51 protein-coding genes, 1 pseudogene and 2 riboswitches (1 of these 54 only partly in view) are annotated in these 56,007 nt (G+C 67.8%); of the genes and pseudogenes, 32 read left to right on the top strand and 20 right to left on the bottom strand.

Annotated features, from left to right (window positions below):
* Positions 1-641, top strand: partial view of a DUF3422 family protein gene (locus AC1DYK_RS32530; protein ID WP_478170056.1) — the 3' portion only. It extends 652 nt beyond the left edge of the window; the window shows 641 of its 1,293 coding nt (coding positions 653-1,293); its start codon lies off the left edge, out of view; its stop codon occupies positions 639-641.
* Between the two features lie 135 nt (positions 642-776).
* Here the strand turns inward: AC1DYK_RS32530 and AC1DYK_RS32525 are convergent, their stop codons facing one another.
* Together AC1DYK_RS32525 and AC1DYK_RS32520 are read right to left on the bottom strand one after the other, a co-directional pair.
* Positions 777-1,781 carry a Bug family tripartite tricarboxylate transporter substrate binding protein gene (locus tag AC1DYK_RS32525; RefSeq protein ID WP_478170055.1) on the bottom strand — a complete coding sequence of 335 codons (1,005 nt, stop codon included), beginning with the start codon at positions 1,779-1,781 and terminating at the stop codon, positions 777-779.
* Positions 1,778-2,698, bottom strand: a complete 921-nt coding sequence (locus tag AC1DYK_RS32520) for a LysR substrate-binding domain-containing protein (protein ID WP_478170054.1) — start codon at positions 2,696-2,698, stop codon at positions 1,778-1,780. The genes AC1DYK_RS32525 and AC1DYK_RS32520 overlap by 4 nt, the downstream gene beginning before the upstream one ends.
* Before the next feature lie 119 nt (positions 2,699-2,817).
* On the opposite strand from AC1DYK_RS32520, the gene AC1DYK_RS32515 reads away from it, so the two are divergent.
* Genes AC1DYK_RS32515 through AC1DYK_RS32505 form a run of 3 tightly spaced genes read left to right on the top strand, consistent with a single transcriptional unit; the run spans position 2,818 to position 7,918 of the window.
* Positions 2,818-5,568 carry a tannase/feruloyl esterase family alpha/beta hydrolase gene (locus AC1DYK_RS32515; RefSeq protein WP_478170053.1) on the top strand — a complete coding sequence of 917 codons (2,751 nt, stop codon included), beginning with the start codon at positions 2,818-2,820 and terminating at the stop codon, positions 5,566-5,568.
* Entirely contained in the window at positions 5,568-6,911 is a 1,344-nt protein-coding gene (locus tag AC1DYK_RS32510; RefSeq protein WP_478170052.1) for an alpha/beta hydrolase family protein, read from the top strand. Before AC1DYK_RS32515 ends, AC1DYK_RS32510 begins: the two co-directional genes overlap by 1 nt.
* Positions 6,912-6,940: 29 nt before the next feature.
* Positions 6,941-7,918 (top strand): tripartite tricarboxylate transporter substrate-binding protein, encoded by a 978-nt coding sequence (locus AC1DYK_RS32505; RefSeq protein ID WP_478170051.1) that lies wholly within the window; start codon positions 6,941-6,943, stop codon positions 7,916-7,918.
* Between the two features lie 76 nt (positions 7,919-7,994).
* Here the strand turns inward: AC1DYK_RS32505 and AC1DYK_RS32500 are convergent, their stop codons facing one another.
* Positions 7,995-8,468, bottom strand: a complete 474-nt coding sequence (locus tag AC1DYK_RS32500; RefSeq protein ID WP_478088280.1) for a GAF domain-containing protein — start codon at positions 8,466-8,468, stop codon at positions 7,995-7,997.
* Between the two features lie 61 nt (positions 8,469-8,529).
* Positions 8,530-8,721 (bottom strand): hypothetical protein, encoded by a 192-nt coding sequence (locus tag AC1DYK_RS32495; protein WP_478088282.1) that lies wholly within the window; start codon positions 8,719-8,721, stop codon positions 8,530-8,532.
* A gap of 136 nt (positions 8,722-8,857) precedes the next feature.
* Here AC1DYK_RS32495 and AC1DYK_RS32490 point away from each other — a divergent pair, with 136 nt between their 5' ends.
* The gene (locus tag AC1DYK_RS32490) at positions 8,858-9,436 is read left to right on the top strand and encodes a DNA-3-methyladenine glycosylase (RefSeq protein ID WP_478170050.1); all 579 of its coding nucleotides are present in this window, start codon (positions 8,858-8,860) and stop codon (positions 9,434-9,436) included.
* Between the two features lie 49 nt (positions 9,437-9,485).
* Here AC1DYK_RS32490 and AC1DYK_RS32485 read toward each other — a convergent pair whose 3' ends face one another.
* Complete coding sequence (locus tag AC1DYK_RS32485; RefSeq protein WP_478170049.1) at positions 9,486-9,848, bottom strand: hypothetical protein; 363 nt, start codon at positions 9,846-9,848, stop codon at positions 9,486-9,488.
* A 103-nt stretch (positions 9,849-9,951) separates the two neighbouring features.
* Positions 9,952-10,953, bottom strand: coding sequence for an NAD(P)H-dependent flavin oxidoreductase (locus AC1DYK_RS32480; protein WP_478170048.1), 1,002 nt, complete (start codon positions 10,951-10,953; stop codon positions 9,952-9,954).
* A 334-nt stretch (positions 10,954-11,287) separates the two neighbouring features.
* Here AC1DYK_RS32480 and AC1DYK_RS32475 point away from each other — a divergent pair, with 334 nt between their 5' ends.
* Positions 11,288-11,839, top strand: coding sequence for an OmpA/MotB family protein (locus AC1DYK_RS32475; RefSeq protein ID WP_478170047.1), 552 nt, complete (start codon positions 11,288-11,290; stop codon positions 11,837-11,839).
* 8 nt (positions 11,840-11,847) lie between these two features.
* Here the strand turns inward: AC1DYK_RS32475 and AC1DYK_RS32470 are convergent, their stop codons facing one another.
* Positions 11,848-12,765, bottom strand: coding sequence for a ketopantoate reductase family protein (locus tag AC1DYK_RS32470; RefSeq protein ID WP_478170065.1), 918 nt, complete (start codon positions 12,763-12,765; stop codon positions 11,848-11,850).
* 221 nt (positions 12,766-12,986) lie between these two features.
* Here AC1DYK_RS32470 and AC1DYK_RS32465 point away from each other — a divergent pair, with 221 nt between their 5' ends.
* Positions 12,987-13,427 carry a YciI family protein gene (locus tag AC1DYK_RS32465; RefSeq protein WP_478170046.1) on the top strand — a complete coding sequence of 147 codons (441 nt, stop codon included), beginning with the start codon at positions 12,987-12,989 and terminating at the stop codon, positions 13,425-13,427.
* 50 nt (positions 13,428-13,477) lie between these two features.
* On the opposite strand, the gene AC1DYK_RS32460 is transcribed toward AC1DYK_RS32465, so the two are convergent.
* The 5 genes from AC1DYK_RS32460 to AC1DYK_RS32440 are packed head-to-tail and all read right to left on the bottom strand — an operon-like array spanning position 13,478 to position 17,883.
* The gene (locus AC1DYK_RS32460; RefSeq protein ID WP_478170045.1) at positions 13,478-14,482 is read right to left on the bottom strand and encodes a TRAP transporter substrate-binding protein; all 1,005 of its coding nucleotides are present in this window, start codon (positions 14,480-14,482) and stop codon (positions 13,478-13,480) included.
* A 44-nt stretch (positions 14,483-14,526) separates the two neighbouring features.
* Positions 14,527-15,807 (bottom strand): TRAP transporter large permease, encoded by a 1,281-nt coding sequence (locus tag AC1DYK_RS32455; protein ID WP_478170044.1) that lies wholly within the window; start codon positions 15,805-15,807, stop codon positions 14,527-14,529.
* Entirely contained in the window at positions 15,804-16,364 is a 561-nt protein-coding gene (locus tag AC1DYK_RS32450; protein ID WP_478170043.1) for a TRAP transporter small permease, read from the bottom strand. The genes AC1DYK_RS32455 and AC1DYK_RS32450 overlap by 4 nt, the downstream gene beginning before the upstream one ends.
* A 43-nt stretch (positions 16,365-16,407) precedes the next feature.
* Positions 16,408-16,851 (bottom strand): type II 3-dehydroquinate dehydratase, encoded by a 444-nt coding sequence (locus AC1DYK_RS32445; protein ID WP_478170042.1) that lies wholly within the window; start codon positions 16,849-16,851, stop codon positions 16,408-16,410.
* A gap of 21 nt (positions 16,852-16,872) precedes the next feature.
* The gene (locus AC1DYK_RS32440; protein ID WP_478170041.1) at positions 16,873-17,883 is read right to left on the bottom strand and encodes a TRAP transporter substrate-binding protein; all 1,011 of its coding nucleotides are present in this window, start codon (positions 17,881-17,883) and stop codon (positions 16,873-16,875) included.
* A 211-nt stretch (positions 17,884-18,094) separates the two neighbouring features.
* Here AC1DYK_RS32440 and AC1DYK_RS32435 point away from each other — a divergent pair, with 211 nt between their 5' ends.
* The 3 genes from AC1DYK_RS32435 (at position 18,095) to AC1DYK_RS32425 (ending at position 20,969) form a co-directional block, all read left to right on the top strand.
* Positions 18,095-18,877 carry an IclR family transcriptional regulator gene (locus tag AC1DYK_RS32435; protein ID WP_478170040.1) on the top strand — a complete coding sequence of 261 codons (783 nt, stop codon included), beginning with the start codon at positions 18,095-18,097 and terminating at the stop codon, positions 18,875-18,877.
* Between the two features lie 300 nt (positions 18,878-19,177).
* The gene (locus AC1DYK_RS32430; protein ID WP_478170039.1) at positions 19,178-19,810 is read left to right on the top strand and encodes a hypothetical protein; all 633 of its coding nucleotides are present in this window, start codon (positions 19,178-19,180) and stop codon (positions 19,808-19,810) included.
* An 85-nt stretch (positions 19,811-19,895) separates the two neighbouring features.
* Positions 19,896-20,969, top strand: a complete 1,074-nt coding sequence (locus AC1DYK_RS32425) for a TAXI family TRAP transporter solute-binding subunit (protein WP_478170038.1) — start codon at positions 19,896-19,898, stop codon at positions 20,967-20,969.
* Between the two features lie 94 nt (positions 20,970-21,063).
* On the opposite strand, the gene AC1DYK_RS32420 is transcribed toward AC1DYK_RS32425, so the two are convergent.
* Positions 21,064-21,780 (bottom strand): GntR family transcriptional regulator, encoded by a 717-nt coding sequence (locus tag AC1DYK_RS32420; RefSeq protein WP_478170037.1) that lies wholly within the window; start codon positions 21,778-21,780, stop codon positions 21,064-21,066.
* A gap of 58 nt (positions 21,781-21,838) precedes the next feature.
* Between AC1DYK_RS32420 and AC1DYK_RS32415 the strand changes: the two are divergent.
* From AC1DYK_RS32415 to AC1DYK_RS32400, 4 genes and pseudogenes are all read left to right on the top strand, one after another.
* Positions 21,839-23,406 (top strand): annotated as a pseudogene (locus AC1DYK_RS32415) (thiamine pyrophosphate-binding protein).
* Between the two features lie 44 nt (positions 23,407-23,450).
* Positions 23,451-24,428 carry a Bug family tripartite tricarboxylate transporter substrate binding protein gene (locus AC1DYK_RS32410; protein WP_478170036.1) on the top strand — a complete coding sequence of 326 codons (978 nt, stop codon included), beginning with the start codon at positions 23,451-23,453 and terminating at the stop codon, positions 24,426-24,428.
* Positions 24,429-24,432: 4 nt separating this feature from the next.
* Positions 24,433-25,155 (top strand): VOC family protein, encoded by a 723-nt coding sequence (locus AC1DYK_RS32405; RefSeq protein WP_478170035.1) that lies wholly within the window; start codon positions 24,433-24,435, stop codon positions 25,153-25,155.
* Between the two features lie 178 nt (positions 25,156-25,333).
* Entirely contained in the window at positions 25,334-26,767 is a 1,434-nt protein-coding gene (locus AC1DYK_RS32400) for a S1C family serine protease (protein WP_478170034.1), read from the top strand.
* A 117-nt stretch (positions 26,768-26,884) separates the two neighbouring features.
* On the opposite strand, the gene AC1DYK_RS32395 is transcribed toward AC1DYK_RS32400, so the two are convergent.
* The 5 genes from AC1DYK_RS32395 to AC1DYK_RS32375 form a co-directional block, all read right to left on the bottom strand.
* A complete protein-coding gene (locus tag AC1DYK_RS32395; protein ID WP_478170033.1) occupies positions 26,885-27,868 on the bottom strand; it encodes a Bug family tripartite tricarboxylate transporter substrate binding protein in 984 nt (327 codons plus the stop codon).
* A 94-nt stretch (positions 27,869-27,962) separates the two neighbouring features.
* Positions 27,963-28,649, bottom strand: a complete 687-nt coding sequence (locus tag AC1DYK_RS32390) for an AroM family protein (protein ID WP_478170032.1) — start codon at positions 28,647-28,649, stop codon at positions 27,963-27,965.
* On the bottom strand, positions 28,646-29,575 hold the full coding sequence (locus AC1DYK_RS32385) for a DUF1177 domain-containing protein (protein ID WP_478170031.1): 930 nt from the start codon (positions 29,573-29,575) through the stop codon (positions 28,646-28,648). Before AC1DYK_RS32385 ends, AC1DYK_RS32390 begins: the two co-directional genes overlap by 4 nt.
* 3 nt (positions 29,576-29,578) lie before the next feature.
* A complete protein-coding gene (gene pepE, locus AC1DYK_RS32380; RefSeq protein WP_478170030.1) occupies positions 29,579-30,286 on the bottom strand; it encodes a dipeptidase PepE in 708 nt (235 codons plus the stop codon).
* Positions 30,287-30,308: 22 nt separating this feature from the next.
* Positions 30,309-31,100, bottom strand: coding sequence for an IclR family transcriptional regulator (locus AC1DYK_RS32375; protein WP_478170029.1), 792 nt, complete (start codon positions 31,098-31,100; stop codon positions 30,309-30,311).
* A gap of 144 nt (positions 31,101-31,244) precedes the next feature.
* On the opposite strand from AC1DYK_RS32375, the gene AC1DYK_RS32370 reads away from it, so the two are divergent.
* The 13 genes from AC1DYK_RS32370 to cobJ all read left to right on the top strand — a co-directional run bounded on the left by AC1DYK_RS32370 (position 31,245) and on the right by cobJ (position 48,368).
* The gene (locus tag AC1DYK_RS32370) at positions 31,245-31,478 is read left to right on the top strand and encodes a hypothetical protein (RefSeq protein ID WP_478170028.1); all 234 of its coding nucleotides are present in this window, start codon (positions 31,245-31,247) and stop codon (positions 31,476-31,478) included.
* Between the two features lie 217 nt (positions 31,479-31,695).
* Positions 31,696-31,957: riboswitch (cobalamin riboswitch) on the top strand.
* A gap of 125 nt (positions 31,958-32,082) precedes the next feature.
* Positions 32,083-34,326 carry a TonB-dependent receptor gene (locus tag AC1DYK_RS32365; RefSeq protein ID WP_478170027.1) on the top strand — a complete coding sequence of 748 codons (2,244 nt, stop codon included), beginning with the start codon at positions 32,083-32,085 and terminating at the stop codon, positions 34,324-34,326.
* Positions 34,327-34,415: 89 nt separating this feature from the next.
* On the top strand, positions 34,416-35,945 hold the full coding sequence (locus AC1DYK_RS32360) for a PepSY domain-containing protein (RefSeq protein WP_478170026.1): 1,530 nt from the start codon (positions 34,416-34,418) through the stop codon (positions 35,943-35,945).
* Between the two features lie 12 nt (positions 35,946-35,957).
* Positions 35,958-36,213, top strand: a riboswitch (cobalamin riboswitch).
* A gap of 181 nt (positions 36,214-36,394) precedes the next feature.
* Positions 36,395-37,711, top strand: coding sequence for a cobyrinate a,c-diamide synthase (locus tag AC1DYK_RS32355; protein ID WP_478170025.1), 1,317 nt, complete (start codon positions 36,395-36,397; stop codon positions 37,709-37,711).
* 72 nt (positions 37,712-37,783) lie between these two features.
* Positions 37,784-38,845, top strand: a complete 1,062-nt coding sequence (gene cobW, locus AC1DYK_RS32350) for a cobalamin biosynthesis protein CobW (RefSeq protein ID WP_478170064.1) — start codon at positions 37,784-37,786, stop codon at positions 38,843-38,845.
* Positions 38,846-38,865: 20 nt separating this feature from the next.
* Entirely contained in the window at positions 38,866-42,720 is a 3,855-nt protein-coding gene (gene cobN / locus AC1DYK_RS32345) for a cobaltochelatase subunit CobN (protein ID WP_478170024.1), read from the top strand.
* A complete protein-coding gene (locus AC1DYK_RS32340) occupies positions 42,720-43,814 on the top strand; it encodes a magnesium chelatase ATPase subunit I (protein ID WP_478170023.1) in 1,095 nt (364 codons plus the stop codon). The genes cobN and AC1DYK_RS32340 overlap by 1 nt, the downstream gene beginning before the upstream one ends.
* Positions 43,815-43,939: 125 nt before the next feature.
* The gene (locus AC1DYK_RS32335) at positions 43,940-44,494 is read left to right on the top strand and encodes a vWA domain-containing protein (RefSeq protein WP_478170022.1); all 555 of its coding nucleotides are present in this window, start codon (positions 43,940-43,942) and stop codon (positions 44,492-44,494) included.
* A 21-nt stretch (positions 44,495-44,515) separates the two neighbouring features.
* Positions 44,516-44,929: a DUF1636 family protein gene (locus AC1DYK_RS32330; protein WP_478170021.1), complete on the top strand. Its 414-nt coding sequence runs from the start codon at positions 44,516-44,518 to the stop codon at positions 44,927-44,929.
* Positions 44,926-46,140 (top strand): hypothetical protein, encoded by a 1,215-nt coding sequence (locus AC1DYK_RS32325; RefSeq protein WP_478170020.1) that lies wholly within the window; start codon positions 44,926-44,928, stop codon positions 46,138-46,140. The genes AC1DYK_RS32330 and AC1DYK_RS32325 overlap by 4 nt, the downstream gene beginning before the upstream one ends.
* Positions 46,140-46,766 carry a precorrin-8X methylmutase gene (locus AC1DYK_RS32320; RefSeq protein WP_478170019.1) on the top strand — a complete coding sequence of 209 codons (627 nt, stop codon included), beginning with the start codon at positions 46,140-46,142 and terminating at the stop codon, positions 46,764-46,766. Before AC1DYK_RS32325 ends, AC1DYK_RS32320 begins: the two co-directional genes overlap by 1 nt.
* Complete coding sequence (locus AC1DYK_RS32315) at positions 46,763-47,494, top strand: precorrin-2 C(20)-methyltransferase (protein WP_478170018.1); 732 nt, start codon at positions 46,763-46,765, stop codon at positions 47,492-47,494. Before AC1DYK_RS32320 ends, AC1DYK_RS32315 begins: the two co-directional genes overlap by 4 nt.
* 58 nt (positions 47,495-47,552) lie before the next feature.
* Positions 47,553-48,368: a precorrin-3B C(17)-methyltransferase gene (gene cobJ, locus AC1DYK_RS32310; protein WP_478170017.1), complete on the top strand. Its 816-nt coding sequence runs from the start codon at positions 47,553-47,555 to the stop codon at positions 48,366-48,368.
* Here cobJ and AC1DYK_RS32305 read toward each other — a convergent pair.
* Complete coding sequence (locus AC1DYK_RS32305) at positions 48,329-49,102, bottom strand: cobalt-precorrin-6A reductase (RefSeq protein ID WP_478170016.1); 774 nt, start codon at positions 49,100-49,102, stop codon at positions 48,329-48,331. The genes cobJ and AC1DYK_RS32305 overlap by 40 nt on opposite strands.
* On the opposite strand from AC1DYK_RS32305, the gene cbiE reads away from it, so the two are divergent.
* The 5 genes from cbiE to cobF all read left to right on the top strand — a co-directional run bounded on the left by cbiE (position 49,101) and on the right by cobF (position 53,108).
* Complete coding sequence (cbiE, locus tag AC1DYK_RS32300; protein WP_478170015.1) at positions 49,101-50,312, top strand: precorrin-6y C5,15-methyltransferase (decarboxylating) subunit CbiE; 1,212 nt, start codon at positions 49,101-49,103, stop codon at positions 50,310-50,312. The genes AC1DYK_RS32305 and cbiE overlap by 2 nt on opposite strands.
* Positions 50,294-50,725 (top strand): cobalamin biosynthesis protein, encoded by a 432-nt coding sequence (locus AC1DYK_RS32295; protein ID WP_478170014.1) that lies wholly within the window; start codon positions 50,294-50,296, stop codon positions 50,723-50,725. The genes cbiE and AC1DYK_RS32295 overlap by 19 nt, the downstream gene beginning before the upstream one ends.
* Positions 50,722-51,504: a precorrin-4 C(11)-methyltransferase gene (cobM, locus tag AC1DYK_RS32290; protein ID WP_478170013.1), complete on the top strand. Its 783-nt coding sequence runs from the start codon at positions 50,722-50,724 to the stop codon at positions 51,502-51,504. The genes AC1DYK_RS32295 and cobM overlap by 4 nt, the downstream gene beginning before the upstream one ends.
* 79 nt (positions 51,505-51,583) lie before the next feature.
* The gene (locus AC1DYK_RS32285) at positions 51,584-52,270 is read left to right on the top strand and encodes an energy-coupling factor ABC transporter permease (protein ID WP_478170012.1); all 687 of its coding nucleotides are present in this window, start codon (positions 51,584-51,586) and stop codon (positions 52,268-52,270) included.
* A 34-nt stretch (positions 52,271-52,304) separates the two neighbouring features.
* Positions 52,305-53,108, top strand: a complete 804-nt coding sequence (gene cobF, locus AC1DYK_RS32280) for a precorrin-6A synthase (deacetylating) (RefSeq protein WP_478170011.1) — start codon at positions 52,305-52,307, stop codon at positions 53,106-53,108.
* Positions 53,109-53,282: 174 nt separating this feature from the next.
* Here cobF and AC1DYK_RS32275 read toward each other — a convergent pair whose 3' ends face one another.
* The gene (locus tag AC1DYK_RS32275; RefSeq protein WP_478170010.1) at positions 53,283-55,376 is read right to left on the bottom strand and encodes a hypothetical protein; all 2,094 of its coding nucleotides are present in this window, start codon (positions 55,374-55,376) and stop codon (positions 53,283-53,285) included.
* Between the last annotated feature and the right edge of the window lie 631 nt (positions 55,377-56,007).

Raw genomic sequence — 56,007 nt, 5'->3', positions numbered from 1 at the left:
CACGGCAAGCAGGCGAGGCGCTGGGCAGCGCCGAAGGCGAGTTGGCAGCTCTCGCGCAAGCCATTCGCAGCGCTGACCGCGACGCGGAACCTGTCCTGCTGGACCGGCTCACGCGACTCGCCGGGGAAGCCGAGAGCCAGCATGCAGCCACGCATTCACGACTTTCCGCCAGCAGCGCTTACTTCGAGCTGCTGGACCAGCGCATCGCGCAGATTTCCGAAGCAAGGCTGGATGGTCTTCAGAGCATTGCCGAGTTCATGGACCGACGCCTGACCCCGGCGCGAAAAACTTGCGAATGGGCGGTCAGGCGACAGGATTCACTGTCCCAACGCGTCTCCAGAATGAGCAATCTTTTGCGCACTCGCGTGGAGATCGAACAGCAGCAAAGCAGCCAGGCGCTCCTGGAAGCCCTGAACCGCCGGCAGGACCTTCAACTGAAGCTGCAAGCCACCGTGGAAGGACTCTCGGTTGCGGCCATTACCTACTACATCGTCGGCCTCGTGAGCTATCTTGCCAAAGGCGCTCAGAAAATCGGCTGGCCGATGTCACCGGAAACCTCGGCTGCACTGGCGATTCCATTCGTTGCGTTCAGCATCTGGTGGTCGCTGCGGCGCCTTCATCGAAGAGTGTTCGTCCACTAGGACAAGGACATCGCTGTCGAGGCTGGTCTCGATCGCCGCCAGGTGGCACTGTGGCGGCAGCGTCTCATGGACGGCGGCGTCGATGCGCTTCGCAAGGACGCGCCGCGCACGGGTCGGCCTGCCATGGCAAGTCGGTCAGTCGAACTGTCCGCGGTTTCCCATGACCAGGACGCGGTTGCGCCGCCTGTCGGCGGCGATCTCCCGCGCGAACGCTTCGCTGCTGCCTTCGGCCGGCATGTTGTGGGAGTCGCGCAGTCGCGCGCGCAGCGCTTCGCCTCGCAGCACGCGGTTGATCTCGGCATTGAGATGCTGCACCACCGCGGGCGGCGTGCTCGCGGGCGCGAAGATCCCGAACAACGAATCACGGTTGGCCCGTTCGAAGCCCAGTTCGGCGAGCGTTGGCACCGTCGCCAACGCCTCGACACGCGCTGGTGCGCCCACGGCGAGCGCCTGGAGGCGGCCGTTCTCAATGTACTGAAGCTGCTGTGCCGCGACGTTGGTCGAGAGCACTTCGAACTGCCCGCTCAGCGCATCGTTGAGCTGCGGGCCGCCGCCTTGGTAAGGAATGTGCGTGATGTCGGTGCGGCTCTGCATGCGGACTTGCGCCAGCACCATGTGGCCGATGGTCGCTACGCCCGAGGTTGCCCAGCGCACCGCGCCGGGTCGGCTGCGCGCGAGTGCGGTCAGATCCCCGAACCCGTGGCCCGCGAAGGACGGGGTGCCCACCACCAGCACCGGTGTGCGCATCACGCCGGCAACGGGCGCGAAGCCGTGCAGCGAGTCGTAGGACACGCGCGCGAGCAGCGGGTGCAGCGTCAGCGGGCTGATGGCGGAGAAGGCCAGCGTGCAGCCGTCGGGCGCCGAACGCGCGAGCACGCCCATGCCGAGGCTGCCGCCCGCACCGGGACGGTTCTCGATCAGGACCGGCACGCCGAGCGACCGCGACAGCGGTTCGGCCAGCGCCCGTGCCATGCCGTCGCTCACACCGCCGGGCGGGTAGACCACGATCAGCCGCACCGGCCGATCCGGCCACCCGGGCGGGGCGGCGCGCAGCAAATGCGGCGCGGCAAAGGCGGCCGCGAACAGCGCACCCGTGCCGCTCAAGAAGAGACGGCGTCGCGGCACCAGCGCGGCGCTCATGACCGCGGGTTCCCACTTGCGAGCCTGCGCAGCAGCGCAGTGAAATGCTGTGCGGGAAGGTTGTCTTCTTCGGCGCGGGACACCAGCGTGAGCGGGGCGTCGAGCTGGCCGCCGTCGGCCAGCCGGGCATAGGCGACGGCCGCCGCATGCACGCCGGCCATCGAGGTCGGCACCACCGACAGGCCCACGCCGGCAGCCACGAGGTTCAGGTTGGTCATCATGCGGTCGACCTCGGCCACCACGCGCGGGCGCAGCCCCTTGGCGTGGCACAGCGCGAGCAACTCGGCATAGAGGCCCGGTGCACCCGGGCGCCGCACGAGGATGAGACCTTCCTCGCACAGCTTCGCGAGCGGCAGCGGGCGCGAGTCCTTGCGCCGGGCAAGGGCGAAGCGATGGTCGCTGGGCATTGCGACGAGCACCGGCTCGCGCAGCAGCGTCTCGAACACCAGCCCGTCGGGGCGCGCCACCGGCACGCGCAGCAGGCCGCAGTGGAGGCGGCCCAGCGCCAGCGCCTCGGTCAGTTCGGCGGCGTTGTCTTCGCGGAGTTGCAGCTCCACATCCGGGTGCGTGCGGCGGAATGCGCGCAGCGCCTCGGGCATGAAGCGATGCGCCGCCGCCGAGCTCGTGAAACCGACCGCGAGCGTGCCGGCCTGGCCTTTCGCCACGCGCGCCATGCGCTGCTTCATGGCGTCCATGTCCTGCAGCAGGCGCAGCGCCTCGACCTGGAACAGCCGGCCCGCGTCGGTGAGCGCCACGCCGCGCGGATGGCGCCTGAACAGCAGTACGCCCAGCTCGCGCTCGAGCGCCTTGATCTGCAGGCTCAGCGGCGGCTGCTGGATGCCGATCTGCTCGGCCGCACGCGTCATGTGGCCGGTCTCGGCGACGGCGACGAAGTAGCGCAGCGCTCTTATGTCCATATGTTTTTGATATTGGAAGTGCCCCTTTATTTTATTTGACCCGAAGTCACTCGTGAATCTATCGTCCGGCCGCCCATTCAAAAAGCGGCCCTTCGAGGCCGCATGCCGGAGACAAGTCCATGCGCACACCGCGCCCTGCCTCGATGATTCGCGCCGACCTTGGAGCCTGCCGCTCGTTCGCCACCGCGATCGGCGCATCCCTGCTTCTGGCGGCCTGCGGCGGCGGTGGAGGCGGCGGCACCGGCTTCTTCCCGGCCGCATCCACGACCCAGCCTGCCGGCAACAGCAACACCCCCTCCGCCGACGACCCGCCCGGCAGCCCGCCGCCCACGCCCGTGCAGCCGGTGGTGTCTTGCGCAGAGCTCAACGGCAAGAACCTGCCGGCCTCGACGATCGGCCTGCCCACGCAGGGCGCGACCGTCACCAGTGCCACCCCCGTGGCCGCGGGCGAGGCCGGCAACCTGCTGGGCGACTACTGCCGCGTGCGGGGCACCATCCAGCCGGTCGACGCGGCCGCCTCGGTCATCAACTTCGCGGTCAACCTGCCCGAGCAATGGAACCGGAAGACCATCCACTTCGGCGGCGGGGGCTTCAACGGCCGGCTGATCGACGGCACCGAGACCCTGCGCTTCGGCCCTGCCGACAAGCCGGCGCCGCTGGCGCTCGGCTACGCCACCTACGGCGACGACTCGGGCCACCAGTCGAGCAGCATCACCGACGGCCGCTTCGCCGCCAACGACGAGGAGCTTGCCAACTACGGCAGCCAGTCGCTCAAGAAGACGCGCGACGTGGCGCAGGCGCTGGTACTCGCGCGCTATGGCCTGCCACCGAAGCACGCCTACTTCCTCGGCACCTCGACCGGTGGCCGCGACGCGCTCAGCTACATCCAGCGCTGGCCGCTCGACTACGACGGCGCGATCGCCAACGAGCCCGCGCTCAACTACACCGGCACCCGGCTGTCGAACGTGGCCGTGGGCCGCGCGCTCTACGGCAACGGCGGCGCGGGCTGGATGAACGTGGCCAAGACGCTGCTGGTGCAGAAGACCGCGATGCAGGCCTGCGACAAGCTCGACGGCGCGGCCGACAGCATCGTGAGCAACGTGGAGAGCTGCCGGCTGCTCAACACGCAGATCCTGGCCTCGCTGCGCTGCAGCGGCGGCGCCGACACGGGCGACTCCTGCCTGTCGGACGCGCAGCTCGCCACCGTCCGCACCATCGAGTCTCCGCTCGATTTCACGACCTACTCGCTCGCCAACGGCGTGAAGCGCGCTGGCGGCTACAACATCCTCGAAGGCGCGCTGGTCGCGGGCCCGTACACCACGCGCGACCTCGGAACGCGCAAGGTGCCGGCCAATCCGGCCACCTCGGCCGACGCCAACATGTACGTCACGGGCGACCAGTGGGTGAAGTACTTCGTCACGCGCAGCGTGGGCTTCGACTCCCTGGCTTTCGATCCGCTGGACCCGGGCAGCTACACGGCGCGCGTGACCGAGGTGTCGAACCTGACCGACGCCACCGACCCGAATCTCGCGCCCTTCCTCGCGCGCGGCGGCAAGCTCATCCTGTTGCACGGCCTGGCCGACGAGGTGATCAGCCCCAATTCGACCATCGACTACTACCAGCAACTCATCGCCACCGTGGGCCGGGACTCGGTCGCGCGGAACGTGCGCTTCTACACCGTGCCCGGCATGGGCCACGGCACTGGCAGCTTCATTCCCAACTGGGATTCGCTGGCGGCGCTCGAGGGCTGGGTCGAGGGCGGCCTGGCACCCGCCACCGGGGTGGCGGTCGATGCCGTGGCTGGCACCTACGGCCGCACGCGCCCTCTGTGCCAGTTCCCGGCCTGGCCCAAGTACCGCGGCAGCGGCAGCCTCGACGCCGCCGTCAACTACAGCTGCGTGACCGAGGTCGGCGACCCGCTGGCCTGCCCGCACCTGCCCGCGACGGCCAGCACCTACAAGGGCGGCAACAGCTTCGGCGAAGAGCTCAGCGTGGCGATCGATCCGTCCACCATGGCCTATGCCGTGACCATCGAGGCGAGCCTCCAGCGAAGCGCCGGCACGCAACGCAGCGGTTCATTGGTGGCGCAAGGGCAGTGCAGCTACGCCAGCAGCGAGGCCGGGGCGCTGTTCACCTTCGCGCCGGGCGGCGTGCTGCTCGGCGGCGTCAACGCGCCCGTGGGCGGCGGCTTCGCACCGCTGCTGGCCTTCCAGACCACTTTCGAGAACGCGGGAACGCCCACTGTGTTCAACCCGGTGGCGAACATCTTCAACGTCGTGGGCGTGCAGCAGGGATCGGGCGCCGCCGCTGCCCAGGCCGCATCGGTCAGACTGCGCAACGCCGGGACCTTCCAGTACTGCCGCGACCCGGTCTCGGGCGGCTTCATGGTCTACGACGCCAACTGCACCCGGACCGAGAAGGGCTACATCACCTACAACACGACGCGCAAGGCCTTCGACCTGTTCGCCACCTCGCCGACGGGCGGCGCCGCCACCAGCGGCGGCACGCTCAGCGGCTCGATGGTGATCGGCCTGGTGAACGGCAGCCCGGTGCCGCTGCACCTGGTGCGCGAGTCGACCGCCAATGCGGGGCTGCGCATGTTCTCGCTGCAGCAAAGCCTGATGGCCGGCTCGGCCGACGGCAGCTATGCGATGGTCAGCGTCCAGGGCGAGAGCCACGAGGCCACGGTGGCTGGCAGCGCCCTGAACCTCGGCGGCGCGGCCGCGGCGCTGAGCCCCGACACACCGGTGCCTGGGGTGGTGCAGGCCGATGCGGGCCGGCCGGGCCATTTCATCTTCAACAGCGGCGTGCTCGGATTCGTGTCCGCAGCGGGAGCGAACGCGGCGCTGGAACTCGGAGTACGCCATTGATGAACAAGCGCCTGCGCCTCGGCGCATTCGCCTTGCTGGCCGCCGCGCCGCTGCTGTCCGCGCACGGCGCGCCTGCCGCGCCCAAGCCGACCGCCTGCCCCGCGCCGGTGCCCAAGGCCGCGCGCTGCTACACCGGCGAGGACGGAGCGGGCGCCTTCTACTGGATCGCGATCCCGAAGGACTGGAACCGGGTGCTCGTGATGCACGCCCACGGCGGCCCCGAGACCGGTCCGCCGACGCTGGAACGCAGCGAGGAAGACCTCAAGCGCTGGGCCGTCACCGTGAAGGCCGGCTACGCCTGGGCGGGGTCGACCTATCGCCGCGGCGGCTACGGCGTGACCATGGCGGCCGAAGACACCGAGCGCCTGCGCCGCATCGTCGTGCGCGAATTCGGCCAGCCGCGCCGCACGCTGCTGCACGGCCAGAGCTACGGCGCGGGCGTCGCGGCAAAAGCCGCCGAGACTTATGCGCGGGTGGGCTCCGCGAAGAGCCCCTACGACGGCCTGCTGCTGACCAACGGCGTGCTCGGCGGCGGCAACAACGCCTACGACTTCCGGCTCGATCTGCGCGTGGTCTATCAACAGGTCTGCGGCAATCATCCGCGCCCCGACGAACCGCAGTACCCGTTGTGGATGGGCCTGCCGATGGACGCCAGGCTCACGCGCGCCGAGCTCGCCGCGCGCGTCAGGGAGTGCACCGGCGTCGGCCTTCCCGCGGCGCAGCGCTCACCCGAGCAGGCGGCGCGGCTCCAGACCATCCTGTCGGTCGTGAAGATCCAGGAACGTTCGCTGGTCGGCCACCTGAACTGGGCGACCTGGCTCTTCCAGGACCTGGTGCAGCAGCGACTGAACGGCCGGAACCCCTTCGGCAACATCGGCGCGGTCTACCAGGGCTCGACCGATGATGCGGCGCTCAATGCCCGCGTCGCGCGCTACGCAGCCGATCCACAGGCCAAGGGCGCGCTGGCGGCAGACAGCCAGCCCACCGGCCGCACCGCGCTGCCGACCGTGGCGCTGCATGCGATCGACGACCCGACGGCCTTCGTCGAACTCGAGAACACCTACCGCCGCATCCGCGACGCCGCCGGCACCGGCGACCTCCTGGTGCAGAGCTTCAGCGCCGAGCGCGAGCACAGCTACCTGAGCGATTCGGAATACCCCGCGCTCTTCGCCGCGCTGCTCGACTGGATCGACAAGGGCGAGAAGCCCACGCCCGAAGGCCTCGCGCAGCGTTGCGCCGCGTTGATGGCGCGCTACGACACCGACGGCCGAAACGGCTGCCACATCAAGCCCGGATGGCAGCCGCCCGCGCTCGAAACCCGGGTGCCTTCCCGCACCCCCTGATTCCTTGTTCCAACCTTGACGGAGACTTGATGAAGAAACTGTTCACCCTCGCGGCAGTCGCCATTGCCGCCACCGGCGCCCACGCGCAGGACTTTCCCGCGGGCAAGCCCGTGACCCTCGTCGTGCCCTTCGCGGCCGGCGGTCCCACCGACCGCGTGGCGCGCGACCTGGCCGAGGCGCTGCGCAAGCCGCTCGGCGGCGGCACGGTGATCATCGACAACGTGCCCGGCGCCGGCAGTTCGATTGGTGCGGCCAAGGTGGCGCGCGCCGCACCCGACGGCTACACGCTGCTGCTGAACCACATCGCGATGGCGACCGTGCCCAGCCTGGTGCGCAACGTTCCGTTCAAGGTTGCGACCGACTTCGAGTACCTGGGGATCGTCAACGACGTGCCGATGACGCTGATTTCCAAGCCCGGCATTCCGGCTGCCAACTACAAGGAACTGGCGACTTGGATCGCGGCCAACAAGGGCAGGATCAATATTGGCAATGCGGGCGTGGGCTCGGCCTCGCACCTGTGCGGATTGCTCTACCAGAGCGCGACCAAGACCGAGATGACCCCGGTGCCCTACAAGGGCACGGCGCCCGCCATCACCGACCTGATCGGCGGCCAGATCGACCTCTTGTGCGACCAGACCACCAACACCACGCCGCAGATCCAGGCCGGCAAGGTGAAGGCGTTCGCGGTGACGACGCCCAGGCGGCTCGAGCTGCCGTTGCTGAAGGACCTGCCCACGCTCGACGAATCGGGGCTGAAGGACTTCCAGGTGACGATCTGGCACGGCCTCTATGCGCCGAAGGGCACGCCGCCGGCGATCACCAAGAAACTCAACGATGCGCTCAGGGTCGCGCTGAAGGACCCGGACTTCATCCACCGCGAGGAACTGCTGGGCGCCGTGGTCGCGACGGACCGCCGCATCGAGCCCGCGGGCCACAGGAAGTTCGTGGCCGACGAAATCGCGAAGTGGACGCCTGTCATCAAGGCGGCGGGGGTGTACGCGGACTGATTCAAGCGTCGCGAAGCCGGAATGGCAGTCGACCGAGATGCTGAGCGGCCGGTCGAGCGATCAGATCGACGGGCGATTACCCATGGGGATCGACGGCAAAGGCAGCAACGATCGGCGCGACCGACTCAAGGAACGCGAAAGCGTCGTCTGACAGCGGAACCGGCGAGAGATCGAAGTGGCAAAGGATCCCCCACAAATGACCACTCGGCGCCACGAGCGCGGTGCCGTGGTAGGAAATCAGATTGAACGGAGTCCCCTCGTACGCGTGGCCTGCGAGCCGCGGGTCATTTGAAGAGTTGTTGGTTCTGAAGGGGGTGCCGGGCCTGATGAATTGGCCGAGGCTCTTGTCGAGCGGCAGCGCGGACAAGAATGCCGGCTGCCTCTTGCCCAGCGCGTCATGCAGACAGACGTTCTTCAGAACGAGGCCAGCGAACCTGTAGACCGCGGTGTAGCGATGGGGCACGCTGTCGTTCAAATAGGCGAGACCACCCGCAAGACCCTGCGTCTTGAGGATCTGCGAGAAATCGTTCAAGACCTGGACCGAGGTCATGCGAGAGGATGCGTTGCCGCCGTTCGGGCGCACGAGCGAAGCGTCGCGGGCGGGCTGCTGCCTATCCGCACTTCGGCGCGCAGACCAGATGGTTCTTGCCAAGGAAGCGGCGCGACGTCAGCGCGGTGCGAAGCACGAATTTCCCGCACTTGAAGCACGACATCATGGATTCGGCTCGCGGCGTTGTGATGAGGGAGCCTGGCGCCTTCTTGACGTAGCGCAGACCATCCTGGGTGAGTTGGGTGTCGGACATGGGCGTCATTTTACCCGGGCACAATTCGATACAAACGACTGTAGGGCATGGCCTGCGTCGCCCTTGGGTACGACGCAGCCCGGGGTAGTCCCGAGCATGCGCGGTCTACGATGGCCGCTCACAGCTTCACGACAGCATGCCGGCCGCCACGACACCCATCGACTTCCGAGCGCCGTCGCACGAGGTTGCGCGCCTGCTGATCGGCGTCACGCTGCTGGTCGATGGCGTCGGAGGCCGCATCGTGGAAACCGAGGCCTACGACCGCGAAGATCCCGCCTCGCATTGCTTCGGCGGCCTCACGCCGCGCAATGCGGCGATGTTCGGGCCGCCCGGGCACGCTTACGTCTATCGCTCCTACGGCATCCACTGGTGCCTCAACTTCGTCTGCCGCGAAGCCGGTCACGGCGCCGGCGTGCTGATCCGCGCCATCGAGCCGACGCACGGGATCGCCCGCATGCGCGAGCGCCGGGGGCTCGACGCGCCCCGGCTGCTGTGCGCCGGACCCGGCCGGGTCGGCCAGGCGCTGGGCATTGATGCCAGCTTCTATGGCAAGGCGCTCGACGCGCCACCCTTCGAGCTGCTGGCGGCGCCCGAAGACCAGCCGCCGTTGCTGATCGCGGTGGGGCCGCGCATCGGCATCTCCAAGGCGATCGCGCAGCCCTGGCGCTTCGGCGCCCTGGGCTCGCGCTACCTCAGCAGGCCGTTCAAGCCCTGACGGCGTGCCTCGCGATCAGCAGGCGTGCGCAGTGCCTTGCGCGAGCTCGTCATCGTTCTGCTCCTGCGACGGGGCCGTCCATGCGCGCCAGCAGCGCGGCCCGCACTTCCTTCTTGAGCACCTTGCCCACCTTGGAGCGCGGCAGTTCGAGCCAGATCTCGCCGTGGCCAGGTCGACCGGTATCTCGAGCGGCTCGTCGCTCGCATCCGCCACCCACGCTTCCAGCGAAGGCGCCCATGCCAGCGCCTGGTCGATGCACACCAGCGTGGTGACCCTGGGCGCCCGGGCGCATCTGTTCGACCAGCGGCGCATAGTGGCTGTGAAAGGGCCTGCTCAGGCACCTGTCGGGAGACACGCAGGCCGTCGCCGCGATGCAGGACGACGTGCGGCGGTCGATCGACCAGTTGTTCATGGGGGCTCGTCGCGTTGCCGCCAGCGTGCCCGTCCGGCGCTCGAAGACGCGCGTGAGCGCAACGTCGGCCAGCTAGCGCTGCACGGCCTCGCCGGGCCTGCCGTCAGGTCGACGATGCCGAGCGGCTGCCGGTTGCCGGCATTCCTGATGCGCGTCCGAGCAGATTCTCGGCCTCGCGCACCATCCGTTCGACGATGTCCGCAGCCGAAGGAACATCGTGGATGAGACCGATGGCCTCGCTGGCAAATACGCAGGTGTTGTCGGTGTCGCCTGCCCTGAATGCCGCCCAGAAGCGTCCTTCTTCACGCTCAAGGGTGGCACGCTCGACGAGCGCGGCCTCGCGCCCATGCCAGTCCATGGCAAAACGCGTCTTGAGCACGCGTGCGGTGAACGGCTTCGGCCAGTCGTAGCGGCGCACGACATCGACGACCGTGGTGCGGACTGTCGAGTCTCCGTCCGCAGCGACCGCTGCCCTCTGGAAGCTCGGTGGAACGAGCGCTTCCGTGCTCGCCCAGAATCTCGAGCCCATCAGCACGCCGTCGGCACCGAGCATCAACGCCGCCGCGAGCCCGCGTCCGTCCGCAACGCCGCCGGCGGCGACGAGCACGGTCTCCGGCGCTGCCTCGGCGAGATAGTCGGCAATCTCCGGAACCAGCGTGAAGGTGGCTCGCTCGATACCGTGGCCGCCCGCCTCCGCGCCCTGGGCCACGACCACGTCGGCCCCGGCGGCGACCGCTTCGCGCGCCATGGCCAGCGTCTGGACCTGGCAGACCAGCGGGACGTCGGCTGCCTTCACTTTTTCTCCGAACGGGGCAATCTCGCCGAATGACAGCATCACGGCGGCGGGGGCATGCGCGAGAACGAGTTCGAGGAGATGAGGCTTGCGCGCGAGCGACCACGAAATGAATCCGCAGCCCACACGCGCAGTCCCGGCGATGGCGAACTCCCGTTCGAGCCACTCGGCATCCCCATAGCCGCCGCCGATCAGGCCCAGCGCGCCGGCATCGGACACCGCGGCTGCGAGCCGGCCGCCTGCCGCGGTGCCCATCGGCGCGCAGAGGATGGGGTGCTCGATGCCGAGCTTTCGTGTCAGTCGTGTTTGCATCGCACCCTCCGCATGGTTAGCGCAAGACGGCCGACGTAGGGGCCGAACACAGTTTAGACCCCGGGGTGCCACGCCAGCGGGCGCTTTTGGCAGATTATCGACAAGCATCGCGTCAGAATTTTCTATACCTCGCCAGCGGCGATCCGCTCGCTGATCCGCGATGGTGAGGCGCCGTTCATCGACCGGCACCACGTACGTGCTCGTCCGTGTGCACTCGGATAGGCAGCGCCCGAGGTCAGTCCTAGCATCGCGCCAGGGTTCAGCGGCTTCTGGACCCTGCCGGCTTCCCGGCTGCGAGGCCCGGTGCACTGTTCAACCACGAGCGAGAAAAATCATGAAATCAACCAAGTTCATCCTGGTCCTGTGTTCCGTCGTGCTGGCCGCAGGGTGCGTCAGCAAGCAGACCTACAACACCGAGGTCCAGAAGGCCAACGCTTATTCGGCCCTCAGCCAGCAGCTTTCGGGCGAACTCAGCGCCGACCAGGCGCAGATCACCCAGTTGCAGAACCAGCTCAAGGTGACGATGGTCAACGAGATCCTGTTCCCCGAAGGCGGCTGGACCCTCGGCGCCAAGGGCGAGCAGACGCTGGCCAAGATCGCGCCGACCCTGTCCAACCTCCCGGGTCAGCAGATCGTGGTCGAAGGCTTCACCGACAACGTGCCGATCGGTCCGGACCTGAAGCGGCGCTTCCCGTCGAACCTCGAGCTTTCCTCGGCGCGGGCGGACGATGTCGTGCGCTTCCTCACTTCGAAGGGCGTGCCGCCGAACTCGATCTCGGCGCAGGGCTTCGGCGAGTCGCGCCCGGTGGCCCCCAACGACACGCCGCAGGGCAGAGCCAAGAACCGCCGGGTCGAGATCGTCATCTCGGCCGCCAGCCGGCCGTAGCCGGCGCTTCAGGCCGGATCGAGGCCGTGCGCCGGTCGCGCGGTTTCGATCAGCTTCACGAGCGTGTGCAGCACGCGATTGGCAGGTGTCCGGACGCCCAGCGTTGCGCCGCGCCGGACCACGTACCCATTGAGGTGATCGATCTCGCTGCGCTTGCCGCGCGCGAGATCCTGCGCCGTCGACGAGTACTGCGCGGGCATGGTGGCGGCCAGTCCGAGCACCACGGCCTCGATGTCGGCGGGCAGCCCGACACCGTCCGCCCGCGCCACCTCGACGCATTCGGCGACCACATCGCGCATCACCTGATCGACGCCTTCGCCCTGCACCAACCGGCCATACGGCAACTGCGCGATGGCCGACAGCGCGTTGTAGGCGCAGTTGAGGATCAGCTTGCCCCACAGCGAGGCGCGCACGTTGGCCGAGATCTCGGTGGGCACACCGGCCGCAATCAACATGCGCGCCACCGCCTCGCTGCGGCTCGTCGGCTCGATGACGAGCTCGCCGCGGCCATGGTGCCGCAGGTGGCCCGGGCCGGCCATCTCGGTGGCGACATAGACCACCGCGGCGGCGACGACGTGGCCGGGAAGCACCGTGCGCAGGCGGTCCGCGTTGTCGACGCCGTTCTGCAGCGCGAGCAGCATCGCATCGGGCGCCAGGTACGGCCGCAGCTGTGCCGCGGCGGATTCGGTGTCGGTCGACTTGACGCAGAACAGCACGGTCTGCGCGCCGCGCACGGCCTCGGCGTCGGTGCTGGCCGAGAGTTGCACGTGCTCGTCGAAGCTGCCTGTCTCGAGCCGAAGGCCGGCGAGCCTGATGGCCTGGACATGCGCCGGCCGGCCGATCAGCACCACCTCATGGCCGGCGCGGGCCAGCATGCCGCCGTAATAGCACCCCACGGCGCCTGCGCCCATCACGGCAATTCGGATTCCCATGTTCTTGCTCCGGTGTTGCGGCATCGCGCGAGCGCGGCCTGCCGCCCGCATCGTACCGTTCGCATCGAGCCGGGGAGGGCGCCTGCGCGGGCACAAATTATTTCAAGGTGGTGTCGATTTCGGCGATCCCGATTCGACGTACTGTCAGAGCCGCCGTCCATCCTGAATCGACTTCAGTGCCGTGCGGCTCGACAACCACTCAAGGAGAAATGATCATGCGTGTCATGGTGATGGTGAAGGCCACGAGCCAGTCGGAGGCCGGAGAGATGCCCAGCACGGAGCTGCTTGCGGCCATGGGCAACTTCAATGAAGAACTCGTCAAGGCGGGCGTGCTGCTCGCGGGCGAAGGCCTGCACCCGAGCGTCCGCGGCAAACGGGTGCGCTTCTCGGGCAGCCAGCGGACCGTGATCGACGGGCCGTTCACGGAGACCAAGGAACTCGTCGCCGGGTTCTGGCTGTGGCAGGTCCAGTCGATGGAGGAGGCCGTCGAATGGGCCAGGCGCTGCCCCAACCCCATGCCGGGCGACTCCGAGATCGAAATCCGCCCGCTGTTCGAGGCCGCCGATTTCGGCGCCGAACTGACACCCGAGCTGCGGGCCCAGGAAGAGCGGTTGCGGGCCGAGGTCGACGGCGCGGCGGCGAACGGGCCACGCTGACGCCCGGCCGCGGCGCCTCTTCCGCGGGCGCCGGGCGCGGCGTCGGCGATCTACTTCCGGGCCTTGGCGATCTCGGCCATGAGTTCGTTCACGGTCGCTTCGCCAACCGACGCGGTGTACTTGTCGATGACCGGCTTCACCTTCTCGCGCAGCTTGGCCATTTCCGCCGGAGGCAGTTCGGTCACCGTCATGCCCGCCTTCTTGAGCGCCTCGAGCGCGCTGTCGGCCGCGCCGCGCGATGCCTGGCGCTGGAAGGTGGTGGCTTCGGTGGCCGAGTCGGCGATGATCTTCTTCTCCTGCTCGCTCATGCCGTCCCAGGTCTTCTTGCTGACGATCAGTGCCTGCGGGTTGTAGATGTGGCGGGTCTGCGTGAGGTATTTCTGAACCTCCGCGAACTTGGACGACAGGATCACCGTGTTGGGATTCTCCTGGCCGTCGACCGCCTTCTGGTCCAGCGCGGAATACAGCTCCGGGAACGGCAATGGCGTGGCATTGGCACCCAGGGCGCTGAAGAGGTCGACGTAGATCGGCGACTGGATCACGCGAATCTTCAGGCCCGAGATGTCGTCCGCCTTGGCGATCGGGCGCTTGCTGTTGGTGAGGTTGCGAAAGCCGAGATCCCAGTAGCCGAGGCCATGCAGGCCCTTTTCCTCCAGCTTGCCGAACAGCTTCTGGCCGAAGGGTCCGTCAGTGACCGCGTCGGCCTCCTGCCCGTTGTTGAAGAGGAAAGGGAAGTCGTAGGCGGCGAATTCCTTGACCTGTGCGCCGAGGATGCCGGCGTTCAGGACGGTGATCTCGACCGTGCCGCCTTGCAGCGCCGACACGGTCTGCAGGTCACCGCCGAGCGTACCGCCGGGGAACAGCTTGACCGTGATCTGCCCGCCCGATTTCGCAGACACCAGGTCGGCGAACTTCTGGGCGCCCTGCGCTTGCGGGTGGCCCGTCTGGTTCTGGTACGCGAACTTCAATGTGCGCTCCTTGATTTGCGCGCCGGCGCTGGCCATTGCCAACATCGCGGCGGCAGCGATCAACGTCTTCCAGATGCGAATCTTCATGTGAGTGTCTCCTGTCGGTTTGAGTGAAGCGGGCGTGACGGGTGTCAGGCGCCGAGCCATCTGGCCGGCCAGATGACCAGCCACGGGAACAGCACCATCACGAACATGATCACGAACTCCGCGATCATGAAAGGCACCACGCCCTTGGTGACGTCGTCCATCGAGATGCGTCCCACCCCGGCGACCACGTTGAGCACGGTTCCCACGGGCGGCGTGACCAGGCCGATGGAGTTGTTGATGATGAAGAGCACGCCGAAGTAGACGGGGTCGATGCCCGCCGCCTTCACGATGGGCATGAGGACCGGCGTCAGGATCAGGATGGTCGGCGTCATGTCCATGGCGGTGCCGACGATCATCACCAGCACCATGATGGCGAGCATCAGCAGGATCTTGCTGCCCATGAAGGGCTCGAGAAGCCCGACGACCTTCGATGGCAGATCGGCCACCGTGATCAGCCACGCGCTGACCATCGCGGCGGCGATGAGGAACATCACGATCGCGCTGGTCTTGGCGGCATTGACGAAGATGGCGTGCAGGTCCTTCCAGCGCAGCTCGCGGTAGATCACCGTCGAGACGAACAGCGCATACACCGCGGCGACCACGGCCGCTTCCGTCGGCGTGAAGACGCCCATGCGCAGACCGACCAGGATGATCACCGGCAGGAACAGCGCCCACAGCGCCTGGCGAAACGCCCGCATGATCTCGACGCCCGACTTGCGCGGCGGCGGAATGATCTTCTCGCTGCGCACCAGCCAGGCCCAGGTCAGCCAGAGGGCTGCACCGATCAGCAGGCCGGGCACGATGGCCGCCAGGAACAACTTGGAGATGGAGACGTTGGCCGCAACGCCGAAGATCACGAGCCCGATGCTCGGCGGAATGACGGGGCCGATGACACCGGTGGCGGCAATCAGCCCGCCGGAGCGCGCCTTGTCGTGCCCGGCGCTGACCATCATGGGCAGCAGCAGGGCGGTCAAGGCGGCAGCATCGGCCACGGCCGAGCCCGACAACGCCGACAGCAGGCACCCGGCCAGGATGGTCACGTAGCCCAGGCCGCCTTTCACATGGCCGACCAGCGCCATGGCGAAATCGACGATGCGTCGCGAGAGTCCGCCGACATTCATGATCTCGCCGGCGAGCATGAAGAAGGGAACCGCCAGCAGCGGGAAGCTGTCGGCGCCGCCGATGACGTTCTGCGCGAGGATCTGCGCATCGAACAGGTCGAGGTGCCACATCAGCGCCACCCCGCTGGCCAGCAGCGAGAACGCGATGGGAATGCCCATGGCCATCGCCAGCAGGAGCGAGCCCACGAAAACGAGGATGGTCATGGCTTGCCTCCGGGGCTCGGGCCGGAGCCGAGAATCTGCTGGAGCTGCAGCGCCTCCTCGGACTCCTGGATCATGACCAGTTCGTCATCGGCCAGCTGTCCGCTCAGGATCCGATAGAGATCCAGCGCGAGGATGGCGGCCGCCAGCACCGAGAACACGATGCCCACGCTGTAGACGATGGCCATCGAGGCGCCCGTCACGGGGGCGGTCACGTCCCAGTTGATGCGGGTCTGGGCCAGGCTGCCCTGGAACAGGAGCCAGACGATGTAGAGCATCACCAGGTGGCCCGCGACGGCGCAGAACTTCTTCCCGGCGGCCGGCAGTTTCTGGACGACCATGTCCATGCCCAGGTGACGGTGCTCCTTCAAGGCCACGAGCGCGCCGAGGAACGTGACCCAGATGAAAAGCCATCGCGAGACTTCCTCCGACACGGTGATGCCCGAGTTGAAGCCGTAGCGCAGCACCACGTTGCCGAACACCAGCACCACCATCACCGCCAGGAAAAGGGCGATGACGGCCTCGATGGCCTTGCAGCTTCGATCGATCCATCGATTCATGATGTTCCGTGTCTTCGTGGTTGATCGGCGGCGCGATGCGGGTTCAGGCCTGCGTCTCGCGCAGGGTCTCGACGAGCGCGCGCAGCGCCGCAAGGTACGAGATCGGTCCCAGCCCCTGGATGGTGGCCTTGACCGCCGGCGAAATGATCGAGTGCGTGCGCCACGTCTCGCGCGTCGCGATGTTGGACATGTGGACTTCCAGCGTCGGGAACGGCATGGCCTTGATCGCGTCATGCAGGGGCACGCCATGCTGCGTCAGGCCTGCGGGGTTGACCAGCGCGCCCTGCGCTTCGTCGATGTTCCGGTGCAGGAAGTCGATCAGGTCGCCTTCGTGGTTCGACTGGAGGATTTCGAGCGTCACGCCCAGCTCGGCCGCGAGCTTTTGCAGCCGGTCGTTGATTTCTGCCAGCGTCGTCGTGCCGTAGATGTGCGGCTCGCGGCGCCCGAAGAGGTTGAGGTTGGGTCCGTGCAGGACGAGGATTTTCATGGCATGCCTTGCGCCTCGGATTCACTTGCGGATGCGGGCAAGTTCGTCGTTGTAGAGCTTGACGATCGCGGGGTCGTAGCTGGCGGCGAAGCGGTCGATGACGGGCTTGGCAATCTGGCGCATGCGCGCCTGCTCGGCCGGGCTCACCTCGTTGAACTGCATGCCCTTGGACTGCAGGTCGCCCACCGATTTCTGCGCCGCGGCCCGGCTCACCTGGCGCTGGTAGCCGCGCGCTTCGTCGGCGGCTTCGCGCATCCACTTCTGCTCGCTGGGCGAGAGCTGGTCCCAGAACTTCTTGCTGACCAGCACGATGTTGGCGGCATACACGTGGTTCGTCGCGCTCAGGAACTTCTGCACCTCGAAGAACTTGTTCGACAGGATCACCGAGAACGGATTCTCCTGGCCATCCACGGCCTTCGATTCCAGCGCGCCATAGAGCTCCGCGAACGGCATCGGCACCGGGTTGGCCTTGAAGGCCTTGAAGGTGTCGAGGAACACCGGGTTCGGAATCACGCGGATCTTCAGGCCCTCGAGGTCATCGGCCCTGGTGACGGGGCGCTTGCTGTTCGTGACGTTGCGAAAACCCAGGTCCCAGTAGCCCAGCGCCACCAGGCCCTTCTCGGGCAACTTGGCGATCAGCGCCTGCCCCATCGGGCCGTCGAGCAATGCGTCGGCCTGGGCGAAGGTGCTGACCGCGAAGGGAAAGTCGACCAGGCCGAATTCCTTGACGATGCCCGCCAGCGACGTGGTGGCAGGCGCCGACATCTGCTGCACGCCGCCTTGCAGCGCGGACTGCTGCTGCAGTTCGTTGCCCAACTGGGACGCGGGGAACTCCTGCACCCGCATCCTGCCGCCGCTCTTGGCGGCCAGCAGTTCGCCGAAGCGCTTGACGCCGAAGCTCACGGGATGGTCGGCGTTGTTCAGGTGGCCGAAGCGGATCACGCGCACCTGGCCATCCTGCGCGAATGCGGGGGCCGCCAGGGCGAGGGAGAGGCCGGCAGCCGCCAGCAGGCGAGGGAGTAGGGTTCTCAAGAAGGGCTCCAGGCGACGTGATTTCGGGGCGCGGCGGACGCTCTTGCAGGCGGTCCGACGCAGGATGCGGCGCGATCTTAGCGATCTGTGGAAAAGTTTTCCATAAGTAGAAACGCTTTCCGGAAAGGCGGTACATTGACGTCTGGCTTCCCGCGCGCCGCGGCTGCAAGCCGGGGCGGCGGGGATTTGGAGGGGCCTTCAGGGCTAGAGAATGAGCGCAATACTGGAACGCAGCTTCAAGCTGATGGAGCACCTCGCCGAGCATCCGGAAGGCCGGCAGTTGTCTGCATTGGCCACCGATCTCGGCATGCCGCTGAGCGCGACGCACCGCCTGCTGGCCGAACTGATCCGCTGCGGCTACGTGCGGCAGGACCAGAGTCACGGCGACTACTCACTGACCATCAAGCTGGTTTCGCTCGGCCTGAGTTTTCTCAGCAACAGCGGCATCGTGGATGTGGCGCAGCCCTTGCTGGATCGACTCGCGGCCGAGTCGGGCGAACTGGTCCGGCTGGCGGTGGTCGACGGCGACGCGCTCACCTTCGTCGCGAAGGCGCAGGGCGCGACGCGCGGCCTGCGCTACGACCCGGACATGGGCCTGTCGGTCAATCTGTCGTGCAGTTCGGCCGGCCATGCGTGGCTGTCGACGATGACGGACGAACAGGCGCTCGAACTCATCGCCAGGCAGGGCTTCGGCAAGCCGGGCGAATTCGGGCCGAAGGCGCCGACGACCGTCAAGGCGGTGCTGGCTTTCGTCCGACAGGCGCGCAAGCGCGGGTTCAGCATGATCAACGAGGTGTTCGCGCCGGCCATGACCGCCATGGCCGCGCCGGTGCGAAGCGGCAACGGCGCCGTGATCGGCGTGATCACGATCGCGGGCCCCCTGGTTCGACTGACGGAAGAGCGCATGCTGGCACTCGGCCCGGCCCTTGTCGCTACCGCGGACGAGGTCGCACACGCGAGCGGCGGATCGGCGATGTTCAAGCGACGCGCCTGAGGCCAGGAGGGCGACGGCCCATGAAAACGCGCTTGGTTCGGCGCAAAAGTAGGTCCAGAATCAAAAAAGCGCTCGCTCCCGCCGCGAGCATGAACCTTGTGCCGAACCATGGCCAACCCGGCAGACCTGGACCCATCGTTCTCCGTCCCCTGCAGGCGATGCGCTGCGATGCTGCAGGCCGGGAATCGGTTTTGCCCGTTCTGCTTCGAGGATCAGATGTCTACGCTCGAGGCCGACGATGCAAGACCGCCCCTCAAGCCCGGACGCGGCGTCCCTCCTGAAGATGAGACGCGGGCCCCCGTGGTCATCGACTTCGCGGACACCGTACAGGCAGATGCGGATGAAATCATCCACATCCCCGGCCCGACGGGCGCAGCGAACGAGGAAACGGATCTCGAAATCGGACGGGTCCGACCTGGCGCCTTGTGGCAAACGGACGTGCCGGGAGGCGGCGGCAAGGCGCGCTGGGCGGCGTGGTTCGCAACCCCCCGGCGCACGGTGGTCGCCATCGCGTCCGCTCTGGTGCTGATCGGGCTCGCTTCTCTGGGGCTCGAGCGCGCCTACTTCGACGATCAGAACGAGGCCGGCAGGGTGCGAGCGTTCAGGGCCGAGGTCGAGCGAGTGCAGGGCGCCTTGGACCGCGGCGACCTGGGTGCCGCGGAGCAGGGGCTCGCGGCACTCGATGCCGAGCATGCGGATGACCCGGGCGTTGAGGCGCTGAGGGAGGCCTTCGATCGGCGCGTGCAGGAACAAGCCGCCAGGCGTGAACCGCCTCCGGACGCCGCCCTGAAGTTGTCGCCGCCTGCCCCTGTCCCCTTGCTTCCCGAAGCGCCCGTGCCCGCCGTTTCCGCACCCGCCATCGGCAAGGCGGGATCGCAGGAGCAAGTGTGCAGCGATGCGCTTGCGGCGCTGGCCTTGTGTTCGAAGAAATAGGGAGAGAGAGTGCGAACCGGACAGTGAGCCGCAAGAATGAGCCAGGCATCACCTGGTGTGACCACCAACCTTCGATGGAGCCAGCATGCCTATCAGATCCCTGTTGACCGGACTGTTGTGGATGGCCTTCCTTGCGTGCGCGGCCGCGGCGCCTCGGGCGGAGTACAAGATCGTCACCGCATCGAAAACCGGCACCTACATCCAGATCGGCCGGGACCTTGCCACCTGGGTCGCCGAGCCCGCCGACATCGACCTCGAAGTCCTCGAGTCGAAGGGTTCGGCGGAGAACGTCCAGCGCATGCGCTTCGAGCCCGGCGTCAAGCTGGCCCTGGTGCAGTCCGACGTCTACCAGGCGTTTCTGGACGAGGCGAAGGCGGGCAACGCCGATGCCGGCAACATCATTCGTCCGTTGCGCCTCGTCATGCCGCTCTATGACGAAGAGATCTACTTCGTCGCCCGCGCCGACTCGCCGCTGAACAGCATCCACGAAATCAGGAACAAGGTGATCGGCGTCGGCCCGCTGGGCAGCGGCACGGCGCTGACGTCGAGAACGCTGTACCAGCTGATGTTCGGGGAGCCGCTGCCGACGGCCAACGCGCAGTACCTGAGCAACGAGGAGGCGCTGGCCAGACTCACGGTCGACAAGTCGATCGACGTCGCCATCATCGTGGCCGGACAGCCGGCCAAGCTGTTCTCGGACATGAAGGCCGAGGCGCGCAACTACATCAAGATCCTGAAGCTCGACGATGCGGCGCCGGAGACGGCGCGGGCGAAGAAGACCTACTTTCCTGCCGTGATCCGCGCCGCCAGCTATTCGACCTGGCTCAAGGCCGACGTGCCCACCCTGACCGTGAAGGCCTACCTGGTCACCTACGACTACGGACTGCAGTCGACGGTCGGAAACCTGGGCCGCTTTGCCGAGTCTCTTTGCCTCAATTTCGACAAGCTCCAGGCCAACGGTCATCCCAAGTGGAAGCAAGTGCGCCTGGAGCTCCCGGCCCTGAGCCAGGGGTGGCGCTACTACGCGCCCATGGAAAAGCGCATGCGCACCTGCATCGCCCGCCGGGCCGCCGTCGCTGCTTCGGCCGCCGTCCCGGCGCCGCCGCCAGCGCGGGCTTGCACGGAGCAGGAACTGGTGCTGGGTATCTGCAGGCGGTGAGTTGCGACGGATCTCGGCCACGCACCAATCGATCCGACCGCCTCCACTGTCCAGACGTCATTGCGCGCCGCTTGCCTGCAGCGGAAAACGGATCTCACGCTGCAGTCTCCGGCGGCAGGTAGATCTTCGCCAAGCCTTTGGCAATCGCGTCCACGATCTGCTCCTTGCGCAGCCCGATGTGCTCCTTGAGCACCTGCTGTGCCGTCGCCTCGTCGCGCGCCTGCAGGGCTTTCAGAATTTGCCGGTGCTCCTTCTGTGTCGCGTTGCGGCCCACGTTCTCCATGTCGATCCAGCGGATGAAGCGGATGCGCTCGTTGAGCACGCCCAGCATGCGGCGCAGTTCCTGGTTGCGCGCCATATCGGCGATGCGCAGGTGGAACCCCTCGTCCAGTTCCACCAACATTTCTACCGGCGCGTCCGACGGCGCCTTCTGGCTGGCGGCCAGGTAGGCCACGGCTTGGGCAAGGTCCGCGTCGGTGGCGCGCTGGATGGCCAGCGACAGGCAGGCGCTCTCGACGGCCACGCGGGCCTCGTAGAGGTCCAGCGTCTCTTGCACATCGAGCGGGCGGCGTACGAAGCCGCGCGTTGCCGGTAGCAAAAAGCCATCGTTCACCAGCCGGGTGAGGGCCTCGCGCACGGGGGTGCGACTCACGCCCAGGCGCTGGGCCAGCTCGATCTCGCTCAGGCGCTCGCCGGGCTTGAGCTGGTAGGAGATCGCCATGTCCCGCAGCGCCTCGAAAACGCCCGTGCCGCGCTCGCGGCGCGTCTTTGAAATCGGCGCGGATCCCCCGCGGCTGCTTGTGCTCTGCATGCTTTTAAGTATACTAAGTTGAGTTCTTAACTGATTCCAACCCGCTGGAGATTATCGAATGTCTTCCATGAACGGCGCCGACGCGATGGTGCGCATGTTGCAACTCAATGGCGTCAAGCACATCTTCGGACTGTGCGGCGACACCAGCCTGCCTTTCTACGACGCGCTGGCACGCCTTGACCATGGCATCGACCACGTGCTCACGCGCGACGAGCGCAGCGCTGCCTACATGGCCGACGCCTACGCCCGCGTCACGGGCAAGCCAGGCATCTGCGAAGGCCCCAGCGGCGGCGGCGCCACCTACCTGTTGCCGGGCCTGGTGGAAGCCAACGAGTCAGCCATTCCGGTGCTGGGGATCACCTCTGACGTGTCGGTGGGTGCGCGCGGCAAGTTTCCGCTGACCGAACTGGACCAGCAAGCGCTCTATCGGCCGTTGACCAAGTGGAACACCACCATTGACCGCGCGGACCAGATCCCGCACGCGGTGCGCAGCGCCTTCCGGGCCATGGTCACCGGCCGGGGGCGGGGGGGGCCGCCTGGGGGGGGGCCGCGCGCTGCCCGGTCATCGTGTGCGGCGGCGGCGTGGTCATCTCCGGCGCTCACGCCGAGCTGGAGGCGCTGGCCACGCAGCTCAACGCGCCCGTGTGCATCACCATCAGTGGCAGCGGCAGCCTGCCCAGCGGCCACCCGCTCAATGCCGGCGTGATCGGCACCAACGGCGGTGTGGAGGCCACGCGCGAGGTCATCGCCGAGGCCGACCTGGTGCTCTTCGTCGGCGCGCGGGCGGGGTCGACCACCACGGAGCACTGGAAGATGCCGGCACGCGAAGTCGCCATCGTGCATCTGGACATCGACCCCGCCACCATCGCCACCAACTACCGCACCGACGTGGCCCTGGTGGGCGATGCGCGCCTGGGCCTGGCGGCGCTTGCCGCCGCGGTGTGCGAGCGCATCGCACACCGGCCGGCCGATGCCGTCGACGGCCGAGCCCTCGTGGCGCGCAGCCGCATGCGGAAGCACGCCTTCTTCGCCGGCCTGGCGCGGTCCGGCGACCGCCCCATCAAACCTGAGCGAGTGGTGGATGCGCTGAACCGCTTGTTGCCCGCCAATGCCATCGTGGTGGCCGACCCGGGCACGCCGTGCCCGTACTTCGCGGCCTATTTCGACGCGCCGCAGGCCGGCCGCCACTTCATCACCAACCGCGCCCAGGGCGCGCTGGGCTTCTCCATGGCCGCCGGCGTCGGTGCCTCTTTCGGCAGGCCCGACGCCACGGTGGTCTCGGTCATGGGCGACGGCAGCTTCGGCTTCACCTGCGGCGAGATGGAAACGATCGTGCGTCGCGGCGTGCCGCTGAAGATGATCGTGTTCTCCAACTCCGTGTTCGGCTGGATCAAGGCCAGCCAGAAGACGGGCTACGACGAGCGCTACTACTCGGTGGATTTCAACCGAACCGACCACGCGCGCGTCGCCGAGGCTTTCGGCGTCAAGGCGTGGCGCGTGGAAGACCCGGCCGAGCTGGAATCGGCGCTGAAGGCGGCGCTGGCACACGACGGCCCCGCCTTGGTCGACGTGATCTCGCAACCGTTGCAAGACACGGCTGTGCCGGTCAGCCAGTGGATGGGCTGAGCAACAGCTATCGGAATTCACGAACCCTGAAAGGTCCACAGAAGATGCAGATCCAGTTCAATCGACGTCAGGCGCTGGTGGCCACGGCCGCTCTGGGCCTGTACGGTGGCGCTGCGGCGCAGTCCTCGGACGCGCCGCCACTGCACATGGTCATCACCTTTCCCCCCGGGGGCAGCACCGACATCGCGGCGCGCATCATGCAGCCCGAGCTCGAGAAGCGCCTGGGCCGCTCCGTGGTGGTCGAGAACAGGCCCGGCGCCGCAAGCCAGTTGGCCACCAACTACGTGGCCAAGTCAGCGCCCAATGGCAACACGGTGCTGGTGAGCTTCGACACGCACGCCATCAATCCCATCGCCAAGTCCAAGCTGCCCTATGACACCTTCAAGGACTTCGCCGGCATCACGCTGGCGGTACGCTTCCCGCTGGTGATTGGCGCCTCGAGCTCCGTGCCGGCCAAAGATCTGCGGGGCTTCATCGCCGCCGCGCGCAAGGAGCCCGCGCGCTACAGCTACGCCTCCACCGGCGTGGGCTCCATGAACCACCTGGTCATGGAAGACATCAAGCGCCGTGCCGGCATCTACGTGCTGCACGTGCCCTACAGCGGCGGAGGACCGGCGGTACAGGCCGTGCTGGGCGACGTCTCGCAGCTCACGCTTCTGAGCTACGCCGCGCTCAAGGGGCAGATTGCCGCCGGCAAGATCAAGCCGCTGGCCGTGACCGGCTCCAAGCGCCTGCCCGAGCTGCCCGACGTGCCCACCGTGGCCGAGTCCGGCTTCCCGGGCTTCGAGGCCTATTCGTGGATCGGCATCTTCGCCCCCGCGGGCACGCCGGCAGACAAGCTGGCCGCGCTCGGCGAGGGCTTCCGCGCCACGCTGCAAGCGCCCGAGGTCAACAGCAAGCTCACGCAGGCTGGCTTCGAGGTCCTTGCCACCGATGGCTCCGGCCTCGATCGGCACGCCCGTGCCGAGTACGAGCGCTGGAGCGCTTTCGTTCGCGAAACCCAGCTCAAGCTGGAGGAGTAGAGCCATGCCCATGACGCTGGACCACGTGGTGATTGCGGTGGCCTCGCTGGACCAGGCGGTGGCCGACTACCGGCGCGCCGGCTTCACCGTCATCGCTGGCGGCAAGCATCCGGGGCGCAACACCGCCAACGCGCTGATCGTGTTCGAGGACGGCAGCTACCTGGAGCTGATCGCCTATTCGGCGCCTTCGCCCGATGAGCGCTGGTGGCGCGTGCTCGATGCGGCGGGCGAGGGGCTGGTCGACTTTGCGCTGTTGCCGCATGACATCGATGCCGCCGTGGCCGACGCGCGCGAACGCGGCCTCGCCGAGCTGATTGCCGTTCCGGGTGCGCGGCAGCGGCCTGACGGTGTGCGCATCGCCTGGAGTTCGGCGCGGCAGCTGCAGCATGACCTGCCGTTTCTGTGTGCGGATCTCACGCCGAGGGAGCTTCGTGTGCCAGTGGGTGACGTTCGTCGCCATGCCAACGGTGCACGGGGCGTCGCCGTCGTGCACGTGGCGGTGCAGGACGTCGCGGCCAGCCTGGCGCGCTATCGCATGCTGCTGGGCCCGGATGCGGTGGCCGGCGGCGGCGTCCGGTTGGGAGGCTGCAAGGTCGAGCTCCAAGCCGAGCGGGGCAGGGCGCGTGGCGAAGGGCCCAGCGCGATCACGCTGGACGTTGACGCGCCACACAAGAGCCTGCAGTTCGATCCGATGCTGATGCACGGGGTTTCATTCCACCCGCGGTAGGCCTCGTCGCGATGGTCGGTCGAACCTGACGATGTCGCAGCGCCAGCGAAGTTGCGCCGACGGGCATAGGACTGTGGTATTTCGCTGACGCCGGAAGCACTTCCCAGGCCCGCGGTTGCGGGCCTGCGCGCAGCAGCCGTAACATCCTCAAGACAGGATCACGAGGGTGCGAGAGGGAATGTCACGAGGCAACTGGAAACGAGGGGTCGGCGCGGCCCTGTTGGCGCTGGGCTGCGGCCTGGGCGCCGCGCAGCAGTTGATCGAAATGTCGGACACGCCGCTCGATGCGGCGGAACTGTTCGACCGCGTCACGCCAAGCATCTGGGTCGTGTACGCCAGTGATGCGCAGGGTCGGCCGATCGCCTCGGGCAGCGCGGTCGTTATCGCAGCCGACACCTTGGTCACCAACTGCCACGTGGTGCGCGATGCGGCCCGCGTCGCCATCCGCCGCGGCGACACCCAGTTGACCGCGCAGCAGGCAGAGGCCGATCCCGAGCACGATCTTTGCCTCCTGCGGGTCGCAAGACTTCAGGCCCCCACCGTGCTGCTGGCGCCCGAATCCAGCCTGCGACCCGGGATGCGCGTCTATGCCGTTGGCGCGCCGCGCCGCCTTGAACAGACGATCAGCGATGGCTTGCTGTCCGGCTTGCGGCGCGCACCGGACGGCAGCCTGACCATGGTGCAGACCAGCGCCCCGATCTCGCCCGGATCCAGCGGCGGCGGGCTCTTCGATGCGCATGGCCGTCTGATCGGCATCACGACTTCTGGCCTGAAGGAGTCGCAGAACCTGAACTTCGCCGTTCCTTCCCGCTGGGTGGATGCACTCAGCCGCCGCGCGGGTCGCCTCGAATGGCAAGCGCGCATTGCTCCATTGGAGCCGCCGGCAGCCGTGCGCAAGGCTCCGGCTTCAATTGCGCAAGAGCCACGTCCAGGCGTCGGTAGCGAAGCCGCGCCCAAGGCCCCGGCCCCGCCGACGCCGAAAACCGCAATCCGGCCAGGCCCGGGGCCGGCCGATTCGCGGATCGCGCCGCCTGGCGATCACGGCCCATCGATCTCCGCCGCGCGCTGGTCGCAGATCGAGTATCTCCTGACGGATCGCCTGACCGGCATCACGCGCAAGATCGTCTACCGCGCGGATCCGGCCACCGAGGACTCGCTCAGCTACAACAACGGCGCCTGGGTGGAACGGCGTGACGGCGAGGTGATCGAAATCGCATCGCCGATCGCCGGCGAGTTCGATGCGGCCATGCCGCCCGGCGGCTGGATTCGCCCCGGCCGGATGCGGGAAGGGGACGAGTGGCGCGTGCAGTACATGGGCAAGTCAGCAGGTTCCAACTCCATCGAACTGCGGTTGGACGCACAGGTTGCGAACTCGGAATCACGGTTCGTCGCCGGAATGGAGCGGCGCCTGCTGCGCATCGACTACCGTGGCTACGTGATTCGCAAGACGGTCGCAGTCGGCGGCAGCCATGCAACCGGTGCCTACCGCGCCAGCGCATGGTGGTCGCCGGAGCTTTCCCGCGTGGTGCGGTTCACTGCCAACACGCGCGGTGGCGCCAGCGGGTCGGCCTTCTACATCGACGAGGAACTCGAACTCACGGCGATCCGCTGAGTCCAGCGTGCTTTGGCATGACGCCGCGCCAGGCGAGGTCGCGTTCATCCGCGCAGGGGCACTACGGCGCGATCGGGGCGCTGCCCCCTGCCATCGTCTCCACCGTGCCGCGGGCGATCATTCCGCCTTGATATTGGCCGCCTTGATCGTGGCGCTCCACTGGCGGCGATCGGCCTCGAGGAAGCTGGCGAACTTCGCCGAGTCCATGCCGACCACCGGCTGCGAACCCAGGCGCGCCATCTTTTCGACGGTGCCCGGCTGCTTGAGAACCTCCTGCAGCGCATCGTAGTAGGCATGCAGGATCGGTGCCGGCAGGCCCGCCGGCGCGAAGAAGCCCTGCCAGGTCGGCATGTCGAAGTTGGCCAGGCCCTGCTCCTGCAGCGTCGGCACGTTGGGCAGTTGCGGGGCGCGCTGGGCGCTGGTCACGCCGAGCGCCTTGACTTTGCCTTCGTTGGCGAGCTGCGCGGCGGTGGTGATGTTGTCCATCGTCATCACGATGTGGCCGCCCAGCAGGTCGGTGATCACCGGCGAGGCACCCTTGTAGGGCACGGCTTCCATCTTCACGCCCAGGCGATGCAGCATGGCTTCGGCGATCAGGTGGTTGGAGATGCCGACGCCGGCGATGCCGTAGCTGGCCGATGGCGTGCGGCTCACGTAGGCCTTGAATTCCTGCAGGTTGCTGGCGGGTACGTTGTTGTTGACGATCAGCACGTTGGGCTGCGAGGCCAGCATGGCGACGGGCTGGAAGCTGCCGGGCTTGTAGTTGGTGCCCTTGGGGTTGAGTTCGAAGGTGATGGCCATCGAACCGGCCGCGGCGATGCCGACGGTGTAGCCGTCGGCCGGCGCGCCTGCCAGGCGGGCGGCCATGATGTTGCCGCCCGCGCCGGGCACGTTGTCGACGATCACCGGCTGGCCCAGTTTCTGGCCCAGCGGCTCGGCGATCAGGCGTGCCAGCGTGTCGGCGGAGCCGCCGGGTGCGAAGCCGACCAGCAGCTTGACCGGGCGCTCGGGTTTCCAGGCGCCCTGGGCCGTCGCGGCGTAGAAGGGGAAGGCGGCGAGCAGCAGCGCGGCGCTGGCGATGAGGAGACGGCGGGAGGACATGGTGTGATTCCTAGATGAGAAGTTGAGCAGGGCTGGTGGGCCCGAAAACGGAAATATCTCTTCTTTTTTGGATGCGGAAGCTCGCGGACGCGCGTCAGGCCAGCAGCTGTGCCAGGGCCTGCGCGACGATGCCGTTGGACAGCAGCGTGGGCCGGCCGGAAGCGCGGGCGACGGCGGCGCGCATCGGCTCGGTGTAGCCCATGCAGTGCATGACGATGAAGTCGCAGCCGCCCAGCGCCTTGCCGGCGCGCTCGAACGCGGCCTCGGCACGCGCGGCATCACGCTCGTAGGGTGAGGCATGGTCGATGTGCACCTCGCAGGGCATGGGATGCGCCAGGGGCAGGGTGCCGGTCTGCGCGGGCAGCGGCACCAGCACGCCCACGCGCGTGGCATGGCGCGCCAGTGCCGCCATCATCTGGTCGACCACCCGTTGCGGCTCGACGACGAGGGTTCGCAGGCGCGGCAGCGCGGTGCCCGTGCACAGGGGCACCAGCAGGTCGTAGCCGGCGCCGTCGGCTTGGCGCATGACATCGGCCAGCCGGGCCTCGGTGGCATCCTTGTCGAGCTCGATGGAGCCACCGTCGCGCAGGCGGGTGACGAAGCGGTGATGGCCGCCGCCTTCGTGCGGTGCCAGCGCGGCGCGCGCGGCGGCGTCCAGCGCGTCGAGCGCGCCGAATTCGTCCACCCGCACGTGGCTGCCCAGCATGGCGGTCATCGCCGGAACGATGTCGATGCGCGGCGATTCGCCGATGGTGAAGAAGGCGATCCTGCGCGTGCTCATGCCGCGGCGCCTTGTTCGCGACCCACGGTCTGCAGGTGGGCCATCGAACCATAGCGGGCCTGCAGCTGCGCCCAGTGCGCCTCGTTGAAGAACGGCAGCGCCCCCTGGCCGAAGAGCTTGGCGATCTCGATGCAGAAACGCATGGCCACGTCCGCGTCCCAGGCGTTGGTGACGCCGGTGGCGCAGCCGGGCACGGTGGTCTGCGCCGTGAGCGCCACGCCCACCACGGGCGCGGGGGTGACGATGGTAGGCTGCATGAGCGAGTTGACGTGCGGCAGGCCGTTTTCGTAGGGCGTGATGTCCTGCGTGGTCAGCGGCAGGGTCACCGGCAACTGCCCGCTGACCCAGCCCATGACGTCGAGCATGAGGTCGGGAATCGGCAGCAGCCAGCCTTCCTTGGCGACCGGCGTGAGGGCCACGCCGCGCTGGTTGACCAGCCGGTTGCCGCGCGTCGTGTCCACCGACAGGATGGCGTCCATGCGGGGGCTGACCTCGTGCGCCATCATTTCGCGCATCGGGAAGGGCGAGCGCATCATCGGCACCGGATGGTGCGGCCGGGTGCTGGCGCGCGGGCAGATGTGGGTGTGGATGTGCACGCTGGCCGGCAGGGGGTCGCCACGCTGAGTCATGTCCAGGATCTTGGCCGCCGCCGCCAGCACCACCACCGCGCCGTCGCTGTCGGACACCAGGCCCGACACCGTCGGACGTGCGCCGATGCCGCCCAGGCGGCCGACCAGCCCCAGGCGCGGYGCCGCGAGGTCGGCGCCGGGAATCTCGATGGACAGGAAGTCGGTGGCCGCGTCGCCGCGCTCCAGGCGGGTGACCTCGATCCGGCATTCGCCGAGTGGGCGCAGGTGCTGCGCGACGGCCTCGCCGGTGACATGGGCCGAAGACAGCAATTCGATGATCTCGTTGACGTGTTTCATGGGCTATCGGGGAAGGATGAACGGGCCGGCGGGCATCAGGCGAGGCGCCTCGGCACCCAGGAAAAGGCTGCTGGACACCTCGCCCAGCAGCGTGGCGTCGCGGCCCTGCACACGCAGTCCGCAGCCTTCGGGCAGGCCCAGCACCGCCGTCGTGGGGTGGAGCGTGGTGAACTCGCCCACACGCTGCCGGCGTGTCTCGCCGCGGTGGCCCGGTGGGTGAGCGTCGGTGTAGTGCGCGTTGATCTGGAACGGCACCAGGCCGAGCGCGTCCAGGCCGCCCGGGTCGGTCACCGGCATGTCGTTGGTGGTTCGGATGGTCGGGCAGGCGACGTTGGAGCCCGCGCTCCAGCCCAGGTAGGACGCCTCGCCGCTGCGCACGCGCTCGGCGAGCGGAGCGAGCAGGCCGCGCGTGCGCAGGTGGCCGAGCAGCGCGAAGGTGTTGCCGCCACCGACCAGGATCAGGCGTGCCGCTCGCACCGCCGCCACGCCGTCGGCCTCGCGGTGCACCGAGCGCACCGTCAGCCCGAGCGGCGCGAGGGCGGTGGCGACCAGGGCTTCGTAGTCGTCCCAGCCGCGCGTCACCCCCGCGAAGGGGACCAGCAGCGCTTCGGTCGTGGGGGCCTGGGCCGCGGCCCAATCGCGGATCCAGGGCAGGGCGTGCGTGAGATAGCCCGCGTCGCTGGTGGAGTTGCTGAGAAGCAGGAGATTCATGGAACGTTGCAAGGTTGTGGGATCACGGGGCGTCGGCATCGCCTGCGGGCAGCCAGACCGGGTCGCCGATACGGCGACCCAACGTGCCGACCGCATCGAGTACCAGACGCCGCCACGCCTGCGTCTGCGCGGTGTCCGCCTGCCGCCCCGCCGCGAACGACAGGCACAGGCCGCGCAGTTCGCCGTCGCGCGGATTGCGCACCGCCGCAGCGATGGCGCCGATGCCGGGCATCGCGCTGTCCACGACCATGGCGTGCCGCACATGCCGGACCTGTGTCAGGCACTGCATCAGCGCGCCGACGTCGGCCAGGCCCGACTGCCCGGTGGCCGGCAGTGGCATTGCGGTGTCGGTGCCATAGAGCGCGCCGATCTCGGCCGGCGTCAATCGGGAGAGCAGGGCGCGGCCCATGGCGGTTCCGGGCGCCGCGCGGCGCGAGCCGGGCGAAGACAGCACCTGCACCGGCGTGTCGCCGTTCAGGCGTTGAAGCACCACCGTCTCCGCGCCGTTGAGCGCGGAGAGATAAGCGGTCAGGCCGCTCTCGGACGAGATCTGCAGCAGCGTTTCGCGGCAGGCGTCGTCCAGCGGCGTCGCGGCATAGGCCGTGCGGGCCGCGCGGCCGAGCAGTGCACCCGGGCGATAGCGCCGGCTGTTGGCGTGCTGGTCGAGCAGGCCGTAGCGCGTCATCTGGTTGAGCAGGTGCGAGGCAGAACTCTTGGGCAGGTCCAGGCGGGCGGCGGCCTCGGTGAAGCTGAGGTCGTCGGTGCCTTCCGCGAAAAGCAGAAGCACGCGCTGGACGTTACCGAGAATACTCATGGTTGTTCGATAAAATGGAACTCAAGTTCGGCTTTTTCGTAATCGTATCAGGGATGCACGTTCGACGCGAGGGGGCGGCCACGCTCTCCGGCCTACGACCTCGTGCCCGCACCTGTGGTCAGTCTGGAGAGGCGCGACCTGGCCTTGACCGTCGGCGACTACGGTCGCACGGCCAGCATCTACAACCTCCTGTCGCAGGCGGGGCGTTTCGGTTTGTCGGCGGAAGAGGCGCGCGGGCAAATCGATCGACTCGTCAATGTCGTCCAGCATTGGCGCGACGGCTTCCTCGCCTGCGGCGTGTCGGCCAAGGACATCGACTACATCGCTCCGGCCATCCTGCCCGACCGCTTCTTCTTCGAAAGGCATCCCGAAGCGTGAGGAGCGATGTCGGTTTGGGTTCTGTGGCGCCAAGACGAGGTTGGACGCATGGATGAAACCTGCATCAGGGTCGCTGGCCAGTGGAAGTATCTGTACCGGATGCACGGCTTCAAGTCATTCCGATCCGCGCGAGCGCTGATTGCCGGCATCGAGACGGCGCCCCGTCGGCGCTTCCTATAATCCGCCCCGACGGTAGATCGCTCCTTGCTGGAGCGATCTCCGCCACGGTTCGAAGGTGCCCCCCATGCCGGAAATGGTTTGGGAGGTTAAACGGGAAGCAGGTGCGCGCGTCGATGACGCGCAATGCCTGCGCTGCCCCCGCAACGGTAAGCGGATAGAGAAGTTTCGAGTGAGCACCTGCGGGTGTTCGCAGCCACTGCGCTCGAGTCGAGCGTGGGAAGGCGAGGCTTCTGTTGTTGTGCGCAAGCGCATGACAGCAACCCGCGAGCCCGGATACCGGCCTTCGCAATCGCCTTCGGACGCTGCGGGAGTGCGTTTGTCCGGGCTGCTCGGCACCTGCGTGCCGGGTTGGCATCGGCTCGTGCAATTGCAGCGTGTGTCTCTTTGAACAGCCCAGCGGGAATGCGGGCTAGAGGAACAGCATATGCGCAAGCCTGCCGAGCTCGGGGCCTGGACCCGGGTTTCAGGTCCTTTCACGACCCAACACATCACGATCCCGGGCCTTGTCGCTCTGCTCGCCAGCACCTCGGCGCTGGCGCAAGTGAGCTTGCGACCCGTCGAGGTGACGGCCACCCTGCAGGATCAGGCGCCGGCGCTTCAGGCAACAACCGAAGTTGCCGGCAGGCTGGGCCTGAGCGTCATGGAAACGCCGGCTTCGGTCGAGGTGATCAGCCAGGAAACCATGGAACGGCGTGGCGCACGGACTTTCGAGGAGGCCTTGCGCGGCGGCGTGGGCATCACTGCCGGTGGAGCGCCCGGATCGCCATCGGTGATCTCGACGCGCGGCTTCACCGGCGGCTTCATCACCTATCTGTTCGACGGCGATCGCATTGCGGTGCCGACGATGGTGAGCCGGACCCAGGACACCTGGAACTATGAGCGCATCGAAGTCCTGAAGGGCCCCTCTTCGGTGCTCTACGGTGAAGGCGCCATCGGCGCGGCCATCAACTTCGTGACCAAGCGACCCGACCGCAACAACCCTGGGGCCGAGGCCATGCTTTCCTATGGAAGCTTCGGCACGGCCAGGGCCGGCGTCGGCCTGGGCGCCAACGTGGGCGAGGCCAGCGCTTTCCGACTGGACTACAGCCATCAGCAGACCGATGGGTACATCGACCGCAACAAGCAGCGCTACGACAACCTCACCATGGGCTTCAGCACGGCATTGACGCGTGAGCTCACGCTCGATCTGTCGATGGACTACGCCAGGGACAGTGCGCTGTCCTATCAGGGCACGCCGCTGGTGCCGCGCGCCTATGCGCTCCAGCCGACGGACATCGTCAGCGACGCCGGCGGGCGAGTGGTCGATCGCGGCATCGCGTTTCGCAACTACAACTTCGACGATGCCGAGATGAGTGCGGACAGCCTCTGGACGCGCGCCAAGCTCAGCTGGCAGATCGCGCCGGAATGGAAGCTGCGCAACCAGCTTTCCTACTACACGGCGGACAGGACGTGGCGCAATGCGGAGTCCTATGCCTTCGCCACCCCGCGCCGCATCGTGCGCGACCTGGTCGGCATCACCCACGACCACCAGATCCTGACGGATCGGCTCGATCTCACGAACACGTCGCCGATCGGGGGAATGAAGAACCGGTTCGTGGGGGGGCTTGAATACACGAAGACCGACTTTTCTTCCAACCGCGACTTCTCCAACGGATCGACCGCAGCCAACAATGCGCTCTCAGTGAGCGAGTTCGCCACCATCCCGGGACGCTACGGCGTCTTTGCCGCGAACCCCGCCCTGTTCGCGGGTGCCGGCAATCGCACGATCTTCGACGCACGGATTCCCACGGGTTCGATCTTCATGGAAGATGCCCTGTCGGTCAGCGACCGATGGACCCTCGTGGGCGGCCTGCGGCAGGACTACGTGAAGCTGGAGCGCCAGAACATGGACCTCAACACCGGGGCCCGGGCATCGTTCACGCAGAGGTACAAGCCCACATCGGCGCGTCTGGGCGTGGTTTTCGCAATTGACCCCGACACCTCGGTCTATGCCCAGTACTCGAACGCAAGTGCGCCGGTCGGTACGGGCAACCTCCTGCTGCTCTCGGCGACCAACGCCGCCTTCAGCCTCTCGACGGGCAAGCAGCTGGAGCTCGGCCTCAAGCAGTCGGCGCTGGAGGGCCGCCTCGACTACACGCTGGCGGCCTACAGGATCGAACTCGACAATGTGCTGTCGCGCGATTTCAGCAACCCGACGCTCACGGTCAACAGCGGCAAGCAGTCCGCGCAGGGCCTGGAACTCGCCGCGGCCTGGAAGGCGACACGCGAGCTGACACTGAGCGGCAATCTCGCATGGGTCGATGCGCAATTCGACAGCCTCATCGAGGCCGGCAACGTCTCGCGCGCGGGCAACACCCCGCCGAACGTGCCGGGCGCGGTTGCCAACCTCTGGGCCGACTACAAGGTGCCGGGATGGCCGCTGCGCATCGGTGGCGGCGTCAACCGAACCGGCTACGCCTACGCCAACAACGCCAACACGGTCCGCATGAACGGGTTCACGACTGCGACCGCCTATGCGACCTGGAGCCTGCAGAAGGGCGAAATCACCTTTCGCGTGCGCAACCTGACCGACGAGCTCTACGCCTTTTGGAGCGGCGCCAATTCGAACAATCAGGTCATGATCGGGGCGCCGCGCAGCTTCGAAGTCAGCTACCGGGCGGCCTTCTGATGAGCGCGCGCGGGGGAGCTGTCGCTGCATTCAGGCCACGGCGCCATGGCTTCGCCTGATCCGCATCCGACAACGCCGGTGGCGCGGGCATGAAGCGCGCACTGGTCTTCATCCACAAGTGGCTCGGCATCTCGCTGGCCTTGCTGTTCCTGATGTGGTTCGTCACCGGGATCGTGCTGTACTACGTGCCATTCCCGAATCTCTCGCAGGCCGAGCGGCGCGCGGGGTTGCAGCCTCTGGCGCTCGGCGCCGGTTGCTGCCTGACCGCCGAAGAGGCTGCCAGGCGGGCCGGCGTGAGCTTCACCGAGGCACGCCTGGGCATGGCCGAACCGGGAGAGCCGGTCTGGCGGCTCCTGGTCGATGCCGGGCAGGCGAAGGCCGCGCAGTGGCAAGCCCTCGATGCCCGCACCGGCACCGCGAAGGCGCCGCTCGGCGCCGTGCAGGCCATGAAGGTGGCCGAGTCCTTCAGCGGCCGACGCGCGCTTTCGGCCGAAGCGCTGGAGCGCGACCAATGGACGGTTCCGCAAGGCTTCGATCCATACCGTCCGCTCTTCAAGGTCAGCCTGGAAGGAGACGACGGTCTCGAACTGTACGTGTCGAGTACCGCCGCCGAAGTGGTGCGCGACACCCGCCGCAGCGAGCGGTTCTGGAACTGGATCGGTGCGGTCCCGCACTGGATCTATCCGACCGTGCTCCGGCAGTTTCCGCAAGCGTGGAACCAGGTGGTCGTCTGGCTGTCGATCCCTGGCGTGGTGCTGGCCGCGACCGGACTGGCGCTGGGCATCTCGCAGCTGTTCCTGAACCGAACGCGCTGGATTCCCTATCGCAAGTTCTGGATGCGTTGGCATCACATCGCGGGCCTGGTCGCCGCGGTGTTCACGCTCACCTGGATCTTCTCGGGCCTGATGTCGATGAATCCCTATGGCGTGTTCTCGTCACGCGGGCTATCGGCTTCCGAGCGCGAGCGCTGGCTCGGCCCCAGCCGGGACGCGGTCCTGGCGCCGCCGCTTGCCCTGGCTGCGGTCTCGGCCGGCGAGGCCGGTGCGCAGCCATTGGAACTGGAGCGGATTCGAGTCGACGCGCAGGTCTGGTATCGAATCCAGGGCACGGACCGGCGGTGGTGGGTGCGCGCGGACGATGCGAGCGCCGCATCGACATTGGATCCGGCACTGGATCCGGCGCTGCCTGATGCGCTGATGTCGGGCGTCCTGCGGCATCTGCGTGGTGCAGACACACCTGCGTCGAGCGTGGTGCGGATGGATCGCTACGACGATGTCTACTATGCGAAGAATCCACGCTCGGCCGAAGCCTCGGAGGGCCGGCCCTTGCCGGTCTGGCGCGCGCATTGGTCCGACGGCACGGACCTTTATGCCGATCCCGCCTCGGGCAGGGTGCTGTTGCGGGTCGACCGCTCGGGACGATGGCAGCGGTTCATGTACCAGGGATTGCACAGCCTCGACTTCGAGCCGCTGCGCGAACGACCTTGGTTGCGCGAGACGGTGGTGCTGATCCTGTCCGCCCTGGGCATCGCCTTGTGCATCACATCGTGCGTCATCGGCTGGCGCGCTCTGGTGCCCAAGGCGGCGGCGCGCAAGACAACCGGGCGGCGCACCCCATGAGCGGAGGTGTTCCGCTATGATCAGCCCGTTGGTGCTCGCTTCGTCTTTCCGGTCGAAGCAGTTCAACGGGAATCAGGAGGGGTGGTGCGGCAAGCCATCGCGCGCCCTAACCTGAGCTGCCCCCGCAACGGTAAGCGAACGTGAGCCCTCGTGCTCGCCGCTCGTGTCTATAACCCACTAGGTGCAATCCGCGCAATCGGTGCCGCCTGGGAAGGGAACACGGGTCGTCTTCGCCAGCCCGGATACCGGCCAACGAGGCGGCGCGCTGTGAGAACGGCGCGCCTTGTGGTGCGTACCTGCGGGGAAGCAGGTGAGCATGGCTGGCGCGGTATTTTCCCTATGACACGTATCCCGTTCAGGCGACATGGCCCTGGCTCACGCCGCTGTGCGGTGGCGTTCATGCGCGTTCATGCGCTGCGAGTGGCCGGCAGGCTGATGTGGGTCGAGGGATGATTGCACCCGCAGCCTTCAGCTGTCCCGCGCTGCTGGCCACGGCCCCGGCTTCGGGCCAAGGCAAGACCACCGTGACTGCCGCTTTGGCGCATTGGCATCGCAGCAAGGGCCGGCGCGTGCGCGTGTTCAAGACCGGGCCGGATTTTCTCGACCCCATGGTCCTCGAACGTGCCAGCGGCGCGCCGGTGCAGCAGCTCGACTTGTGGATGGGGGGGGAAGCGCACTGTGCCGAGCTCTTGCACAGTGCGGCTGCGCAGGCCGACCTGATCCTGGTCGAAGGCGCGATGGGGCTGCACGATGGAACGCCGTCGAGTGCCGATCTGGCGCTGCATTTCGGACTGCCGGTACTGGCCGTGATCGATGCATCGTCGATGGCGCAGACCTTTGGCGCAGTCGCCCACGGGCTGGCGACCTATCGCCCCGGCCTGCAGCTGGCGGGCGTGCTGGCCAATCGCGTGGGCAGCGCGGGCCATGCGCAGATGGTGCGCGAGAGCCTGCCGGCCGGCATGGCCTGGTACGGCGCGCTGCCGCGCGGCGGGCACTACGCGTTGCCATCGCGTCACCTCGGCCTCGTGCAGGCCGGCGAGGTGGACGACATCGCCGAGCGCATCGCAGCCGCCGCGCTTGCGCTTGCCGAGCACGGGGCGCTGCCGATGCCGCCGGCGGTGGAATTCCACGCGCCGCTGCGCTCGGCTTCGGATTCAGGTCTGCCCGTCTCGCTCGCCGGCGTCACCATCGCCATCGCGCAAGACGCCGCCTTTTCGTTCGTCTACTCCGCCAATCTCGACCTCCTGCGCACCCTGGGCGCGCAACTCAGCTTCTTTTCTCCGCTGGCCAACGAACCGGTGCCGCAAGGGGCGCACGCGCTGTACCTTCCGGGCGGCTACCCGGAACTGCACTTGCAGGCGCTGGCCGGCAATGCAGCGACGCGCGAATCCATCGCTGCGCACCATGCCGCGGGTCGCCCGATGGTCGCGGAGTGCGGCGGCATGCTGGTGCTGCTGGAGTCGCTGAGCGACGCTGCTGGCCACAAGGCGCCCATGCTGGGTTTGCTGCCCGGGCAGGGCGCGATGTCCGACCGGCTCGTCAACCTCGGCATGCACAGTCTGGCGCTGCCCGAAGGCGAGGTCCGCGGCCACACTTTTCATCACGCCCGCATCGACACGCGCGCGCCGGCTGCACTGCACACGCGGGCCCGGCGCCACCACGGCCAGGCCGAAGCGGTCTTCCGCCAGAAACGCCTTTTCGCGTCCTTCATGCATCTGTACTTTCCGAGCAACCCGGCGGCCATCGCCGCGTTGTTCAAGCCCTGATCGCGAGCTGGCAACGCCGCAGGCGACCCCACCGAACCACCACAGCCCATGCAAAACTCGACTCCCACGCCCATGCAAAGCCGCAAGATCCCCGCCACCATCGTCACCGGCTTCCTCGGCAGCGGCAAGACCACCCTGCTGCGCCACCTGTTGCAGAACGCCCAGGGCCGGCGCATCGCGGTCATCGTCAACGAGTTCGGCGAATTGGGCATCGACGGCGAGTTGCTGCGCGGCTGCGGCATCGGCTGCGACGAGACCGGGGCGTCGGACGGCCAGTTGTTCGAGCTGGCCAACGGCTGCCTGTGCTGCACCGTGCAGGAAGAGTTTGCGCCGGTGATGGAGCAACTGGCCGCGCGGCGCGATCAGATCGATCACCTGGTCATCGAGACCTCGGGCCTGGCCTTGCCCAAGCCCCTGGTGCAGGCCTTCCAGTGGCCGGCGCTGCGCAATGCCTTCACGGTGGACGCGGTGATCACGGTGGTGGATGCACCGGCCGTCGCCGCCGGCCGCTTCGCGGACGACCCGCTGGCGGTGGACGCCCAGCGTCGCGCCGACGAGAACCTCGACCACGATTCGCCCTTGTCGGAGTTGTTCGAAGACCAGCTGGCGACGGCCGACCTGGTGGTCGTGCACAAGACGGATGGGCTCGACACGGCGACGCTGGCCGGCGTGGAGGCTGTCATCCGCGCCGAGACCGCGACAGGCGCGAAGCTGGTGCATGCGCAGCATGGACGCATCGACCTGGGTGTGCTGCTGGGCATGGAGCGTGCGGTGGAGGATGCGATCGACCAGCGCAGGACTCACCACGACGAGGAGGAAGACCACGACCACGACGCCTTCGACTCGGTCTCGGTGACCCTGCAGGTCCCTGACCGCGGCCGCTTGCTGGCCGCCTTGCAGAGTCTGGTCGAGCGCCACGAGATCTATCGGGCCAAAGGCTTCGTTGCACTGCCCGGCGCAGCGATGCGGCTGGTGGTGCAAGGCGTCGGCACGCGCTTCGACAGCTACTTCGACCGGCCCTGGCGCGCCGACGAGGCTCGGCAGACGCGCCTGGTGCTGATCGGGGCAGGCCTCGATGTGGCGGCCTTGCAAGCCGAACTGGACGCGACGCTGGGCGTGGCCGCGGTGGCCTGACGCGTCACCGAAAGCCCTTCATGCATCTGCTGTCCACCCGCCCTGGCGGCCACGTCGAAGACGGCGGCCAAGGCGTCGTGCGCGTGGCGCAGACGCCCGCCTCGGTGGTCGTGCTCAGCGCCGCCGACACCACCCTGTCGCTGCTCGCCGACGCAGCCGGGCAGATGGGCGCCGACTATCCCAGCGTGCGCCTGGCCAACCTGATGTGGCTTCGACAGCCGGCTTCCGTGGACATGTATGTCGACGACGTGCTGCGCCATGCCCGCGTGGTGGTGATCGACCATCTGGGTACCCCGAGCGACTGGGCCTACCTGGTGGAGCGCGCCATGTCCTCGGCAGCCGAACGCGGTCAATGGCTGGCGATATTCTCGGGCGACGCCTTCGAAGACATGCAGCTGCTCATGCGCAGCAGCGCGCCGCACGACGATTGCCGCCATCTTTGGCGCTGCCTGCGCGAAGGAGGGCTCGACAATGCGATGGCCTTCTTCTCGCTGATCGGGCATGCGGCGTTCGGGCTGGGCAGCCGGCCGGCGCAGCCGGTGCCCCTGCCTTCGGCCGTGCGCTATCGGCCGCCGGAGGCCGCCGGCCGCACCACGTGGAGGGCAGGCGCGCCGGTGGCGCTGCTGCTGTTCTACCGCGCCCATCTGCAGGCGGGCAACACGGCGGTGTTCGACGCCATGCTGGAAGCGCTGTCGGCCGCCGACCTCAACGCGCTGGCACTCGCCGTGGATTCGCTCAAGAACCCCGACTGCCACGCCGCGGTGCAGGCCCTGGTCGCGGAACACCGCGTGGCGATCGTGCTGAACGCAACCAGCTTCGCGGTGGCGTCGATCGACGGCCGCGACGATGGGAGCGCAGGCGACGGCGACATGTCGCTCGCCACGCTGGCCGGGGACGCCCCCGTGCTGCAGCTCATCACCGCCGGCGGCACGCAGGAGCAATGGCTGGCCGACCCGCACGGCCTCGCGCCGCGCGATCTGGCCATGCAGGTGGTACTGCCCGAGGTGGATGGGCGCATCCTCACGCGCGCCATCAGTTTCAAGGGCATGGCCCGGCGCTGCGAGCACACCGAACTCGACGTGCTTCGCTACCAGGCCGAGCCTGGCCGAATGGCCTTCGTGGCCGAACTGGCACGCCGCTGGTGCGTGCTGCGCGACAAGCCCAACGCCGACAAGCGGATCGCGCTGATCCTGGCCAACTACCCGATCGACGATTCGCGCATCGCCAATGGCGTCGGCCTGGACACGCCGGCGTCGACCGTGGCCGTGTTGCAGGAACTGCGGGCCGCGGGGTACCTGACCGGCGATCTGCCCGCCAGCGGCGACGCCCTGATCGCAGCCCTGTTGCGCGGCATCACCAACAACCGCGACGCCAATGACGCCCGGCCCGCCGCCCAGAGCCTCTCCCTGGCCGACTACCTGGAAGATTTCAATCAATTGCCCGCCGACAGCAAGGCGGCGGTCAACGCCCTGTGGGGCGCGCCCGAGCAAGAGCCGACGCTGCGCAGCGGGCGCTTCACGATTGCCGGCCTGCGCTTCGGTCACGTCTTCGTCGGCATCCAGCCAGCGCGCGGGCGTGCCGTGGACCTGGCGGCCACCTACCACGACGCGGACCTGGTGCCGCCCCACCACTACCTGGCCTTCTACTTCTGGCTGCGCCGCGCCTTCGCGGTCGACGCGATGGTGCATGTGGGCACGCACGGCAATCTCGAGTGGCTGCCGGGCAAGAGCGTGGCACTGAGCGAGGCGTGCTGGCCCGACGCCATCCTGGGCCCGCTGCCGCATCTCTATCCCTTCATCGTCAACGACCCGGGCGAAGGGAGCCAGGCCAAGCGGCGTACCCAGGCCGTGATCATCGACCACCTGATGCCGGCGATGACGCGCGCCGAGACCTATGGCCCGCTGCAGCAACTGGAGCGGCAGATGGACGAGTACTACGAAGCCCTGTCGCTCGACCCGCGACGCGCGCGGCTGCTGCGCGAGGACATCCTCGGGCGCACCGTGCGCGAAGGCTTGCACGAAGAACTGGGTTTCGCGCGGCCGACCGACGAGAGCGCCCGGGAGAGCCTGTTGAAGGGGCTGGACGCCTATCTTTGCGAGATCAAGGAATCCCAGATTCGCGACGGCTTGCATGTTCTGGGGCGTTCGCCGCAAGGCCGCCAGCGCATCGACACGCTGCTGGCGCTGACGCGTTTTCCGGGCGGCACGGCCGCCAGTCAGAAGAGCCTGCTGGTCGCACTGGCGCAAGACCTTGGCGTGGAGGGCGCGGACGGCTTCAGCGCGTTGGGGCCGGACTGGGCCGCGCCGTGGCAAGGTCCGCGTCCGAAGGTGTTGCAAGCGCTCAGTGCCGAGGCATGGCGCCACGCCGGCCACACGCGCGAGCGGCTGGAACGGCTGGCCGCGCGCCTGGTGGCGGAGCAGGCGGTGTCCGGCGACACCCGGGCGGGCGCTGCGCATGATGCCTTCGATGTCCATGCCTGGCCGCATGCGGCACCGGTGCTGCAGCGCCTGAAGGAGGTGCTGGCCCCCCGCCTCGATGCCTGCGGCCCTCAGGAGATGACGCAATTGCTGCGCGGCCTGGCCGGACGCTTCGTGCCCCCTGGCCCGAGCGGCGCGCCGTCGCGCGGTCGGCCCGATGTGCTGCCCACGGGACGCAATTTCTACAGCGTCGACACCCGTGCCGTGCCCACGCCCACGGCCTACGCCATGGGTGCGGCCGCGGCGGAAAGACTGGTCGAGCGGCACCTGCAAGACCACGGCGCGATGCCTGGCGAGGTGGGCTTGTCCGTCTGGGGCACCAGCACCATGCGCACCGGCGGCGAAGACGTGGCGCAGGCGTTCGCGCTGCTGGGCGTGCGGCCGAAGTGGGCCGACGGCAGCGCGCGCGTGATCGACATCGAAGTGCTGCCGATGGCCATCCGCCATCGGCCGCGTGTGGACGTGACCCTGCGCGTGTCGGGATTCTTCCGCGATGCCTTTCCCAACGTGATCGACCTCTTCGACACTGCCGTGCGCGCCGTGGCCGCGATCAGCGAAGACGATGAATCCGACGAGGTGAACCCGATCCGTGCCCGCGTTCGGCGCGAAGCCGCCGAGGCCCTGGCGGCCGGCCAACCCGTCGACCAGGCGCAGCGCCAGGCCACGTGGCGCGTGTTCGGCCCGCGCCCCGGCGGCTACGGCGTGGGCGTGCAGGAGGTGTTGGACAGCGGTCGATGGCAACACGGCGCCGACATCGCCCAGGCCTATCTGCAGGCCGGTGCCTTCGCCTATGGGCAGGGCGAACACGGTGTTGCCGCGCGCGCCTCGTTCGAGCAACGTCTGGGGCAACTCGATGCGGTGCTGCACAACCAGGACAACCGCGAGCACGACGTGCTCGACGCTGCCGATCACGCGCAGTTCCAGGGCGGGATGGCGGCCGCCGTGGCGCATCTTGCGGGCGCACCGGCTGCGCTCTACCACGGCGATTTCAGCGTGCCGGGGTCGCCGCGTATCCGCAGCTTGCGCGAAGAGGTCGCGCGTGTGGTGCGCGCGCGGGCTGTCAACCCGAAGTGGCTGGACGGCGTGCGGCGGCACGGCTACAAGGGCGCGGCGGAGATCGCCACGACCGTGGACAACCTGTTCGCGTACAGCGCCACCACGGGCGTGGTCGGCGACCACCAGTACGCGCTGGTGGCCGATGCCTACCTGCACGACGACAAGACGCGCGAGTTCCTGCAGCGGCACAACCCGCTGGCCTTGCGCAGCATTGGCGAACGCCTGCTGGACGCCATGCGGCGCGGCTTGTGGCAAGAGGCCGGCGACCACCGCGAACGCATCGAACACCACCTTCTGGCGCTGGAGCGCCGGCTCGAGGAACACGGCGAAGGGCCGCTCTGATGACACCCCATTCCACCGAAGCGATCGCCGGCCCGAGGCTCGAGGCCGCCAGTCGAACGACCTTCCCCTTCAGTGCGCTGATCGGTCAACCCATGCTGCAACGCGCGCTGTTGCTCGCGGCCATCGATCCCGGTATCGGCGGCGTGCTCATCAGCGGACCGCGCGGCACCGCGAAGTCGACCGCGGCGCGGGCCTTGGCCGCGTTGCTTCCGCCTACGCCCGCTTCATCGGCTGCGCCCTTCGTCACCTTGCCGCTGTCCGCCACCGTCGAGCAGTTGGTGGGAACGCTGAACGTCGAGGACGTGCTCCGCGATGGGCGGCTGCGCCTGGCACCGGGCCTCTTGACGCGTGCCCACCATGGCGTGCTGTACGTCGATGAAGTCAACCTGCTGCCCGACGCGCTGGTCGACGCGTTGCTCGATGTCGCCGCCAGCGGCGTGAACACCGTCGAGCGCGACGGCATTTCACAGCAGCACGCCGCGCGCTTCGTGCTGGTCGGAACCATGAATCCCGAGGAAGGCGAACTGCGCCCCCAGTTGCTGGATCGTTTCGGCCTGTCGGTGGCGCTGGCCAACCCGAGCGAAACCGGGCAGCGGATGGCGATCGTGCGCGCGCGTTTGCGCTTCGACGAAGACCCGCTCGGGGTGGCCGAAGCACATGCCGGTGAACAGGCCCGCCTGGCTGCGGCGGTCGTTGCCGCCAGCGCCGGGCTGGCGCGCCTGGCGTGGTCGGATGCCGTGCTGCAGCGTGCTGCGGAATGCGCGCTCGCGGCTGGCGTGGACGGCATGCGGGCCGACCTGGTGATGCTGAGAGCGGCGCGTGCGCTCGCTGCTTTCGAGGGTCGCACCGAAGTCACGACGGACGATGTCGATGCGGTGGCGGAACTGGCATTGGCCCATCGACGGGAGGAGGGCAGGAGCAGCCCGGCGCCAGAGCCGAAAGCCGACATGCGGCAGGCGGCGCCGATGTCCGCCGGTAGTTCCGCACCATCCGCCAACAGTTCCCCCATGGGCGACTGGGGCGCGCTGCCGCCGATTCCCGAAGCCACTGCCCGCGTGCTGCCCGAAGGAGGGTGGCCCGCAAAAAAAGCGTGAGCCACCGCAGCCGCCTCATGCGCGCCGGGCGCGGAGGTCTGCGGTGGCTGAATCCAGGTCGGCCGCCATTGCTGGCGCCGCCTGCACATCCGGATGCCGGGCCTTCGCGGGCTGCCATCGCATGGTTGCCCACCCTGCTGGCCAAGGGCCCGCAGCCTTTGCAAGGCGGGCATCTGCGCTACAGCCAGCGCTCTGTGCAACCGGCGCGCCTGCACCTGATCGTGCTCGACACCTCCGGCTCGATGCGCCAGCGCGGGCGACTGGCGCTGGCCAAGGGGCACGCCACCTGGCTGATCGAGCAGGCAGCGCGCGCCGGCGACAGCGTGGCCATGCTGAGCTTCGGCGGTCAGGGCGTCGAGCTGCGGCTGCCGCCCGGGCGGGCGCGCGCGTCTTGCAGGGAAAAGGTTCGCGCGCTGGGCGGTGGCGGGGGCACGCCGCTGGCGCATGCCCTGGCACAGGCCGACAAGGTGCTGCGCCGCGCCGAGCGTCGCGACGGCCCGGCGGAATCCTGGCTCTGGCTGCTGACCGATGGCCGGACGCTGGAGCAACCGGCGGCACCCGAGGCCCCGCGGCATGTCGTCATCGTCGATTTCGACGAACCCGCGCGCGCCATCGGCCGCTGCGCCGCCTGGGCGCAGCGCTGGGGCGCGGAACATCGCCTCGCCAGCCGACCCGAGTGACCCCACGAAAAAAGCAGAACCATGTCCCACGCAGCTCACCCAGCGCCCACCGCACCCGTCACCGAAGTCATCGTCTGCACCACCTGCCGACCTGCGGATGCGTCGCGCGATGTGCCGGCGGCCGGCCAGATCCTGCTGGACAACGTGCGGATGCTGCAGTGCGAAGACCGCCGTTCCGGCGTGCAGGTGCGCGGCATCGCCTGCATGAGCGGTTGCTCGAGGGCCTGCACGGTGGCGTTGCAAGCGGCCGGCAAGCCCACCTACTTCTTCGGCGATCTGCTTGCCGATCCCGAAACGGCGGCCCAGGTCCTGGCGTGTGCCGGCCTGCACGCGCGCAGCGTCGACGGCGCGCTGCCGCGCAGCCAGCGCCCCGAGCGCCTGCGCAGCGGCATTCTCGCCAAGCTGCCGCCGTTCCTGCCGGCTGTGGTCGCATGACACTGCTCGATCCTTCCGAAGCGGACTCGCACGCCGTGTCGACCGGACTGCGCCCTGCCGCCAAGGGCTGGTGCCCCGGCGCGCATCGCGCCATGGTTTCCGGCGATGGCTTGCTGGTGCGCGTCCGGCCGCAGCTGGCGCGCTTGACGAGCGAGCAGGCCCTGGGGCTGTGCGAGCTGGCCCGGCGCCAGGGCTCCGGGCTCATCGACCTGACCCATCGCGCCAACCTGCAGTTGCGTGGCGTGAAGCCGGACGACCACGGCGCGGTGGTCGATGCACTCTGCGCCCTGGGCCTGGCAGATGCGGACGCCACGCGAGAAACCTGGCCGCCGGTTCTCGTGGCGCCTTGCTGGCAAGCGGGCGATGACACCGAAGGCATCGCCACGGAATTGTTGTCGCGCCTGAACGAACTGCCCGCGCTGCCGCCCAAGTTCGGGTTCGCAGTGGATGCGGGGCCGGCGCCGGTCCTGGCTGCGGCCCCAGCCGACGTGCGCATCGAGCGGGCCCGCTCGGGTGGCCTGCTGGTTCGCGCCGACGGCGCCGCGGCCGGACATCGCGTGTCCCGCGCCGGGGCGGTGGATGCGGCACTTGCGATGGCCGACTGGTTTGCGGCGACGGCCAAGGGGGTCGAACCGGCATCGCGGCGGATGCGTCGCCATCAACAGATCTTCAGTTGGGCCGACGGCCCGCAGCCGCTCGAACCCGCGGCCGCCTCGGCCTCGCTGCCCGCACCCGGCATGTCCTCGCTTGGACCGGTCTACGGCGTGCCTTTCGGACAGATCGAGGCTGCGGCCCTCGCCACGCTGCTGCGCGACAGCGGCGCCGTGGGGCTGCGCCTGACGCCGCATCGCGCCCTGGTCCTGGAAGGGGGCCGGTGGTGCGATGCCAGGGCCTTCATCACCGTGGCCGGCGATCCCTTGCTGCGCGTCGATGCCTGCCCCGGCGCGCCCGCGTGTGCCTCGGCGACGGTGGCCACCCATGCGGTCGCCCGCGCACTCGCTTCGGGGCTGGATGCGGCGGGCACCGGTGCACCCCGCAGCCTGCACGTGTCCGGCTGCGCCAAGGGTTGCGCACGTGCGCGCCCGGCCGATGCCACCTTGGTGGGCCGCAACGGCGCCTTCGATCTCGTGCGCAGCGGCTGCGCCTGGGACGCGCCCGTGCAGACCCGACTGTCCCCTGAAGCCTTGTGCTCACTCATCGGAATGCCCTGATGCACGTCTTTGAAACCGATGGCGCGGAAATCTACCGTCGCTCTTTCGCCATGATCCGGGCCGAGGCCGATCTCTCGCGCTTCGATGCCGACGACGAGCCCGTCGCGGTGCGCATGATCCACGCGGCCGGCCTGATCGGGCTGGAAGCGCAGCTGCGCTTCCAGCCCGGCTTCACGCGCGCGGCACGGGCGGCGCTGGCGGCCGGTGCACCCATCCTGTGCGATGCACGCATGGTCAGCGAGGGCGTGACCCGCTCGCGCATGCCGGGCGGCAACGCGGTGGTGTGCACCTTGCACGACCCGGAGGTGCCCGGTCTGGCTGCGGCCATGTCGACCACCCGCTCTGCCGCCGCGCTGGAACTGTGGCGACCTCGGCTGCAGGGCGCCGTGGTGGCCATCGGCAATGCACCGACGGCCTTGTTCCATCTGCTGAACATGCTGCAGGATCCGGCCTGCCCGCGGCCCGCGGCGATCATCGGTTGTCCGGTCGGCTTCGTCGGCGCGGCGGAATCGAAAGACGCGCTGTGGGCCGAACAGCCTGTGCCCTGCTGCATCGTGGCCGGGCGCCTGGGCGGCAGCGCCATCACGGTGGCGGCGATCAACGCGCTGGGGAGTCGTCTGGAATGAACCCGCGCGGCACCCTGTACGGACTGGGCCTGGGCCCCGGGGATCCGGACCTGATGACCGTGCGCGCGCACCGCCTGTTGCAGCGCGCGACCCATGTCGCCTACTTCCGCAAGGCCGGCCGGCCCGGGCAGGCGCGCCGCATCGTGGACGATCTGCTGCCCGAAGCGGTGACGGAACACGCGATGGAATACCCCGTCACCACCGAGATCCCGGTGGACGATCCGGCCTACAACCAACTGCTGTCCGCCTTCTATGCCGAGTGCGCGGCGCAGCTGCGGGCGCTGTCGGACGCCGGCCACGACGTGGTTGTTCTGTGCGAGGGCGATCCGTTCTTCTATGGCTCGTTCATGCACCTCTACACCCGGCTGATCGAGACCCACCCGGTGCAGGTGGTGCCGGCGATCACCGGCATGTCGGGTGCATGGACGGCCACCGGCCAGCCCATCACCTGGGGCGACGACGTGTTGACCGTGCTGATGGGCACGCTGCCCGAAGCGCGGCTGGCGCGCCACATGGCCGACAGCGAGGCGCTGGTCGTGATGAAGATCGGTCGCCACATCGACAAGGTGCGCCGTGCATTGACGACGGCGGGTCGACTGCAAGACGCCTGGCTGGTCGAGTTCGCCACCATGCCGGGTCAGAAGGTGATGCGGCTTGCGGAGGCCGAAGGCCGCGTCGCGCCCTACTTTTCGATCGTGCTGGTGCATGGGCAGGGACGGCGGCCATGAGCGCCGCCCGGCCGCCCGAAGGCGCTCGCACCGCAGTGCGCAGCACGGAGGTCGCCTGATGAGCCTGGCGACGAACGCGGCCACGGTGCCGACGCATGCAGCGGGCTGGCTGGTCATCGCCGGGCTCGGCCCGGGCGCCGATGGCTGCGTGACACCCGAGGTGAGCGCGGCCCTGGCCGATGCGACCGACGTGGTCGGCTACATCCCCTACGTGGCCCGGGTGGCGCCGCGCGCCGGACTCAGGCTGCACGCGAGCGACAACCGCGTCGAGCTGGAACGCGCCGCCCACGCGCTGCGCCTGGCCGCCGAAGGCCGGCGCGTGGTGGTGGTGTCGTCGGGCGACCCGGGTGTGTTCGCGATGGCCTCCGCGGTGTTCGAGGCGGCGGAGGCGGGCGATGCTGCATGGCGCCTGCTGGACGTGCGCGTGTTGCCCGGGATCACCGCGATGCTGGCTGCCGCCGCGCGCGCCGGAGCGCCGCTGGGCCACGACTTCTGCGCCATCAACCTGTCGGACAACCTGAAGCCCTGGGCCTTGGTGGAACGCCGTCTGCGGCTGGCGGTGCAGGCCGATTTCGCGATCGCCTTCTACAACCCGCGTTCCGTGTCCCGCCCGAGCGGCTTCGCCCGAACGCTGGCCGTCCTGCGCGAGGCCTGCGGCGCGGCGGGAAGCCCGGCGCGTCCGGTGATCTTCGCCCGTGCCGTGTCCACGCCCGACGAGACCATCCGCGTGGTCGCGCTGCAAGATGCACAACCAGAAATGGCCGACATGCGCACCGTCGTCATCGTCGGCTCCAGCCTGACGCGGGTCATTGCCCGCGAGGGCCGACCCTGGGTCTACACGCCGCGCTCGGCGCCGCGCGAGGTGGCCGCATGATGCGCTGCCTCCAGCCACTGCAGCACCTCGGCCACGCGTGTCACTTCCTGTCGCGCGGGCAGCGGTGGCCGCGCCACCATCACGATCGGCAGTTCGAGCTCGCGGGCCGCGTGCAGCTTGGCCTCTGCACCGGTGCCGCCGGCGTTCTTGCAGACCAGGACGTCCACGCGCTGCGCGCGCAGCAGGGCGACGTCGCCCTTCAGGTCGAAGGGCCCGCGCGAGACGATGACCGTGTGTTGCGGCAAGGGCGGCCGCAGCTCGGGCAGGTCGACCAGCCGCAGGATGTAGTGATGCTGCGGCTGTGCCGCGAAAGCGGACAGGTGCATGCGGCCCAAGGCCAGCATCACGCGCCGCGGCGGCCCGCTCAGCGCGGCGACGGCCGCGGGCAGGTCGGGCACGGGCTGCCAGCGGTCGCCGGGGCCTGCCTGCCAGCCGGGGCGAGTCAAGGCCAGCAAGGGCAGGCCGCACTCCGCGCAAGCCGCGACCGCGTTCGCGCTCATGCGCGCGGCGAAGGGATGGGTGGCGTCCACGACGTGCGTCACCTGCTCTTCGCGCAGATGGCGCACCAGGCCGTTCACGCCGCCGAAGCCACCCACGCGCACGGCGATGGGCTGCGCCTTGGGCTGGGCCACCCGGCCGGCATAGGACAGCACGGCGCGTTCGCCCCTTTCGGCGAGCGCCCGCGCCAGCGCGCTCGCTTCGAGCGTGCCGCCCAGGACCAGGACATTGCGCATGGCTGAATTCACTGAAGTTACCCCATGGTTGACGATCATCGGGCTCGGCGAAGACGGGTGGAAGGGCCTGCCTTCCGCCAGCCGCGCAGCACTCGATGCGGCCGAACTGGTGGCCGGCAGCGCCCGGCATCTGGCGTTGTTGCCCGGTCTGCGCGCCGAGCGGCTCGAATGGCCGGTGCCGTTCGCCGATGGCATCCCGATCCTACTGGCACAGCGCGGTCGCCGCGTGGCGATGCTGGCCTCCGGCGACCCGTTCTGGTTCGGTGCGGGCAGCTCGGTGACGCGCCATCTCGGCGCGCACGAATGGTATGCCTTGCCCGCTGCATCGACATTCGGCCTGGCGGCTGCGCGCCTGGGTTGGCCGCTGGAGCACTTGACCTGCCTGGGTCTGCACGCGGCGCCGCTGGCGCGTCTGCGACCGCACCTGCACACGGGCGAGCGGCTACTGCTGCTGCTGCGTGACGGTGCCGCAGTAGCGGCGCTCGCGCGCTACCTCGTCGACAACGATTTCGGCGCCAGCGCGATGAGCGTGCTCGAAGCACTGGGCGGCCCGCACGAGCGGCGGCGCGACGTCGCTGCGTCCGCCTTCGACCTGGCCGATGTGCGGCATCCGGTGGCCGTGGCCTTGCAGGTGGCCGGAACGGGCATGGCCATGCCGTGCAGCACGGGCCTGCCGGACGACGCATTTGCACACGACGGCCAGCTCACGAAGCAGAAGGTGCGTGCCCTGGCGCTGTGCGCCCTGGCACCGCGGCCCGGCGAGCGGCTGTGGGACATCGGTGCGGGCTCCGGGTCGATCGGCATCGAATGGCTGCTGGCGCATCCGAGGTGCGAGGCCGTGGCCATCGAGGGCGACCCCGAACGCGCGATGCGGCTGCGTGCCAACGCCGACCGGCTGGGCGTCGATCGGCTCGCATTGGTGACAGGCAGCGCCCCCGAAGCCTTGGCCGGCCTGCCGCCGCCGGATGCGGTCTTCATCGGCGGCGGCCTCAGCGACGCGATGCTGGCGCAGCTGTGGCGCTTGCTTCCGCAAGGCTGCCGCGTGGTGGCCCATGCAGTGACACTGGAATCCGAAGCGCTGCTGAGCGACTGGCACGCGCGCGCCGGCGGCAGCCTGACACGCATCGAGCTGGCGGAGGCCGCGCCATTGGGGACGCGGCGCGCCTGGCGCGCTTCCTACCCGATCGTGCAATGGAGTGCGACGCGATGATGGTGGCGGGCTTCGGTTTCAGAAGCGGCGCGACGCTGGCATCGCTGCGCGACGCCTTGGCGCACGCGGCCGCGGCCTTGCAACCCACGGTGCCGACGCAGTCGATTGCCTTGCTCGCCACTGCGCAAGACAAGGCCGACGCACCGTGCCTGCGTGCGCTGGCCGAGGAGCTGGGTGTGCCGGTGTGCGCCGTGGAGGCTGCGCGGATGAACGCCACCGTCACCCTGACCGACCACGCCACGGTGCGTGTGCTGCGCGGCAGCGGCAGCACCGCGGAGGCCGCGGCCCTGGCGGCAGCCCTGATGCATGGCGGTCCGGGCGCAGCGTTGCTTCATCCACGCGTGGTGTCGACCGACCGCCTCGCCACCTGCGCGATCGCCGCGTGCACACAACAACCGGAGTTTCGACCATGACCATCCACTTCATCGGCGCCGGTCCCGGTGCGCCAGACCTGTTGACCCTGCGCGGGCGCGACCTGATCGGCCGCTGCCCTGTCTGCCTCTATGCCGGCTCGCTGGTGCCCGAAGAAATCCTGGCGCACTGTCCACCCGGCGCGCGCATCGTCAACACCGCGCCACTCGATCTCGATGCCATCGTCGCCGAATTCGTCGCCGCCCATGCGGCAGGGCAGGACGTGGCGCGGCTGCATTCGGGCGATCTGTCCGTGTGGTCGGCGATGGGCGAGCAATTGCGCCGTCTGCGGGCCGTCGGCATCCCCTACACAGTCACGCCCGGCGTGCCCTCGTTCGCCGCCGCGGCGGCCGCGCTGGGTGCCGAACTCACGCTGCCGGGCCTGGCGCAGTCGGTTGTGCTGACGCGCACATCCGGCCGCGCGTCGCCCATGCCCTCGTGCGAGACCTTGGCTGGCTTCGCCGCCACCGGAGCCACGCTCGCCTTGCACCTGTCCATCCACAAGCTGGACGAGGTCGTTGCAGAGCTGCTGCCGTTCTACGGCGCCGCGTGTCCGGTGGCCGTGGTCTATCGCGCAAGTTGGCCGGACGAGCAGATCTTCCGCGCGACCTTGGCCACCATCGAGGCGACGATGGGCGAGGGCGTGGAACGCACCGCGCTGATACTCGTCGGCCCTGCACTGGCCGCGGAAGGCTTCGCCGAAAGCCGCCTCTATGCTGGCGACTACGACCGGAGGTTCCGGCCGACGCGCGCCGAACCGGGCAATTCGCCAACCGCCTGACATCACATTTCTCGTTCCCTCCCATCAACCCCCTCGCAGCTCCGCTGAGCGGACTGCACTCACCCTAAGGAGCCCCGCCATGCACATGGAACCCGGAATCGTCGACGGCAGCAAGATCCTGCTGTCCTATGCCACGGCGAGCGCCTGCGCGCTCTATGCAGTGAAGCTGTCCCTGAACCACATTCGCGAGGAGGGTGCGGGCTCGCTGCTGCTGCGCAGCGTGCTCGCCGCCATGCTGGTCTTCGTCTTCTTCGAGGTGTTCCCGCACGCGCCGGTCGGGGTGTCCGAGGTTCACCTGATCCTGGGCTCGTCGCTGTTCCTGATTCTGGGCGCAGCGCCCACCGCCATCGGCCTGGCCGCGGGGCTGGCGCTGCAGAGCCTCTTCTTCGAGCCGAAAGACCTGCCGCAGTACGGCATGAACGTCACCACCTTGCTGGCCGCGCTGTTCGCCATGCAGGCGGTGGCCAAGCGGGTGCTGCCGGCCAAGCTTCCCTACGTCGAGCTGGGCTACGTGCATGTGCTCAAGATGTCGGTGGTGTTCCAGGGAGGGATCGTCGCCTGGGTGGCTTTCTGGACGATCTACGGCCGCGGCATCGGGGCAGAGACGCTGCAAGCCGTGGGCAGCTTCGGCGCCGCCTACATGACGGTCGTGCTGCTGGAGCCGCTGGTCGACCTGGCCGTGCTGGCAGCAGCCAAGGGGCTGCGCGGGCGGGCAGGGCAGGGCGGGTCGGTGCTGCTGACGCGGCGTCTGCACCACGCAGCCTGACCACGATCTGGCCGATTGCCGCGCAGGCCTGCTGATGGATGCCGTTTCCACGATCGAGCTCATGCTGATTGGCATCGGCACCGGCAATCCCGAGCATCTCACGCTCCAGGCCATCGGTGCGCTGAACCGCGCCGACCTCATCCTGATTCCGCGCAAGGGTGCCGACAAGGCCGAACTCGCCGAGTTGCGCCGCAAGGTCTGCGCGACGCATCTGAGCGGTCAGGCCCGACTGGTCGAGTTCGACCTGCCCGTGCGCGACATCGCCGCGCCCAGCTATCTCGACGGCGTGCACGAGTGGCACGCGGCCATTGCTGCCGTGTGGGCGGGGCAGATCGCCACATGCCTGCCTCATGGCGGTCGCGTGGCACTGCTGGTCTGGGGAGACCCCTCCCTCTACGACTCCAGCATGCGCATTGCCGAACGGTTGCAAACGGCTGGCATGGCGCTGCGGGTCGAGGTGATTCCCGGCCTGACCAGCGTTCAGTTGCTGACCGCCGCACACGCCATCCCGCTCAACACCCTGGGGGCCTCGGTGCTGATCACCACTGGACGTCAGTTGAGGGCCGGCGGCTGGCCGGCAGGCCTGGACACGGTCGTGGTCCTGCTCGACGGTGCCAGCGCTTTTCAGGTTCTACCCCCGGAAGGCATTGAGATCTATTGGGCAGCCTATCTCGGAATGCCGTGCCAGTTGCTTCTTGCCGGCCCTCTGGCAAGCACCGGACCACGCATCTCTGCGCTTCGCTCAGCAGCCCGCGAGGAGCACGGCTGGATCATGGACAGCTACCTTCTTCGACGGAGCGCGGTAGATCTCCCAGGTCCTGCCGGTTCGACGGATTGAACGCGCGGTGCTGGCGCGCGTCATCGGGTCGACGACGGCTTGCACCGTCTTGATCCGATCGACCTCGCGCACGTGATGGTGACTGCCTGGGCGAGCCGTCCTGCGCCGCGGACAGTCGTTCCGACACGAAATACGCAGCGGCGGCGCCTCAAGAGAACAGCCCGCGAAAGTCGATCACTTCATGAAATCAACCGGCACTGGGAAGCTCAGGTAGTTCTTTGTCAACTGCTTTTCCCTTTGTTGATTCGGATTGGCATTGACACACCAGTCCCCTGACTTGGGATGTACGCTTCCGTCTTTTTTGGTGACGCTGCAAGCCATGTTATTTTTGATTGAGGCCTTGTTGGTTGGGCAATTCGCCGAATCCATGCCCTCCGGACATGCAGCAAACTCCTCGTTGACGACAATGGAATACATGTTGTCGCTCATGTCCGTGAAACGCACCTTGATCGGATAGCTCGGCACGGTGCCCACCCGGAATCCCGCGATCTGGCTATTGGTCGGCATGGTGACGTCCTGCTTGTCCTTGCTGCAATTCGGATCAACTGCATCCTGATTCAGCGCACAGACGCCGTACTTTTTAATCAACGGCGTGCTCGCGCCGACAATCGGAGGCGGCGGCACGCCAATTGCCAGTGAGAAGCCGTTCGAATAGTTGAACTGCTTTCCATTTTCAAGGCCATTGGGTCCGCCCACGGTAAAGATCAACCCGTCGCCCAGTTCACTCATGAACCCGACCGCATCGTCGACGGAAAATGCGTAGGCATTCATCTGGAGGTCGTCATGAATTAAGCCGACATAGGGATTGAACATCAGCTTGGGGTCGCTCTTGACAGCAGTCGTCTGATAATTGTATTGCAAATCGTGGATGTACATCGGCTGGACGATTGCATGGGTCAAACCCCCGGCCACGGTATCAGCCAACTTGTTCGCATCGGCACCGCATCCCTCGTTGAAGGGAACCCAGCCGTAGATGTGCGTGATCGCATCCCAATAGTTGAACGTGGGCTTTTCAGGCGTGCTTCCCTTGCAGCTTCCGCCCGCATACAACTGCAAGTAATTCTTGTGGTTCTGCTCGAAGAAATCCTTCACCTTGCCGAATTTTGTCTTCATATCATCCGGGCAAGTAAAGGTCTCCGTCACGTATTGACTGATATCCTCGCTGCCCCAGGAGGCACAGGAACCCCACAGATTCTGAATGCGCTGAACTGCGTTGCCGAAATGAAGGTTCTTCTTCTCGTCGTCACTGCAAAGCCCATCGATACACTTCTTCACGGTGAGTACAGGCGGGTTACCCGTTGAAGGCTTGACCGGCACGTTGTCTTCGGCAGGCAAGACGCCTGCACGCTGCGCAAAAATATTGTATCCGCCGGGGAATTTCAATTTATTCAAGTTATAGACAGGCCATCCCGCGCCGGCATCGCTTCCCAAAAACGTAGCGAGGGCGGTTGCAAAGTTGCTCAGAACCTGAGTCGAACCGCTGTAGCCGATATAGGGATTGCTCTTCGGTCCGATGGCGATTGGCAGATAAACGTGATCCACATAGGAAATGTTGTATCCCACGTTATCGGGCTTGAGTAGCCTTGTCGTCTGACCATCCGGAATGATGGAATCACCGAAGGTATATTCGGACAACTGGGCATAGATATTCTCGGGAAATTGAATGTCGCTGGCGTAGACACTCAATTGACAGTCGGTATTCTTCCCTTGACAACTGACGCCAGCGGGGAAATTCTGCAATTTTTGATCGGGCGCGTTCCGCAGCCTTTCATTGCTGTCGGCCAGCACGACACGTCCGCCATTCCACCACGTAATATAGGAATCGGTTGCCAGCTCGCTGTACAACGGAAGCGTCACGACGATGGAGGAGTTTGCCGGGATGCCGATGCCTTCATTCACATACAATTTGTAGACAGATTTTGTCGGATACAGCTTTTCGCTGACGCGGAAGCATCCTTGCACCCATTCGTTGACGTCGTTCTTGCTGGTCGACAGCACCGGGAAAATCGCCTTCTCGGAATTGTTGTAAATGGTGATTGTCTTTGGCTTGATCGCCACTTCTTTTCCAGCAGAGTCTTTGCAAACAATGTCGTTGGAGGCAGGGGCAGCGGGAGGTGTAGGCGCGACCATCGCGGTAGCAAGCGAGTTGGAATTGTTGTTCCCGCCACCACCGCAGGCAGCCACGGCAAGCACAAGCAGGAAGGCGCCGACGCGCGATGCGCATGCGGGAAGGCCCCGGCTTCCCATTTGTTGAATATATGAGTTCATTTGCTCTCTTTTTAAAAAGTCAGGCTGAAAATTCGAAACCGGCCTCGTCGGTGCTACTGAAAATAAAGGGAGGCCAGCCGAAAGGAACCTGGCGTCAGCCACAGCCAGTGCAGATCACCGATTCGTTCGGCTGCCGATCTCGCGTGGCTGCTCGTCGAGTGTTCTGTGAACATGCTTGGCTCGTTCGTCTTCATTCCGTTTGTGCGTTTCGGGCATCGCGCTCGAATTTTGAGGCAGTGGTGTGCTTGGCGACGCAATTTATTGCGTTTGAAACACAAGCTTGGGTCGCGGGAAGCGCAAGGCAGAGCCCCGGTGGCGGCCGCCGTTTCGCCTCACCTTTGCCTGGATTGCTGACGAAGGTCATCAGGCGACGCGGGAGTTGCCTAGGCAAGCCATGGCATCAACTCGGCGGCGACAGGCCAGCGGAAATGTGCCTTGCAGTCGCCCGGGGCATGAGAAATGCCCTTGAGTATCAATGGATCTGTCAAGGCCAAGTTCAGATGTCGCATTCCTGGCTAAGTTGAAATGTCGCTTTTCTGGCTTCATCTGATGGGTTCCGACGAACGCCGTGACTGCCTTGCCTCTGCACCACAGGTCCTGTCAGCCGAAGGCCGGAGCGATCGGTTAGTTT

It is taken from the genome of Variovorax sp. P2_H12 (assembly GCF_056403395.1).
Note: the sequence above shows the minus strand (reverse complement) of the source record. Positions and strands in the feature narration are given on the sequence as shown.

Excerpts from the sequence above, each read along its gene's own strand:
- AC1DYK_RS32505 (WP_478170051.1), top strand. The coding sequence starts at position 6,941 with ATGAAGAAACTGTTCACCCTCGCGGCAGTCGCCATTGCCGCCACCGGC.
- AC1DYK_RS32400 (WP_478170034.1), top strand. The coding sequence starts at position 25,334 with ATGTCACGAGGCAACTGGAAACGAGGGGTCGGCGCGGCCCTGTTGGCG.
- AC1DYK_RS32480 (WP_478170048.1), bottom strand. The coding sequence starts at position 10,953 with ATGCAAACACGACTGACACGAAAGCTCGGCATCGAGCACCCCATCCTC.
- AC1DYK_RS32520 (WP_478170054.1), bottom strand. The coding sequence starts at position 2,698 with ATGGACATAAGAGCGCTGCGCTACTTCGTCGCCGTCGCCGAGACCGGC.
- AC1DYK_RS32445 (WP_478170042.1), bottom strand. The coding sequence starts at position 16,851 with ATGAAAATCCTCGTCCTGCACGGACCCAACCTCAACCTCTTCGGGCGC.
- cbiE (WP_478170015.1), top strand. The coding sequence starts at position 49,101 with ATGGCTGAATTCACTGAAGTTACCCCATGGTTGACGATCATCGGGCTC.
- AC1DYK_RS32460 (WP_478170045.1), bottom strand. The coding sequence starts at position 14,482 with ATGAAGATTCGCATCTGGAAGACGTTGATCGCTGCCGCCGCGATGTTG.
- AC1DYK_RS32330 (WP_478170021.1), top strand. The coding sequence starts at position 44,516 with ATGTCCCACGCAGCTCACCCAGCGCCCACCGCACCCGTCACCGAAGTC.
- AC1DYK_RS32410 (WP_478170036.1), top strand. The coding sequence starts at position 23,451 with ATGCAGATCCAGTTCAATCGACGTCAGGCGCTGGTGGCCACGGCCGCT.
- AC1DYK_RS32510 (WP_478170052.1), top strand. The coding sequence starts at position 5,568 with ATGAACAAGCGCCTGCGCCTCGGCGCATTCGCCTTGCTGGCCGCCGCG.
- AC1DYK_RS32395 (WP_478170033.1), bottom strand. The coding sequence starts at position 27,868 with ATGTCCTCCCGCCGTCTCCTCATCGCCAGCGCCGCGCTGCTGCTCGCC.
- AC1DYK_RS32375 (WP_478170029.1), bottom strand. The coding sequence starts at position 31,100 with ATGAGTATTCTCGGTAACGTCCAGCGCGTGCTTCTGCTTTTCGCGGAA.
- pepE (WP_478170030.1), bottom strand. The coding sequence starts at position 30,286 with ATGAATCTCCTGCTTCTCAGCAACTCCACCAGCGACGCGGGCTATCTC.
- cobN (WP_478170024.1), top strand. The coding sequence starts at position 38,866 with ATGCATCTGCTGTCCACCCGCCCTGGCGGCCACGTCGAAGACGGCGGC.
- AC1DYK_RS32500 (WP_478088280.1), bottom strand. The coding sequence starts at position 8,468 with ATGACCTCGGTCCAGGTCTTGAACGATTTCTCGCAGATCCTCAAGACG.
- AC1DYK_RS32315 (WP_478170018.1), top strand. The coding sequence starts at position 46,763 with ATGAACCCGCGCGGCACCCTGTACGGACTGGGCCTGGGCCCCGGGGAT.
- AC1DYK_RS32390 (WP_478170032.1), bottom strand. The coding sequence starts at position 28,649 with ATGAGCACGCGCAGGATCGCCTTCTTCACCATCGGCGAATCGCCGCGC.
- AC1DYK_RS32490 (WP_478170050.1), top strand. The coding sequence starts at position 8,858 with ATGCCGGCCGCCACGACACCCATCGACTTCCGAGCGCCGTCGCACGAG.
- cobM (WP_478170013.1), top strand. The coding sequence starts at position 50,722 with ATGACCATCCACTTCATCGGCGCCGGTCCCGGTGCGCCAGACCTGTTG.
- AC1DYK_RS32320 (WP_478170019.1), top strand. The coding sequence starts at position 46,140 with ATGCACGTCTTTGAAACCGATGGCGCGGAAATCTACCGTCGCTCTTTC.
- AC1DYK_RS32450 (WP_478170043.1), bottom strand. The coding sequence starts at position 16,364 with ATGAATCGATGGATCGATCGAAGCTGCAAGGCCATCGAGGCCGTCATC.
- AC1DYK_RS32525 (WP_478170055.1), bottom strand. The coding sequence starts at position 1,781 with ATGAGCGCCGCGCTGGTGCCGCGACGCCGTCTCTTCTTGAGCGGCACG.
- AC1DYK_RS32420 (WP_478170037.1), bottom strand. The coding sequence starts at position 21,780 with ATGCAGAGCACAAGCAGCCGCGGGGGATCCGCGCCGATTTCAAAGACG.
- AC1DYK_RS32425 (WP_478170038.1), top strand. The coding sequence starts at position 19,896 with ATGCCTATCAGATCCCTGTTGACCGGACTGTTGTGGATGGCCTTCCTT.
- cobF (WP_478170011.1), top strand. The coding sequence starts at position 52,305 with ATGGATGCCGTTTCCACGATCGAGCTCATGCTGATTGGCATCGGCACC.
- AC1DYK_RS32285 (WP_478170012.1), top strand. The coding sequence starts at position 51,584 with ATGCACATGGAACCCGGAATCGTCGACGGCAGCAAGATCCTGCTGTCC.
- AC1DYK_RS32515 (WP_478170053.1), top strand. The coding sequence starts at position 2,818 with ATGCGCACACCGCGCCCTGCCTCGATGATTCGCGCCGACCTTGGAGCC.
- AC1DYK_RS32475 (WP_478170047.1), top strand. The coding sequence starts at position 11,288 with ATGAAATCAACCAAGTTCATCCTGGTCCTGTGTTCCGTCGTGCTGGCC.
- AC1DYK_RS32355 (WP_478170025.1), top strand. The coding sequence starts at position 36,395 with ATGATTGCACCCGCAGCCTTCAGCTGTCCCGCGCTGCTGGCCACGGCC.
- AC1DYK_RS32325 (WP_478170020.1), top strand. The coding sequence starts at position 44,926 with ATGACACTGCTCGATCCTTCCGAAGCGGACTCGCACGCCGTGTCGACC.
- AC1DYK_RS32485 (WP_478170049.1), bottom strand. The coding sequence starts at position 9,848 with ATGAACAACTGGTCGATCGACCGCCGCACGTCGTCCTGCATCGCGGCG.
- AC1DYK_RS32405 (WP_478170035.1), top strand. The coding sequence starts at position 24,433 with ATGCCCATGACGCTGGACCACGTGGTGATTGCGGTGGCCTCGCTGGAC.
- AC1DYK_RS32340 (WP_478170023.1), top strand. The coding sequence starts at position 42,720 with ATGACACCCCATTCCACCGAAGCGATCGCCGGCCCGAGGCTCGAGGCC.
- AC1DYK_RS32365 (WP_478170027.1), top strand. The coding sequence starts at position 32,083 with ATGCGCAAGCCTGCCGAGCTCGGGGCCTGGACCCGGGTTTCAGGTCCT.
- AC1DYK_RS32275 (WP_478170010.1), bottom strand. The coding sequence starts at position 55,376 with ATGAACTCATATATTCAACAAATGGGAAGCCGGGGCCTTCCCGCATGC.
- AC1DYK_RS32495 (WP_478088282.1), bottom strand. The coding sequence starts at position 8,721 with ATGTCCGACACCCAACTCACCCAGGATGGTCTGCGCTACGTCAAGAAG.
- AC1DYK_RS32455 (WP_478170044.1), bottom strand. The coding sequence starts at position 15,807 with ATGACCATCCTCGTTTTCGTGGGCTCGCTCCTGCTGGCGATGGCCATG.
- cobW (WP_478170064.1), top strand. The coding sequence starts at position 37,784 with ATGCAAAGCCGCAAGATCCCCGCCACCATCGTCACCGGCTTCCTCGGC.
- AC1DYK_RS32435 (WP_478170040.1), top strand. The coding sequence starts at position 18,095 with ATGAGCGCAATACTGGAACGCAGCTTCAAGCTGATGGAGCACCTCGCC.
- AC1DYK_RS32305 (WP_478170016.1), bottom strand. The coding sequence starts at position 49,102 with ATGCGCAATGTCCTGGTCCTGGGCGGCACGCTCGAAGCGAGCGCGCTG.
- AC1DYK_RS32295 (WP_478170014.1), top strand. The coding sequence starts at position 50,294 with ATGGAGTGCGACGCGATGATGGTGGCGGGCTTCGGTTTCAGAAGCGGC.
- AC1DYK_RS32465 (WP_478170046.1), top strand. The coding sequence starts at position 12,987 with ATGCGTGTCATGGTGATGGTGAAGGCCACGAGCCAGTCGGAGGCCGGA.
- cobJ (WP_478170017.1), top strand. The coding sequence starts at position 47,553 with ATGAGCCTGGCGACGAACGCGGCCACGGTGCCGACGCATGCAGCGGGC.
- AC1DYK_RS32360 (WP_478170026.1), top strand. The coding sequence starts at position 34,416 with ATGAAGCGCGCACTGGTCTTCATCCACAAGTGGCTCGGCATCTCGCTG.